Origin of the sequence: Bacillus massilinigeriensis (assembly GCF_900111815.1) — a bacterium.
GTDB lineage: Bacteria > Bacillota > Bacilli > Bacillales > Cytobacillaceae > Mesobacillus_C > Mesobacillus_C mediterraneensis.
The window spans coordinates 2,292,697-2,349,864 of record NZ_LT630004.1; the positions used below are offsets into that span (position 1 = coordinate 2,292,697).

The following is a 57,168-nucleotide window of genomic DNA, read 5'->3' on the forward strand; positions in this document are numbered from 1 at the left end:
AAAAAAATCAAAAAACCCTTCCCGCCACGCTTGCAGAAACAGTTGCCGAATATGGCGGGGGTCCTGTGATAAGCTGGAAAGACGAGAGATTTTCAAAATGGGGGCTTGACTCCCTGATGAAGGAACAGTGGAAAGAACAGAACATTGATTATCTCGAATGGGACGATCAAAGAGGCAGCGAGAACATCAAACTTGCAGAGAAGGCGAATGTCGGCATCACAATCAGTGAAATTACGCTTGCAGAGTCCGGCACCGTTACACTTTTTACGGATAAGGATAAAGGACGATCCGTCAGCTTCCTTCCAGCCACTTATATTTGTCTAGTTCCAAAAAGCAGTATCGTTCCTCGCATGACCCAAGCAGCAAAAAAGCTGCGGGAACTTCACCTTGAAGGGAACAAAGTGTCATCCTGCATTAACTTCATAACAGGACCGAGCAACTCCGCTGATATCGAACTAAACCTCGTAGTCGGTGTTCATGGACCAATTAAAGCAACTTATATTGTTATTGAAGATTTATAAAAAAGCAGCCGTTTAGTGACTGCTCCAGAACGCAGACAAATCTCCATTGAATTTGTCTGCGTTTTTTTATATTCAATCCGCTTTGTAATCGGTTAGAAAACAAGACTTTTTCAAGAATCAGTTCTATTTCCCCAAAAACCACCTATTGTTCACAAGAAAGCGAGTCATAATGACAATTTTATAAAGCAGGTGGACCCACAATATATCATACAGGAGCAGACACTTTTCAAGAGAATAAGCGGCCACAAGGGCCGCTTATTTACATTGCCTTTTCCTGATATGATGCCGCCTGTTTCAGCTTCCGATCATAGACGGATGTGGTGAGCATAGCCCCAGCGAGCAGGAATACGAGAACCCCAAAAAGCATGGACATACCGTATAAATCGGCAACAATGCCGCCCAAAAGCGGTCCGACCATCCTCCCTGCTGTCGCTGTACTGTTAACGATGCCTTGGTAGAAACCTTCTCTTCCCTTTGGAGCAAGATCGTTCGCTATGGTTGGAACTGCTGGCCAGATGAGCATTTCACCGATTGTCAGAACAACCATCGCTCCTAGAAACCCTGCAAAGTTTCCTGCAGATGCGGAGATAAAGAAAGATAGGATAAAAATCAAGATGCCAATTAACATTTGGATTTTCAATGATTTTTCAAATGGACGTACAAGCCTGTTCACAATCGGCTGCCCTAAAACAATCAGCGCCCCATTCACCGTCCACAGGACACTGTATTGTCCGACTGAAACATTAAGTTCTCGTGCATATGCAGGAATGGTTGCTTGCCATTGAACATAAGCAACCCAGCACAGCAAGTAGCCTGCACTGATTGTCACCATCGCAAAAAGCTTGGCAGAGCTCCTGACAGGCCCATTCTCCTGAATGATGCTTGTCTGCTTAGGAACTGCTGACTGGATTCCGCGATAACCATAAATCGCAATAAGCAAAAAGGCGATATACATCAGCGTATTTGCCAAAAATATAAGATCGAACGAAATGGAAGCAATTACACCACCAAGTGCTGCTCCAAGTGCGACACCAAGGTTTTGGGCGATATAAATGGCATTGAAAGCTTTCCTTCCCCCCTCTTTCCACACTGAGCCTGCCATTGCATACATAGAAGGAAAGACAATGCCTGAGCCAAACCCTGCGATCGTGAGGAATGTGACATATGGTATCCAGTCATGCCAAAGGGTCAATCCCCCCAACGACAGGATGGTAATCGCAATCCCTAACAGAATGCTCCTGTAGCCTCCTATTTTGTCAAAAAGCGTACCTCCGATAAGATTTCCAACAACGGATGCCGCAGAATTTAACATAAGTACGACTCCAGCTACCGCCAAAGATTTACCAAGATATTCGTGAATGTAAATGGTGTTTAAAGGCCACAAAAAGGAAGAGCCAGTTACATTGACTGCCATTCCAATAACCAATAGCCATAAAGCTTTAGGCATATGTAAAACGCTCCTTTATCAAGATGCCAGATGTTTGCATCTCCAAGATATTTCGATTTCCAAAATATCATTTTAGTAGTTTTAAACCTATTTAGCAACATTTATTTGAGACCTAGCCTGATTTCTTAATACTAAAAAGCCGCACCCCCATAAGGCTGTGCGGCTTCACAATATTAAGATGATTGTTCCGGCTCTGGATGGAATTTCGACTTGACTGGCTGTCCACCGGACTGTTCATACTTCTTCTTGGCTCTCTTAATAGGATCTTGCTCTGAAGCCAAACTCCACATCCTGATTTCCGTTCCTAGTTTTCTGTTCTGGATTATTTTGTTTAGACCTTTTCTTCATTATGGGCCACCCTTCAATCTCTTTTTTGTCCGCTACGTTACCTTAAGATCATGCTATTTTGCAATTGCTGCAGTTGAAGCCTCATTCGGTGCAGGCGCTCACGCTGTTGGGAGTTGCAGCTAAGAGCCAATTTTGCCAGGTCATTATACGCCTCTTCCAATTCCATCATGGATTGTGTATATTCTTCTGTATTGTAATGTTCCTGCATGCTTGCCTTCTCATACTGTTCCCTTGCAGTAAGGATGCTCGTTTCACACTGTTGGATATGCTCTTCCACAGATTGCCGCGTTGCCACAAGCAAGCACCTCCTGATTATGGTATGAAGCTTTTGCTTCTTCTTTATTTTGTTCACTTCCCCTTTTCCTATCACAGTGGAGAGACACTTATTGCTTCCATTTATTTTTGTCCATTGGATAGGGCGAACGCTTCATGATACAATTCTTCTGATGGATTGCGGAATAACGGCAATGCCTGGATTATGCAAAATGAGGAGTAGGAAGATGAATCGTATTAACCCATTTCCATATGCTTATGACCAAAAAAGGTATCATACATGGAATTACCATTTGCGCCAGACTTTCGGACAGAAAATTTTCAAGATAGCTTTGGATGGTGGTTTTGACTGTCCAAATAGGGATGGAACCGTCGCTTATGGCGGCTGTACTTTCTGCAGTGCTGCCGGCTCAGGTGATTTTGCGGGTGACAGGCGCCAAGAAATATCAGAGCAATTTCAAAGAGTAAAGGAAAAGATGCATACAAAATGGAAAGACGGAAATTACATGGCTTATTTTCAAGCTTATACGAACACGCATGCGCCGGTCTCTGAATTGCGAGTGATGTTTGAAGCAGCCCTCTCTCAAGATGGTGTTGTCGGACTGTCAATCGCTACGAGGCCTGATTGTCTTCCAGATGATGTAGTCAATTACTTGGCAGAATTAAGCGAGAGAACCTATCTCTGGGTGGAAATGGGTCTGCAAACCATCCATGAACAGACAGCGTTACTTGTTAACCGCGCACATGATTTTTCAATGTATGTAGAGGGTGTTGAAAAGCTTCGCCAACATGGAATCAGGGTTTGCACCCATATCATCAACGGTTTGCCGAAGGAATCAACAGCCATGATGCTTGAAACAGCCAAGGAAGTGGCAAAACTTGATGTACAGGGAATTAAAATACACTTGCTTCATTTACTTAAAGGAACACCTATGGTCAAGCAATACGAAAAGGGCTTATTGAAATTCCTTTCATTTGAAGAGTATGTCAAGCTAGTCTGTGACCAGCTTGAAATACTGCCTCCAGAAATGATTGTTCACCGAATTACAGGAGATGGACCAATTGATTTGATGATTGGACCAATGTGGAGTGTGAATAAATGGGAAGTATTGAACGCTATTGACGCAGAACTCAAAAAGCGGAATAGTTGGCAAGGTAAATTTTACCTGTCAGAGGAGGAAGCAAAATGAAGCTAGAACGTATTCTTCCGTTCGCGAGACACCTGCTTGAAAAAGCAATTTCCCATGGAAGCGTTGCAATTGATGCAACTGTTGGGAATGGCCATGATACGATTTTCCTTGCTGAACTCGTTGGTGATACCGGAAAAGTGTTTGGCTTTGATATCCAGGAAGCTGCTCTGACGACATGCAAAGAAAAGCTGCTCGCTAAAAACCTTCAGGGGAGAGTTGAGCTTTTTCATAAAGGCCACGAGCACGCAAATTCCTGTATCCCTTTTGCGTATCACGGAAAAGTGGCTGGTGCCGTTTTCAACCTAGGCTATTTGCCTGGCGGGGACAAATCGATTGTAACCATGCCGGAAACAACAATTCGCGCTGTCGAGCGTATTTTTGACATGATGGCCCCGGAAGGTATAATTGTCTTAGTCATTTACCATGGCCATCCGGAAGGAAAGACAGAGAAGGACAAACTGCTGCAGTTTTTAGAAACGGTTGAGCAAGAAAAGGCTCATATCCTGCGTTACGAATTCATGAACCAAAAAAACAGCCCGCCGTTCATCATTGCAATGGAAAAGCGATGACGAAACGGGAGGCTCTGCGTTTATTTTACAAAGGAACGGACAAGCGAGGCAGGTATACGCTTTTGCAGTGAACGATATACAAGACCGTTAAGATAAAAGAAATAGCTGATATGCCCACCGCTTTTGATCATGTTTTTCGCAAGCTTTTTCACTTTATCCTGACGGAGTACCTTTTCGTCAGAAAGGTATACTCCAAGCAAACCTCGATTGATCAGCTGATGGAACTTTCGATGAGGTAGATTAAATGTATGGCGATCAGCATTTTCCATGAAGTGAAGAAGCCTGTTGAAAAGGGCTTCTTCATTTTCGTAATAAAAACAAAAATTTAAATCGCCTTCTTTTAAGTCTTCATCCTGGTCAATAAAATAGTCGAGAAGAATATGCAAACCCTGTATATACGGAAAATACCCTTTTCTGATACTCTCTGCAAACTCCGGTCGAAAGTCTTCCCTCATGGCATAGGAAACAAGGCAAAATACCCCAAGAGTGGAGCCGGTACATGCAGAAAACTCGTACCATTGCATATCAGGGATTTTATCACGATTGGAATCGAACCAATTCTGAAGCCTTTCAACTCTCTCTCCTTTATCCACATGCTTATGTACTTGAAGGTCACAGTAATACCCGCAAAGTTCGCTGAGATGTTCTTTGATTTCGCAGTAGCTCGCAACATCTGCAAGCATACTTCTGCAGACGCTAACAAGCTCCCTTAAATAGCCGCCATCATTGCGATCCTCTCTACTTCGGTAATAATCGCGAAGTTCTCCATTCACATTTAGTGCATCCTGCATCGATTCATGAAGTGCTGAAAAATCTTCAGGATCAAGAGAGGTGCTTCTGTCACAAAGATTGTCAAGATAATCACTGATCGTCTGATAGGCAACGATGAACCGAATAGCTTCTGGTCGCTTCTCTTGAGCAATCAAGCTAAGGATGCTGCCACCTTCACAATGAAAGGTTTTATCCTCAATGCTGGCAAGCGCCTGTTTTCTCAGCTCTACATTTGGTATAGCTTCTGCTCTTTTCTTCCAGTAATTCAATTCCCGATGAACTTGCGGCAGCACTTTGCGATAGACACGGTACATCAGAGCTATTGGCATGGATGGTATCGACATGGACTGCTCCTTTCTAGTATACATAGCCAATTGCTTTTAATTGGCTAATGACAAAATCCTTGGCATATTCGAAGACTTCTTCCCTTTCTGGTTCATTGAACACTTCATGATAACACTTTGGCCATTCCTTATATCTTTTTTCAGAAAGCGGAGTGTGGTTAAACCATTCCTTCACCGCACGTTTGTCCACAATTTTATCTTCCCCACCTTGCATTAATAGCATCGGGATATCCTGAATTTTCCCGATTTCTTCAAAAGCCTTTTCCATAGCCTCAAGGAGTTCGCGGTACCATCTAACAGAGACTTTTGTGATATAAAGCGAGTCATGCATATCTGCCTCAAGGACGTCTTTGTTTCTCGTCGCCATCTCGACAGAAAGACCCGGTGCCATCCTGAATGATGGAACAACAGTATTCATAACGACAGAAAGTAAATTCAAAGGTTTGGATGGATAGTTAACAAGGCCAAGGCAAGGGGATGACAGAATGACCCCTGCAATGTCTGTCCTGTACTTCTGAAGAAGACGGATTGCAATAAGTCCCCCCATACTATGTCCGACAAGAAAGACAGGCAGATCAAATTGGTAGGCTGCATCAAGCCATTCTTTGACCTCTTCAAGATATTCTTCAAAATCTTCAATATGCCCTCTGTCTGCTCTTGTTGTCATACCTTGTCCAGGCAAGTCCCCCATAATGACGTGAAACCCTGCTTTTCGCCACATTTCAATTAGCCAACCGTAACGGCCATGATGTTCGAGGGCACCGTGAATCATGACAACTACTGCTCTCGCTTCTCCTTCTGCTTCCCATTTCCACATGAAGATCAGCACCTACCTTTTTCTTTCACAACTGATAAAAGAACTATAATATATAATTAACCGGAAAAGAAAGCGAGGACTGTTTTCCAGCTTTCCTTTTGGAAAAAAAATGATTGGAGTGCAATTCATTGATTTATCCTTATCATGATAAGCTGCCCAAAATAGCTTCTTCCGTTTTTATCGCTGACTACGCTACGATCACAGGAGATGTAGAGATTGGCGAAGAATCGAGTGTATGGTTCAATTGTACAATCCGAGGGGATGTCGCTCCAACGGTTATCGGAAAAAAAGTGAATATCCAAGATAATTCGGTTCTACACCAAAGTCCAAAGAATCCTTTAATCCTTGAGGATGAAGTGACAATCGGACACCAGGTGATCCTACATAGCTGCATAATCCGAAAGAAAGCCTTAATCGGAATGGGTTCCATTATCCTCGACCGAGCTGAAATTGGTGAAGGAGCATTCATCGGCGCAGGAAGCCTTGTTCCGCAGGGAAAGAAAATCCCTCCAAATACTCTTGCTTTCGGCAGGCCTGCAAAGGTCATACGTGAACTGACAGCTGACGATATTCATGATATGGAAAGAATCAGCCGCGAATATGCAGAAAAGGCTCAATACTACCGATCACTTCAAAAGAAAGATTGAAAACTTTACCGCATCACCGCAGTGGGGGCAGTCCCCCACTGCGGTGATGCGGTAAAACCCCCTAGATAAAATCCCTCTAACCCCTCATTACTATCTTTTATTTCCACACGCTTTATCTCCTATTGCCTAACCTATCCGTTCTATTTCCATTCGGCTATTTCGCTATTCCCTTTTTACCTGCATTCCCCTTAACTATAGAAGGAATATGCCGATATAAATCTTATATACCATACTCTGCTAGTAAACAAAACATTCGCTTTTTCAAGGGTGATTCTATGCTTTCATTATACATGACAATTGCTTTAACTTCTGCAGCTTCCTTGCTCATCATTCTGCTGTTTTACCGGAGGCCAAGGAGATTTTTTTCGATGGCGCTCATCATACTGTTTGGAGCTGTTGCTTTTTATGCAGCGGAAAGCTCCTTTGATAGCGGAGTTGCTAAAGCCGTGGATTCTGTCAAGGGATGGATCGCGACAAAACCGGAAATCAATAATCCATCTTCAACAAAAAAACAATACCCTGCTATCAAGCTGAAAGAGTCGGTCCTCCTCGATGTTCCCGCTATATCACAACTGCCAGAACTGGAAAGAGGTTGTGAAGTTACAAGTCTCACTATGCTCCTCCGCCATGCAGGGGTCGATGTAGATAAAACGGAACTTGCGAAGGAAATAAAAAAGAATGGAGAAAAGCGTCACGTCATTGACGGCGTAATCCATTACGGCCATCCAAACGAAGGGTTTGTCGGCAATATGCACACCCGTAAGGAATATGGCTTAGGCGTTTATCATAAACCTGTAGCAGAACTCGCTGAAAAGTACATGCCTAACAGGATTAAAGACTTGACAGGAGTCCATTTTGAAGAACTGAAAATCCCTCTTTCTGCCGGAAAGCCTGTTTGGGTAATAATCAATACTCGATATCAGCAACTCTCACCAAACGAGTTCGAAACATGGAAAACTCCACAAGGTGAGATAAAGATTACTTACAAAGAACATTCTGTCCTCTTAACGGGATACAATCAAAGCTATATCTACTTCAATGACCCGCTAACCGGTGAAAAAAATAAAAAAGCACCCATTTCCAACTTTACGGAAGCATGGGTGCAAATGGGAAAGCAAGCAATAACCTACCTTCCCTAAAATAAATTATAATGTTTGGAACGTTTTTTCCATCTCATACTCCTTTTGAAAGGAGTATTTTTTTTCGACATAAACATCATGCCATAACATGAACATTAGAACCGTCCAGATTTTTCGGCTATTATCTGCTTTGTTCTGGCAGTGGTCATCAAGCAACTGCAGGACATACGATTTGTTGATGAGATGATCCGTGTTGCTTTCTTTGATCAGGTTCTTTGCCCATCCATTCATTTCATCTTTCAGCCAATGGCGGATTGGAACAGGAAACCCAAGTTTTTTCCGATCAAGCACATGCGCTGGAACTACACCTTCCGCAGCTTTGCGCAAAATGTACTTTGTAGTCCCATTGGCAGTTTTCAGGCTCGTTGGAATTTTCGATGCTGTTTCAAATACTGCTTTGTCCAAGAAAGGAACCCGAAGTTCCAATGAATGTGCCATGGTCATTTTATCTGCTTTAAGAAGGATATCCCCTCTCATCCACGTATGAATATCGATATATTGCATTCGGTCAACAGGGTCGTATCCTCTGCTTTCCGCATACAAAGGCTTGGTTATATCCGTATAATGCAGTCCTTCTTGGTAGACGTTCATGAGCTCCCGCTTTTCTTTCTCTGTGAACATCTTCGCGTTTCCAATATAACGCTCCTCCATCGGGGTAACGCCGCGTTCGAGGAAGCTCTTCCCCTTCATTCCCTTAGGCATGATCTTTGCGATAATTTTCAGCAATGATTTGCCGATAGCTGGAATCTTATTAAAAATTTCTAGGTCTTGAGGTTCTCGATAGATGTTATAGCCTCCGAACAGTTCATCGGCTCCTTCACCTGAAAGAACAACCGTTACATGCTTCCTTGCTTCTCTCGCAACAAAATAGAGTGGAACACATGCTGGATCTGCAAGCGGATCGTCCATATGCCACATGATTTTCGGCAGCTCTTCCATATACTCTTGTGGTGAAATAATATAGCTGATATTTTCGACCCCAAGCTTGTCAGCTGTTTCTTTTGCAACATCTACTTCACTGAAACCATTGCGTTCAAATCCAACAGAAAACGTCTTGATTGCAGGATGGAATTCCTTTGCAATCGAAGCGATGATGGAAGAATCAATACCGCCTGAAAGGAAAGAACCGACCGGCACATCGCTCCGCATATGGATTTTAACCGAGTCAAACATTACATCGCGGATTTCCTTGATAAACGTATCCTCCGACTTGTACACCGGCTGGAAGTTTGCTTTCCAGTAGCGTTCAATTTTCATTGGGCCACCGATTTTTTTCGTAAAGAAATGACCAGGCTCCAGCTTATGGATACCTTTTGACATAGTATCAGGCTCTGGTACAAACTGATACGTTAAATAGTGCTGCAATGACTGATAATCAAGGACATCATTCTCCAACGCGAGGAGGATGCTCTTTTTCTCTGAACCGAAGAACGTTCTTTCCCCATCTTCGAAATAAAAGAATGGTTTAATCCCAAAAGGATCTCTAGCGCCAAATAGCTGCTGCTCCTGTTTATCCCAAATAACGAAAGAAAACATGCCGCGGAGCCTACTCACTGCCTTCTCCTTCAGGTGGCTGTACAACGCAATGATTACTTCTGTATCCGAATGCGTTGCAAATTCCAAGCCTTCCTGCAAAAGTTCGTCTCTAAGCTCTACATAGTTATATACTTCTCCATTAAAAATGATCCAGTATCGCTCATTTTCATAGGTGAGGGGCTGATGGCCACACTCGATGTCAATGATGCTAAGACGGCGGAAACCAAACTGAATATGTTCATCATCATAAAAACCATCGTCATCAGGTCCCCTGTGAGTGATCACATCATTCATATTTTTAAACAGCTGTTTCTGTTCAGCAGTGTATTTATGTGTATTTTCGTGTACACAACCGATAAAGCCACACATTATGTACGTCACCTTCTCCGTTCCAAAAGAATAATATTGCTGTGCATAAAAAGTGCTATTTCGCACTATATAATACTAACACTAAATGTATTCGCTTTGCATCAATGAAGGAAAAAAATAAAGAATTGGATAAATATCACTATTATTCCAGTCATAAAAAAAAGCTGGCGACCGCAAAAAGTGCAGACCCAGCTTTTTTATTTGTTAAATGTTAGCTTGTTTGCGTAGTTGTCCTGCTTTATCTGTACGCTCCCAAGGAAGATCGATATCCGCCCTGCCAAAATGGCCGTAAGCAGCTGTCTGCTTATAAATAGGCCTGCGCAGGTCGAGCATTTTGATGATTCCTGCAGGGCGCAAGTCGAAGTTTTTGCTGACAAGGTCTGTCAAAACATCTTCGCTCACTTTGCCTGTACCGAATGTATCAACCGCAATAGAAACTGGCTTTGCAACACCGATGGCGTATGCAAACTGCACTTCCACTTTATCAGCGAGACCAGCTGCAACAATGTTTTTGGCAACGTATCGTGCAGCATAGGCAGCAGAGCGGTCAACCTTTGTAGGATCCTTACCGGAGAACGCACCGCCACCGTGACGTGCATAGCCGCCATATGTATCGACGATAATCTTACGGCCAGTAAGACCGGCATCTCCTTGAGGACCACCAATAACGAAACGGCCAGTTGGGTTGATGAAGTACTTAGTATTTTCATCAATCAGTTCTTTCGGAACTACAGGGTTGATGACATACTCTTTCAAATTACGCTGAATCTGGTCAAGCGTTACTTCTGGATGGTGCTGGGTAGAGATAACGATTGTATCGATTCTAACAGGTTGGTTGTTTTCATCATACTCTACCGTTACCTGGGTTTTTCCATCTGGGCGCAGGTATGGAAGCAGCTCATCTTTGCGTACCTCCGTCAGCCTGCGTGCAAGCTTATGTGCCAAAGAGATTGGAAGAGGCATAAGTTCCTTTGTCTCATTGCACGCAAATCCGAACATAAGGCCTTGGTCGCCTGCTCCAATCGCTTCGATCTCTTCATCAGACATTTGGCCTTCACGGGATTCAAGCGCTTTGTCTACACCCATTGCAATATCCGCTGACTGTTCGTCAATCGAAGTAAGCACAGCGCAAGTCTCAGAATCGAATCCGTATTTCGCCCGTGTATAACCAATATTCTTGACTGTCTCACGAACAATTTTCGGGATATCGACGTAAGTGCTTGTTGTAATTTCTCCAGCAACCAATACCAAACCTGTTGTAACAGAAGTTTCAGCAGCGACACGAGCATTTGCATCCTTTGAAAGGATCGCATCAAGAATTGCATCGGAAATTTGATCGCAAATCTTGTCAGGATGGCCTTCAGTCACTGACTCGGAAGTGAACAAACGGCGTTTTGTTGACATCTTGTTTCCTCCTTAATATATGGAAATGTTAGGACCCCCCACCAGGTCCGACTTTGATACGGTACTCATTCCCTTAGTAGTATGAAATAAACCCAGAGATATTATTAGGAATATGGCTGTTGAAAAAGTGTCCGCCAATGTCAGCAAGGCCATTCACTTTTTCTTTTCCACTCCCAATCAAGGCACCTTATAAGGTTTTTATGTTCCGCCACCTTCGGAAAATCGGCATAAAAAAACCCTTCCATCATCTATTGAGGAAAGGGTTTTGGCTTCAAATCCGCGCCTTTCACTCTTATCGTTCAAGGGCTGTCCCCTTGCCTCAGGTTAGCACCTTTGCTAAAAAGCACAGCAATTTTGCTGTTTACTTTCTGCAGGTTGCTGGGTTTCATAGGGCCTGTCCCTCCACCAGCTCGGGATAAGAGAGTATCCGTTCAAGTCAAAATAATACGCAATGAAACACCAGATGTCAATGATTTTATGAATCCCTAATGGAACAAGTATCATCAGTGCATTTATCATGGAAAAAAAGGTGCCGGTTTTTAGCTATCAGTCTATAAATCGGTACTCCCCAAATTGGAACAAACGGCATATAAAGGAGGAGAGCAACAGGGAAAGTCACAGGGAATAAGAGAAGCACCTTCCTAACCCCATAAAACCCCTTTAAAACTTCTCCATTTTCCAAGACAACATGGATTTCTTCTCTTAAATCCTCTGCGGAAAATTGGATGCTGTTCCACTCTTCAAGCGGAGTCCAATTCGCCTTCGCGAGCCAATCTAACTTTTTCATCCTTTTCATTGAATTGGTACATAACGAACATGTTGAATCGTATAAAACAACAACCTTAGCCACTCCATCCCCCCCTTTTTTCTTCCTTATATTATATTTTAACATTCTTAAAAAGGGGCAAAAAAGATGTATAGTTTTTCATTCGATTAGTATAGACTAATGATTTCAATGTGCTATACTGTTCAATGAGATGGAAATGCTTACAACTATATAATAATTTTTTAATAAAGGAAGGTATTCTTGAATGACATCTACAAGTGTATCGAATGAGGTTTCCCAGCTTCTTTCAGGGAAAAACGTCCATATGCAACTGTCTGTTCCTAAACTGACAGAAAAAGTCCTTTCCAGAGGAGAAGGAATCCTTACATCAACAGGTGCTGTGCGGGCTACAACAGGTAAATACACTGGACGCTCGCCTAAAGACAAATTCATTGTCGAAGAGGCATCTATAAAAGATAAGATCGACTGGGGCCCAGTTAATCAGCCAATTTCTGAAGAAGTTTTTTCAAACTTGTACAATAAAGTATTAAACTATCTCAAAGAAAAAGAAGAAGTATTCGTGTTTAAAGGCTTTGCAGGGGCTGATACAAAATCTCGCTTGCCTATCCAAGTAATCAATGAATATGCCTGGCACAATCTTTTTGCCCATCAGCTGTTCATCAGGCCGACCGAAGAAGAACTAGAAAACCATAAGTCTGAGTTCACAGTCATTTCAGTTCCAAATTTCAAAGCAGATCCGGAAGTGGACGGCACAAGGTCTGAAACGTTCATCATTGTTTCTTTTGAACAAAAAGTTGTGTTAATTGGCGGTACTGAGTATGCAGGGGAAATGAAGAAATCCATTTTCTCCGTCATGAACTACCTGCTTCCTGAGTCTGGAATTATGCCGATGCACTGCTCAGCCAATGTAGGCGCTGAGGGAGACGTTGCCTTGTTTTTTGGTCTTTCCGGTACTGGGAAAACAACGCTTTCGGCCGATCCGACAAGACGCTTGATTGGCGATGATGAACATGGTTGGTCTGCCAATGGTGTATTCAATATTGAAGGCGGCTGCTATGCTAAGTGCATTAGCCTATCCCGCGAAAAAGAACCGCAAATTTTCGATGCTATCCGCTTCGGTTCGGTACTCGAGAATGTTGTTCTTGATGATAACACTCGCTTGGCAGACTACGACGATGGATCTCTTACAGAGAACACAAGGGCTGCATATCCAATCCAAGCAATGGAAAATATTGTAGAGCCAAGCATTGCAGGACATCCGAATGCAATCGTATTCCTGACAGCAGATGCCTTCGGCGTATTACCTCCGATTTCAAAGCTGACAAAGGAGCAAGCAATGTACCATTTCCTAAGCGGATACACTTCAAAGCTTGCAGGTACAGAGCGGGGCATCACTTCTCCTGAAGCAACCTTCTCCACATGCTTTGGGTCACCGTTCCTTCCGCTTCCTGCTACTCGCTATGCAGAAATGCTTGGCCAGAAAATTGATGAGCACGGTGCAAATGTCTATCTCGTTAATACAGGCTGGACTGGCGGAGAGTACGGTACCGGCAGCCGAATGAAGCTTTCTTATACTCGCGCGATGATCCATGCTGCGCTCGAGGGCGAATTGAACAATGTGGAAACCGTTAAGGACGAGAACTTCGGCCTTGCAATTCCACTTCACGTGCCGGGAGTGCCTGATGATGTTCTTCAACCTGTAAAGACATGGGCTAATGAAGAAGAATATCACGAGAAAGCGAAAGAGCTTGCAATGAAATTCCGCGAGAACTTTAAAAAGTTCGAAAATGTCTCCAATGACATCGTTGAAAAAGGCGGCCCTGTCAACTCTCGATAGACGACTAAAGAAAGGTCAGCTGCAATAATGGCAGCTGACCTTTTTAATTTGTGCTTTTTAGGGAAAGTAACTGGTACATCAAATTTGTTTCACCATTGGTCCATTCCACTTTTTTCACCACTGCTTGACCAATGAGATCGCCTTCTATCGTTTTCTTAACTTCCAATGGGATATCAAGCGGATAAAGACGGTATCCATCCTTTTTCAATGTGAACCAATTATCTTCCTCTCTCTTTTCTCTCCCTTTTGTTACAATCATTGTATTCAGCTCCAAAGGCATCCCCATGAACATCCGCTCCTTTTTATTTCTCGCTCTAATCTTAACATGCTCCCCTTTGATTTTTCATCCATTCCGTCAAAGCTTTAACAACCTTGCGATTGACCAAAGGCGGGAAGTAATGCGTGTAAGCATCGTAATACCATGCAGTTACCGGCTTTTTAAGTTCCTTTAATTTTGTTTCAAGCCTTTTGGCATGCTCCAATGAAACATTACTATCCTTAGCACCGTGAATGATAAGCACCGGAACAGCCATCTTCTCTAAATGAGCTAGCGGCGTGCGATACATATATCTTTCTGGAAACTTCCCCGGCGTTCCTCCAATCACCCTCTTCAACATTCGCCTTAAGTCTTTTCTTTCTCCGTATGTAAGGAACATATCGCTCACGCCGCCCCATGTAACTACCGATAAAGCATCAGGATAACGGAGCGCAGTAAGAAGAGCCATTACTCCCCCTCTTGAAAAACCGAATATATGCACACCATCTACCCATGGCAGTGATTGCAGCAGCTCGTATGCTGCGAAGGCATCCTGACGATCCTCCCCGGCAAAATCCTCTCGCCCTTCTCCTCCTTGATTTCCTCTGTAAAAAGGAGCGAAAACCGTGAAGCCCTCTGCTGCAAACTGTGCGATGCGAGCGGGTCGCACCTTTCCTACACTCTTTATTCCTCCCCGCAAGTATAAGAAGCCTTCCCTGCCTGATCCATCCAGCGGTGCAGCCATCAGCCCCTTGACATTCAAGCCTCCTGCCATATATGTAACACTTTCCATCCTGACCTTTGGGTTTGGGGAAGGAAACGCAGACATTGAAACTATTCGACGCTTTCTCTCCATCCTCGTTCCTCCTTTCATTCATCATATATGGGCATACACACATTTTTCAGCTATTCATACACTACCATAAAAGATGTTTTCGAAAAAATTCAAAGGAGGCACCCTAAATGAAGAAAGTGTTGAAAGCCTCACTCCCCTTCCTGCTGATGATTCTTCTCGTCATCCCGTTCGCTGCATGCAGCAAGGAAAAAATGCAAACAGTCAGGGTCGCAGAGGTCACACGTTCTATTTTTTATGCTCCCCAATATGTTGCGTTAGCCAAGGGATTTTTTAAAGAAGAAGGATTGAAGGTGGACCTGAAGACTACTTGGGGCGGTGACAAGACAATGACTGCCCTGCTGTCAAACGGGGCTGATATTGCTCTTGTCGGCTCTGAAACCTCCATTTATGTGTATGCTCGCGGTTCAAACGACCCTGTTATTAATTTTGCCCAACTCACTCAAACAGATGGGACTTTCCTTGTATCAAGGAAAAAAATCGATCATTTTACATGGGATCAACTGCAAGGAAAAACCTTCCTAGGGCAAAGGAAAGGCGGCATGCCACAGATGGTAGGGGAGTACGTGTTGAAGAAACACGGAATCGTACCAGAAAAGGATGTAAAGTTGATTCAGAATATTGACTTTGCGAATGTTGCAAATGCTTTTGCCTCCGGAACAGGAGATTTCGTGCAGCTTTTCGAACCTACTGCAAGCATTATGGAAAAGGAAGGAAAAGGATATATTGTTGCATCGTTCGGCTCTGAATCCGGTCATGTCCCTTACACTACTTTCATGACTAAAAACAGCTATATAAAAAGCAATAAAGCAACGATTGATAAATTTACAAGAGCTATTTACCGGGCACAGCAATGGGTAGATTCCCACAGCGCAGAGGAAACGGCAAAGGTCATCCAGCCATTCTTTAAAGATACGGATACGGAACTTCTTGCAACAGTAGTGGATCGCTATAAAAAGCAAGAATCATTTGCTACAGACCCTGTCCTTGGCAAGAAAGAATGGAACAATCTCAAAAACATCATGAAAGAAGCAGGAGAGCTTCCAAAGGACGTTCCGCACAAAATACTAGTAGATACTGAAATTGCAAAAAATGCGATGAAGTGAGGTGCAATGATGGAGTTTTTGACGCTAAGTAATATACATCATATTTATTTTACCAAAACATCTGCGACAACCGCGATAAAGGATATTAACTTGGAAATCGCAAAAGGTGAGTTTATTTCCATCCTCGGCCCAAGCGGGTCCGGAAAGACAACCTTGCTCTCCATTATTGCAGGATTAATACAGCCAACAGAGGGCCGTTTGCTCCTTGATGGCCATCCTCCTGGAAGCGGGCATCAAGGAATTGGTTACATGCTACAGGAGGATTATCTTTTTCCTTGGAAGACAATCGAAGAGAATATCCTTCTTGGTCCCAAGATCACAGGAACACTGGATGCCTCTACGAGGGAAAAAGCAATTCTGCTGCTCGAACAAATGGGATTAAGAAACGTTCTATCCTCCTACCCTAAGGAATTGTCAGGAGGAATGCGGCAAAGGGTAGCCTTGGTGCGCACACTTGTAACAGATCCTAAGCTGCTCTTGCTTGATGAGCCATTTTCCGCCATTGATTATCAGACAAAACTGAAACTTGAGGATCTTGTTTCCAGTACTCTGAAGCATTTTCAAAAAACTGCAATCCTTGTCACGCATGATATCGGAGAAGCAATTGCAATGAGCGACCGAATCGTCATGATCAGCCCTCTTCCAGGGACCATACACAAAATCTTTGAGGTGCCAGCTGAATTAAGAGATATAAGTCCATTCATGGCAAGGCAGCATCCATTCTTTAACGAGTTTTTCCAGACCATTTGGAAGGAGCTGGAGTCACTTGAATCCAAAACTTAAAGCAGAAATCCTCCACGACGAATACCGAAAAAAACTAACTAGGGAAAACAGGACTGTTCGTTCCTTCCAACTGCTAATCTTTATTGCATTTCTCTCCTTATGGGAAGCTTCTAGCAGGATAGAGCTCATTGATCCATTGCTTTTTAGCGCCCCGTCTAAAGTCTGGAATTTATTCCTCGACAAACTTGCTGATGGCAGTCTCGCAGCAAACCTAGGCATAACCTTAACGGAAACAGTTGTAGGTTTTCTGCTCGGTACTCTTTTAGGCACCCTTCTTGCAGCTGCCCTATGGTGGTCGCCGATGCTATCTAGAATTCTAGATCCTTACCTTGTTATCATGAATGCAATGCCAAAAGTGGCGCTCGGTCCCATCCTGATTGTTGCACTCGGGCCGACCTTAACTTCCATCGTTGCGATGGGGGCGATCATTTCCGTTATTATCACCACCATTGTTGTGTATACAGCCTTCCGGGAAGTGGAGCCCAATTATCTCAAAGTGCTTAGAACAGTAGGTGCTTCCCGCTACCATTGCTTCCGGGAGGCAGTTCTGCCTGCATCATTCCCAACAATCATTTCCACTCTGAAAGTAAATGTCGGATTGTCATGGGTGGGGGTTATTGTCGGTGAATTTCTTGCTTCTGCTAAAGGTCTAGGTTATATGATTATTTATGGATTCCAAGTGTTCGATTTCACCCTTGTTCTGTTATCTCTTCTGATCATCGCCGTGTTCGCAACCCTAATGTACCAAGGAGTGGAACTGCTTGAGAAGAAACTGATCAAAAATAATTAAAAGCCCTCTTCATTTTCAGGGGGTTTTTGTCCTTTTACATCCATATTTGACGCCAGTTGTAGGAGCACAAATTTCATTACATCATCCTTCATGATAAAGCTGTATTCTTCTCCAAACCTTTCTGTAAGAAGATTACATTCCCGCAACACTGGTCCTTCCGTTTCAAAATAATGACTGCGGGACCATAACGATTGAATTTCTGCATGATAAATTCTTTTAATAAAGGATGCACTAGAGCCTGTAACCTTGTATTCACCAACGAATGATAATTTCCTTAGAATGGCTCCCGTTTCTTCCATTACTTCTCGACAGGCTGCTTCTTCGAGCGTCTCGCCTGGTTCTCTTTTTCCCCCGGGAAACTCAAGCCCTCGTTCCTTATGTTTTGTTAAAAGCCATTTCCCTTCATAACTGCAAACAACAAGTACATGCTCCGGTTCTCTCTCAAAGCTGTTTTCTCTATAGGTAAAATTGATTTTTTTTCCTTCTTTATCAATGAATTGTTTCAACCTGCATCCCCCGATTCATCCATCTCCTCCATATTATAAAGGAAAAAAAGGACAGCTTGTACCTTGCTGCCCTGGATTCATGAAAGCTCCGGTAAAATCCCCATGCTCTCAATATGCTTTTTTGCTTCTGGATCTCCTAGTTGGTATATCGTCCTGTAAATGTCTATCAGAAGCCTGTCTTGGGCGTCATTTTGCTTATCGTAATGATACTGCACATAAGGAACATGCGCCCTCAAGAAATTTTGCCAGTCCACTGAGTAATTTTGTTCGAAAATCTCCCTAAGCGCAATGATTTCCTCATCATTTGCCTCTATTGTATAATTCCAAACAGAAGAACTCCTACTTTGGGTAATTTCCCCACTGCCTATATCGATATAATATCTTTTTTTCTCACCTGCCATCTGTCTCACCCCTTTATCTAAAGGTTTCCGCCAAAAGGCCTTGATTATTCGGCGAATTATGTCGGAAAAACATGCTCTAAAATTTTTTTCTCATCCCCTTTCCATGTTAAAATAAGATTAGAGTAATAGATGGATGCTCCTATTTAACAATAAATAGGAATAAATGAACCGGTTCAGGGTATTAAATACATATAAGCTAAAAAAGAGAACGAAGAAAAAAGATCAAGGAAAGAAAGGAGGATGGCATATGAAACTCATTGATGAACTGTATGAATTATATCGGAATAAATTGACAGGTGACGAGGAAGATATTGATATGCTTGCCTTTGCATTTTTAGAAGAGATGACCAGGGATGATTTAATTAAGCTCATTCAAGAGCTCGATACGCAGGAGCTTTATAATCTTATGGGCGTCTATCTAATTGAAAGCCTTAAAGGAAAATTTGCTCAAGATGAATTCGGCCAGCATCCTGCTCCACTTTACCCTTCAAGAAATATCCATTAAAAAATACATATTTCACCCAGGCCCCTGAACGCGGGTCTTTTTATTTCGACCATGTAAAAAGGAACAGCCCTCAGCAGACTGTTCCTTTTTAAGACAAATAAGCTCGGAACATCCATAGATGCTTACGAAGGCTTTTCATCACTCCGAGCAGCATGTCAGCAGTACCCTCATCTTGAGCCTGCTCTGCCAACTTGATTCCTTCTTGCAGTTCTTCTGCAGTTTTGGAGAAGTCTTCACTAAGGGTGCGGATCATTTCTGTTTCATTTTCACTCCCTGTTGCCTCAGATACAGATGACATCTCTAAACATTCTTTCATTGTTGCGACCGGCTTGCCGTTCAGCGCAAGAATTCTTTCTGCAAATTCGTCAATAATGACAGCTGCTTCATTGTAAAGCTCTTCAAACTTTTCATGCAGCGTAAAAAACTGTGGTCCTTTCACGAACCAATGATAGTTATGTAACTTTACGTAAAGAACTGTCCAGTTAGCTACCTGCTTGTTAACAGATTGTATTAATTCTGCAGACATAATTATCATCTCCTCCTTCTATTCATATACCCTATTTTCCCAACTTCTAAACATTTTCCATGCTTTCAGGATAGAGAACATGATAAAATCATTTTGAGACAAAGGGGGTTTTTTTATGTATACAGTACTTATTATTTCCATCATTATTGTCCTGCTCGTGCTTATCCTTGCAGTTTTGACAACTTCCAAAGCATATAAATTCAAGCATACTGTCGACCCGGTTAAACCGCATTCTGATGAATCGGAGAAAAATGAGAAAGACTAATGAGAAAGACTAATGTTAGAAAGGAGGATACCATTAAGGCATCCTCCTTTCTTCATAAGCTTTATGCAAATACTTTTTTCAATTCTTCTTTATCCTGCTCAAGCCAGAATCGCATCAATTTCTTTGCACCTTCTAAATCATGAAGCTTTGCCTGGCCGCACTGCGCTTCGTTAGCAGCTGGTATTTCTGTGACTTCCACTGATTCCTTCATTGTTGCATCAAGCAATTCAATTACTTCCTCCACTGAAGGCGTCCCGCTCACAACAAGATAGTATCCTGTCTGGCAGCCCATAGGTGATATATCAATAATGTCAAAATGATCGTATTTTTCCGCATGTCCCCTTAAGTTAAACGCAAGCAGGTGTTCAAGTGTATGAATCGTATCAGGCTTCATCGCCTGTTTGTTCGGCTGGCAGAAACGGATATCAAATTTGTTGACGATGCCGTCTGTTCCAACTTTGTGCACTCCGCAGTGCCTGACATATGGAGCATTAACCGCATTATGGTCTAACTCAAAACTTTCAACTGATGGCATGGTGATTCACTCCTTTTTCATTGCTTTTCCCCATTATACAATAAATTCCGAGTTAATTCATCAGTTTACACAGATATTTCATTTTTAGACGGATTGCTCGATATATGCTATGTTTATTTCAGGGAGGAGAGTCGTTTTGTTCAAGAAAGGAATACTGAAACTAATTCGCTTTTACCAGGTCGCAATATCACCGCTTAAGCCTCCATCATGCCGTTTTTATCCTACATGTTCTCAATATGGGCTAGAATCCGTCACACGTTTTGGTGTTTTCAAGGGCTCACTGATGACCATCATTAGAATATTGAAATGCCAGCCGCTTCATCCTGGTGGACACGATCCCGTCCCCGAGAAATGGCCGGTACGAAAACGAAAAGGAACGGAAAAGGAGAACGATCAGGATTGATAGCCATCAACCACTACATCTAGCTTACCTGTCCCCGGATCAATGACAAGACCGTGCACAGGAATATCCCTTGGCAGTAGTGGGTGCTTCTTGATCATTTCCACACTGTGAGCGACACTTTCCGAGACATTATCAAATCCGTGCAGCCACTCTTTTATATCTATGCCCGAATACGTGAGGGTTTCCAGCGTTTCTTCTTGTATCCCTCTGGCCTTCATTGAATCTATGACTGTCTCGGGTTTCATCCCGCTCATTCCGCAGTCATGATGCCCGATAACTAGTACTTCCTCTGCTTGAAGCTGATAAACTGCCACAAGCAAGCTTCTCATGATACTCCCAAAAGGATGCGTAACAAGCGCGCCTGCATTTTTTACAATTTTGACATCCCCGTTTCCGACATTCAGAGCCTTAGGAAGCAATTCCAGAAGCCTGGTATCCATGCAAGTTAAAATAACCATTTTTTTGTTCGGAAATTTCGTTGTCGAAAACTGTTCATACTTTTTTTCTAAAACGAACTTCTCATTATAATCCAGAATTTGCTGCAGTGTTTTCATCTCCCATTACCTCCGTATCCTACTGTATTCTAAATAAGAATACAGCAATTTTCTCTTCAAGTGAACTCTCTTGATTTTTGTGCATGAATTAGGTAACATACAAAGAGTAAATCGTAATCATTACGAATTAATAATAACTATGCGGAGGAAATCATGAAGAAATTTCGTTTATTTGCATCACTGCTCCTCGGAGCAAGCCTACTCTTAACAGGCTGTTCCGGCTCACAAAATGCACAAGAGAAAGACAAGGATAATGTGGTGGAGATTTATACAACCGTGTATCCATTGCAGTATTTTGCTGAAAGGATTGGCGGTAAGGATGTATCCGTAGAAACGATATATCCTCCAGGAGCCGATGAACACACGTTTGAACCTTCACAAAAGGATATGATGGAACTAGCTGATTCAGACTTGTTTATCTATGTAGGACTTGGACTTGAGGGGTTTGTAGAGAAAGCAAAGGAAACATTAAAAAACGAAGATGTAAAGCTTATTTCTGCCGGAAGCGAACTCCAGCTAGGAAATCGTGTTAAAGACCAGGAAGAACAGGAACATGAAGAACATGAAGAAGATGGACATCAGCATGGAGATGTAGATCCGCATGTTTGGCTTGATCCTCAATATGCCAAAGCCATGGCGATAGAAATTAATACACGGCTAGGTGAAGTCCTCCCTTCAAAAAAGAAACAATTCGATGAAAATTATCAGCAGCTTGCCGGCGAACTTGACTCGCTTGATAAAAAATTCAAGAACACACTTTCCGATACAAAGCACGATGAGTTTCTCGTTTCCCATGCAGCATACGGCTATTGGGAAGATCGATATGGCATTGAGCAAACAAGCATCTCTGGATTGTCCACAACTAACGAGCCTTCGCAAAAAAAACTGGGAACCCTTGTTACACATGCGAAAAAGGAAGGAATAAAATATGTGCTCATGGAGCAAAACTTCGAGTCCCGAATTGCCGAAACAGTACGGAAAGAATTAAATGCAAAGAAATTAATTCTCCACAATCTTTCGGTTTTAACAGAAGAAGATATTGAAAAGGGCGAAACGTATTTTACTCTTATGGAGAAAAACCTGAAAACGCTTGATAAAGCATTGAACGAATAAATATTCCCTCCGGATTTTATTCTCGATATACCAAATCATCCGTACATTACCTGACTTCCTTTCAAAATAATGAAAATACTATGAAGGATCCACATTATCCAAAGGGGGTCATGCAATGGCGAAGGACGTACTCTGCGAAGTCAATAACTGCCTATATTGGGCAGAGGGAAACCTCTGTGGTGCAGACCAAATTTATGTTGTCAGCAGCATTGGAGATACAGCAGCTGAAACAGATGACACTGGCTGCAAAACCTTTGTACCAGCACAATAAAAATGGAGAGGGAAGGGCGGCGGCCCTTCCCTCTCTTTACTATAATTGTTCCATTGGACCGAATACTTCATAATGAATCCTTTCCTGCGGAATACCGAGCTCTCTAAGGCTAATGTATATCGACTTCATAAAAAGCTTCGGACCGCAGAAGTAATAATCTGCATTTACCGCGGGAATCATTTCAGCGAGTGATTCCTTCGTAACAAATCCCTCTTCATAATAGCTTGGGGCTCCTTTATCTTCCTTTGTTGGAGAATCGTAAAAAACAAAGCTCTTCACATTGCCTTTCTTCACACATTCCTTTACTTCTTGTGAAAAAGTATGATTTCTGCCGTTTGATGTAGCATGGATGAAAGTCACTTCTCGCTGGGGCTGGGCATCCACTGTAGCCTGCAGCATACTGAAGAGTGGAGTAATACCAACACCTCCGCTAATAAGCACAAGCGGCCCCTCTTCATACGGATGAACAGTGAAGTCTCCAGCAGGAGCACTTACTTTCACAACAGTTCCTTCCTCTGCATGATCATGAAGAAAATGTGAAACAACCCCAGCTTTTCCGTTTTGTTCTCCTTCCCGCTTTACTGTGATGCGATAATAATCTCTCCCTGGCGCTGCGGAAAGACTATATTGCCTTATATGCTTGAAGGAATCATTGGTGCTTTCGACAAGAACACTTACATACTGCCCGGGAAGAAATTCCGGTAGGAAATCGCCGTCCACTGGCTGCAGATAAAAAGAGGCAACATGATCACCCTCAGCCACTTTCCTGACAACCTTGAAATCTCGAAACCCTTCCCATCCTGCTTGATGATACATTTCTGCTTCCACACTGATAAAAACGTCCGCTATCACCTTGTATGCTTCTTTCCAAGCATGGAGAATCTCTTCATCCGCTGCTTCCCCAAGGACTTCCTTGATTGCAAGCAGCAGGTACTTCCCAACAATCGGATACTGCTCAGGCTGAATCCCAATACTACGGTGTTTGTGAGCAATCAAACGGACCTCAGGTAAGATTGCTTCAAGCTTGTCAATGTAACTTGCTGCTGCATAAACAGCCGAGGCAAGCGCTCTTTGCTGCTGTCCTTTCTTCTGGTTCGCATGGTTAAAAATGTTCAAAAGCTCTGGGTGGTCTGAAAACATTCTTTTGTAAAATACGCTCGTAATTTTCTCTCCGTGCTCTTCGAGTACAGGTACTGTCGATTTAATGATAGCTATTGTTTTCTGATCTAGCATTGTCAACACCCTCTTCTGTATTTATCACTACTCACACAGTAATTATAAAATTAACTGAAATCATTTATTGTGATATAAATCACGCATCGTCATATTTTCTTCATTCTATTCCATGTAAAAAGGCAGCTGAATAAGCTGCCTCCTTTTTACATAAAGTATTCTTCTGTAAATTGGGTTACTTCGGCTAACCTTCGCTCATGGATTTCAAAACCTATCCCAGGTGATGATGGAATTAAGATCCGCCCATGCTTTACTTCGATTTCCGGCATGATGATATCCTGTTCCCAATAACGGGAAGAGCCAGATATATCGCCCGGAATCGTAAAGCCTGGTAGAGATGCAAGAGCGATGCTATGTGCCCGTGATACTCCAAACTCAATCATGCCTCCACACCAGACAGGTATATCATGCTCTCTACAGTAATCGTGGATTTTCATTGCAGGTCCTAATCCTCCGACTCTTCCAGCCTTAATGTTCATAACGCCGCAGCTGCCAAGTTCGATTGCTTTTCTTGCAGACTCAAAACTTGTAATACTCTCATCAAGACAAATCGGTGTCCTAATCAGTTTTTGTAGTTTTGCATGTTCAATGATGTCATCATGTGCAAGCGGCTGCTCCACCATTAAAAGATCGAATTCATCCAGTGCCAGCAATCTTTCAGCATCCTGGAGGGTATAGGCAGAATTAGCATCTGCCATCAAATCTAGATCAGGAAAGTGCCGTCGGATTATTTGAATGAGTTTGATATCGTTTTCTGGGCTTATTTTTACCTTGACTCTTGTGAAACCTTCACTCAAATAAAACTCAATCTGATTGAGAGAATCATTGATTGTCTTTCCGGCAATAACAACACCTGCTGGAATGGATTCCCCTACTCCGCCGATATATTGGAAAAGCGGCATCCCCTTTCTTTTCGCAGCTAAATCCCAGAATGCGCTTTCCATACCAGCCTTAGCCATCAGATTTCCACGATATTTGCGAAAAATATTTGCGGTATCGTGTGGTGTACTCGGCATGTTATCCCGTAATAACGGAATCAAAAAATCGACCATCATATGCCAGCACGTTTTAACGGTTTCTTCTGTATACCACGGAGAGGTGAACGCCACGCTTTCACCATACCCTTTTACACCATCTTTTCCTGTCACTTCGATGATGATTCCCTCACGCTCTGTGACAGTCTCCAAATGGGTAGAAAAAGGGGTTTTCAATGGCATTTTTATATGATGCAGCTTGATTGACCGTATATTCATTCCAAGCCATCCTCCCCTTTCAGCATTGCTTTTAACTTTCTTCGCAACAGCTTTTTCGCAGCATTTCTGGGGATGCTTTCAACAAAGATGATATGCTTTGGAATTTTATATTTCGCAAGATGGTTTTCACAGTAATCAAGGACCTCTTGTTCCGTTAAATCTGATGATTGTTTTTTAACGATAAATGCTGCAGGTGCTTCCCCCCACTTTGCATCTTGCACCCCAGCGATTCCAGCATCGGAAATTTTGGGATGAGCTTGGAGAATACCTTCTATCTCTGCTGGATAAATGTTTTCACCGCCTGAAATAATCAAATCAGAACGGCGATCCAACACAAATAGAAAACCACTATCATCAAGATAGCCGATATCCCCTGTATACAGCCATCCTTCCTTTAGCGCATTTGCTGTTTCCTGGTCGCGATTGGCATACCCCGGGGTCACATTCGGTCCTTTCACCACGATTTCCCCTTCTGCATAGGGATGAGCATCTGTTCCATCTTCAAGAAGGACACGGATTTGGTTAGGGAATAAAGCTTTCCCTGCAGAACCAAGCTTTTCTATGCTGTACTCAGGAGGGAGTGTTGCGAATTGAGAAGAGGTTTCCGTCATTCCATATGTCTGGTAGACAGGAACCCCTTTTGATCGGCAAGTCTCAAGCAGCGACAAAGGAGCTGGCCCTCCTCCTAGCAGCATGCAGCGGAAACTCTCTGGCATGCCCCTATCATCCATTTTTTCTACAATTTGTGAAAGCATCGTTGCCACAACCGACATGATGGTCACACGCTTTGTTTGGAAAGATTCAATTACTGCAGCAGCATTAAAATGCTCATGAAGTTCCACGGTAATACCGTAAATGATGCTTCGCATAAGAATTGAATACCCGCTGATATGAAAAATAGGTACAGCACACAGCCATTTGTCTTGTTCATAGATTCCAATGTTTAGAGCTGAGCCTGTGGCGCTCCACCAGTGATTTCCGTATGTCTGCAGCACTCCCTTTGGCTTGCCGGTCGTTCCTGATGTGTACATAATCGTTGTCACATCATCCAAGGAATATTCTTTCAGTAATGAATATGGTCCAGCTGCCTCTAAGAAAGCAATCTCTTCTGTACAGAGCAGTTTTCCTTCTGGTACTTCAGCTTTCCGGAATGCTTCTTTTGCTTTGTCATACAAGAACGTTTCAGCAATAAAAATCTTTGGTGAACTATCTTCAAGCTGCCAAGCAAGTTCATCTGCAGTAAGCCTGTTATTTAAAATAACTGTTTCACAACCTGCCATTTGCAGGGCATGCAAGATAAAAACAGATTCAGCCTTATTAGGAAGTAGCACTGCGATGCGCGTTCTATTCACTGCTCCAAGACTTCCTAGCTTTTTAGCAATCCCAAGAGAAACTTTATATAGTTCCGCAAATGTCCAGCTTTCATCCCCGAAGGTCAGCGCAGTCCTGCCGGGAGTCAGTTCAGCCCGCTTTTTCAACCAGTTTGGCATAATCTGTCCCACACTATCTCCTCCTTCTATAATAGGAAAACAGCCTGATGATCACATCAGGCTGCAGTATACGTCTTTTTATCAAGGGAAACGCGGGAACTGGCCAAAATCCGGTTTACGCTTCTCTTTGAAAGCGTCACGGCCTTCCTTTGCTTCATCCGTTGTATAGTACAATAGGGTCGCATCTCCGGCAAACTGCTGAAGGCCTGCAAGTCCATCTGTGTCCGCATTCATTGCTGCCTTTAAGAAACGCAGTGCAGTTGGGCTTTTTTCGAGAATTTCCTCACACCATTTCAGCGTTTCCTCCTCCACTTTTTCAAGCGGAACAACTGTATTAACCAAGCCCATATCAAGTGCTTCCTGTGCATTATATTGACGGCAAAGGAACCAAATTTCCCTCGCTTTCTTATGCCCCACGATTCTCGCTAAGTAACCTGAACCATATCCTGCATCAAAGCTTCCAACATTCGGGCCAGTCTGGCCAAAAATGGCGTTATCCGCTGCGATAGTCAAATCACACACAACATGAAGCACATGTCCGCCGCCAATCGCATAGCCTTTCACCATTGCGATGACTGGTTTCGGAATAACTCTAATCAAGCGCTGGAGGTCGAGGACGTTAAGTCGGGGAATTTCATCTTCTCCAACATATCCTCCATGACCGCGTACTTTTTGGTCTCCTCCGGAACAAAAAGCAAGGTCGCCGGCACCTGTTAATACAATAACTCCAACATTAGAATCGTCACGCGCGTACGCAAATGCATCGATTAACTCCATTACAGTTTTCGGGCGGAATGCGTTCCTAACTTCCGGCCTATTAATCGTAATTTTGGCAATGCCGTTATATGTTTCGTATAAAATATCTTCATAGGTACGTTCTGAAACCCATTCAGTCATCGCTCTTCCTCCTAATTATGTATTGCTTAAAAACCTACTTACTATTGTACCAAATTTTTCAGCTTGTTCCACATGAATTGCATGCCCAGCGGGTGAGATTGTCACATGCCGACAAGAAGGAATTTTTCTAGTCATTTCAGTCGAGATGGCACAGAACTTTAAATCAAGGCTTCCCGAAAGGATAAGCGTTTCAAATGAAAAATTCTTTATCTCATTCCACCATGAAGGCTGTGAGCCTGTTCCCATCCCCAATAGACTATTTGACAGACCTAAAGGAGAATGAGAAAGACGCTCATTCCGGATGTTGTTGCGAATGGCTTGCGGCAGTTTTTTTTGCGATTGGAACAGCGGAATGTTCTCCCAATAGTCCACAAAAGCTTCTAATCCTTCTGTAACAAGCATTTCGGCAAGCTTGCCATCCTGCTCTTTCCTCATCTTTTGGTCTTTCTCTAGTTTCAAGCCTGGAGACGTACTTTCAAGGACTAGCTTCCTTACTCTTTGAGGATACAGAACTCCAAAAGCAACAGCAATGCGGCCGCCCAGCGAGTACCCTAGAACATCTGCTTGTTCTACGCCTTTTGCATCAAGCATTTCAGCAATAGCCTGTGCAGCTTGAATGATGCTGTATTTTTCCACTTCTGGCGAGGCATCAGTCTTTCCATGTCCGATTAAATCAGGCATTATGATCCTCGAGTGAGCTTCCCAATACTTACAGAAAGGCTCCCATGTCTTTCCTGTTCCTGTAAAGCCATGAAGGGCAACAAGTGGAAAACCAGCACCGCATTCTTCCACATGGTATCGCACACCATCTATAATGAACTTCAAAGCGTCTCACCTTCAAGTAGGATGTCTATTTCCCGGGAAACATTTTTCCACAAATTCCGATGCTCTTGTAAATTAGCTTCCCTATCAGTGACAACCTCCATGATATTCAATCCTTTTTGAATCTTGTTCTTTTCAAATGCCTGCAAGAATTCATCTTTATCTGTGATTTTATCATAGCTTGCACCATACATTTCTGCAGCAGATTGAAATTTAAGATCTACAGGAGTACCAAAAAGCCTTTCAAAATGCTTCGGGTGATTAGCCTGTGGCAGAAAAGAAAAAATACCGCCACCATTGTTGTTAATAAGGATGATATTTATATGAAGATTTTCCATTTTCGCAGGCAAAAGACCATTTGTATCATGGAAAAAAGTAAGATCGCCAAGGATTAAATAGACAGAATCATTAATGACTGCCGCCCCCATCGCTGAAGAAATCACCCCATCAATTCCATTTGCTCCTCTGTTTGCCAACACTTTAATATTTTTCCCGTTACAAGTGAAAAAAGTATCCAGATCACGAATCGGCATACTGTTTCCTACGAATATTGTTGCATTTTCAGGTAACTGTCCCTTTAATAATTGGAAAAGTTTCGCTTCGCTTAAAAGGTTGCCTGCTTCTACTTCTGCTAAGAGTTCATTTGTACGTGCATTAAGCTGCTTCCATCTTTCAAGGTATTCCTCGTTTTCGGGCTTTTTTTTCATTGCATCGGATAATGCAAGGCAAAATTGTGTCTCTGATGCATAAACCATTCTGGAAGCTGACATCAGTGGATCTCGCCAGCCGTTTCCGCCGTCCACCACAATTTGCATCGCTTGCCTGTTTTCTTTAAGAAATAAAGAAAGTGCCTTAGAAACAGGCATCGCACCAAAGCGCAGGACGACGTCAGGCTTCAATACTGTCTTTGCAGCTTCATTCCTCAAAAAAGTGTCGTATCCATCGATAATATAAGATTTATCGTGTACACCGCTTCGCAGTTGAGAAAGCGGATCTGCGAGGATAGGAAACCCTAAGGTTCTCGCGAGAAGTACTACTGCTTCAGAAAAATCTTTATCCTCAATTGGACCACAAACAATGATTCCTTTTGTGTCGGGAGGCAATTCCTCTATAAGCGATTCATAAAAAGAATCAGGAAGACTCATGGAACCTTGTACAATTTGAATATATCCCTCTGGGCGCTCTTCTAGCTCAAACATCTCGTCATGGAGATTTGGAATAAGCGGTTCCCGAAGAGGAAAGTTCAGATGAACAGGACCTGCTGGAAATGCCTTTGCAGTTGCTGCCGCTCGTGCACAAACAGTCCGCGCATATCTTCTTGCATCACTGCTAGCTTCCGGTATGGCCATTTCCACAAACCATTTTACATTGTGTCCGTACAAGTGTATTTGATCGATTGCCTGCGGGGCTCCAACATCACGAAGTTCATGAGGACGGTCCGCAGTAATGACGATAAGCGGTACTCTGGAAATTCCCGCTTCAACAATGGCAGGATAGTAATTGGCAGCAGCTGTTCCTGAAGTACAAAGAAGGGCAACAGGCTTTCCTGATGCCTTGGCGATCCCAAGGGCAAAAAAAGCTGCTGAACGCTCATCAACATGGATATGCAACTGAAGTTCGGGATGCTCTGCCATTACCATCGCAATAGGAGTGGACCTCGAACCAGGACTGATGACGACATCTCTCACACCCGAAATTGCTAATTCGGCTACAAAGCTTGATAAATAAGCAGTTAAAGCTTCTATATGGCTCACTTTTCTCCACCTCCCAGTGCATGCAGCATTGGGCGGAACTTAATATTCGTTTCCCTGTATTCGCTGTCCGCATCAGAGTCGGAAACGATACCGCACCCTGCAAATAAGGAAGCTTCTTTTCCTCTCAAAAGACCCGAGCGGATTGCCACGGCAAATTCTCCATTTCCTCTATGGTCAAGCCAACCCATTGGTGCGGCATAATATCCTCTGTCCAGAATCTCCACTTCACGAATTTTCTCTACTGCTTGTCTTTGAGGCATCCCACCAAGCGCAGGGGTCGGATGGAGGCGGTCAATGATTTGGAAAATGGAAGTTCCTTCTTTGTTTGTTCCAATAACTGGCGTATATAAATGCTGAATATACTTCATCTTCATGAGTTGAGGAGATTCCGGAATATCCACTTTTTCGCATGTTGCTTCCATCGCTGCCCTAATCATATCGACAACATACTGGTGTTCAATTAAATTTTTCTGGTCTTCCAACAGGCTTTTTCCTAGTCTTTCATCTTCACCAGGATCATCGCTCCTTCCGATCGAACCTGCTAGACACGCAGAAAAAAGCGAATTCCCCTCTTTTTTGATAAGTCTTTCCGGAGTTGCCCCAATAAAGCAGTCGTCTCCCGCTTCAAGTGCAAAGATAAAGCTGCCTTCCTGTTCTTCCAACAGATTGTGCAACACGCTATCCGCCATGATTGGCTCGTGATAACGAAGTCGCAACTCCCGAGCAAGGACAACTTTTTGAAGGTCGTTGCCGCGCAATTCTTGCACAAGCTCCAAAATACTATTTTTCCATTCCTCCGGCCGCACTTCCTCGATCTCTTCAAGAGAAGGAACTGTTGGGAAGGTACCGGTAGTTTCCAGTGTTAATGCAGCCTTTTCCAGCAAAAATTGTTGATACAGCTTTTCCGCTTCATCCTGCCAGGAGCACAGGATATTTGAAGTAAGATAAGCTTGTCCTTCCGAAACAGTCAGCAAATATTTAGGAACTTGAAATTGGGAATCTGCAAATCTTGCCCATAATCCTGTTTTATCCTTTAGAGGATCGAAGGAAAATCCGCCGAACAGCACTGGACCCGTTCCTGCAACTTCTTCATCTGAAAGAATAATCGCCCTTTCGCGCAAACTCTTCCACGCTTCCTCTATTGAGGTAAATCGATCTTCATTCCCAAAATGCTGTAAAACGGCCGTAGTTCCAACGCCTGCAAAAATATTTCGGCTTTCAGGATCCTTCCAAAAAAAACGTTCACCTAAAAAAAGCTGGCTCCCTGCATGAAAAAAAGCGAAAGCATCGTTTCTGTCAATCCTTTGAACTTCGCTTACCAATACTGGTTGGTTCATTTCCTGAGCTTTTCTAATCCCAGAAACGATTCCTTCCTTCAAGCTGGTATCGTGAATCGTAACCAATTTTTATCCCTCCAATAACAGCCTTTCACTGTTATTACACGTTTTCAAACTTATTTTAAGATACACCCCAAGTATGACAATGTCAATAACAGCCATTACTCTTCGTACTAGTCTTATCCTTATTATATATTTGTTTTTAGATTCCATAAACAAAGGAGTATCAGCAGGTATTATTAACCAGTTGCAACAGTTAAATTTCATTGACAGCGCATACATTCGGCCCTACACTTTAATTGTAACGGAAAATCGGCTATAAACGAAAACATTTGACTATATTTCTTGAACTTGTTAAAATTATATGGTTTGTTTATTTAAAATAAAGGGAGAGATTGAGAAGATGCAAACACATCTCGAACCTAGTTCCCCACATATTGAAAGAAATCACGGTTGGAGAGTATGGTGGCAGTTGATACGTCCTCATACTTTGACAGCGGCGTTTGCGCCTGTCCTTTTGGGCACAGCACTCGCTGCAGGGATTACGGATATCAGTCAGGGCATGTTTTTCGCTATGTTGGCAGCAAGCCTTTTAATTCAGGCAGCAACCAATATGTTTAATGAATATTATGACTATAAAAAGGGACTTGATACGAAAGAATCGGTAGGAATCGGTGGAGCGATCGTGAGAGATGGCCTTCAGCCATCAACTGTACTGTCCCTTGCCTTTCTGCTTTATGGCATTGCACTTTTCATTGGAATTTATATTTGCGCTAACAGCAGCTGGTGGCTGGCAGCCATAGGATTAGTATCAATGGCTGCAGGGTATTTTTATACCGGTGGTCCTCTTCCAATTGCCTATACGCCATTCGGTGAAATTGTCGCGGGCTTCTTCATGGGACTATTAATTATCCTTATCTCTTTTTATATTCAAGTTGGAACAGTCACTGTCGAAAGCGTTCTTGTTGCGTTCCCAAGCTTTATGCTTGTGGGTGCAATCCTGTTGGCAAATAACATTCGGGACCTTGAAGGAGACAAAGATTTTGGGAGGAAAACCTTAGCGATCCTTATTGGACGCAACGGGGCAATCAACTTGCTTATGGGAATGTTTATTGTCTCCTATGCTTGGATTGCAATCCTCATCTTTATAGGGACTATCACTCCATGGGTATCCCTAATCGCGCTCAGCCTTCCAAAAGCGATTGGTGCAGTTAAAGGGTTTAGGACAAATTCGAGCCCATTGCAGATGATGCCAGCTATGAAAGCTACGGCACAAACAAATACCTTTTTTGGACTGTTGCTTTCTGTAGGCCTGTTTATACAATATTTCCTTTAATGGCTTCCGGTGTTCCGGAAGCTTTTCTTATGTTTTCATCCTACGGCAAAGGGTATTGGATAGAGAAGAATACCTATGTAAGCCAGAGATGAGGATGTGAAAAATCATGCTACAGCCACAACAAATTTCCAAATTAAAAAACATGCTTTTAGATGAAAAAGAGACGCTTCAAAACCAAATCAAAGGAAATAATGAAGAAGGGTACCTGAATGGAGGTGAAAGTGAAGCAACCGGTGAACTATCCTCTATCGATAACCACCCTGCTGACAGCGGTACAGAACTATTTGAACGAAGCAAAAACATTGCAATGGACGAGCATCATGAAAGGGATCTCGAAAAAATTGATGCAGCGCTAGGAGCAATTAAAGATGGATCCTACGGGAAATGCCAAGAGTGCGACACCGATATTCCTTTCGAAAGATTGGAGATCGTTCCATACACCCTATACTGTGTCGATCATACGCCAGAGGTAAGCATAAGCGATGACAGGCCTGCTGAAGAGGATATTTTAGAGAAAACACACAATATAGAATTTCAGCGCAGGGAAAGAGTAAAAACGACTGATAATCAGGATAGCTTCCAAGAAGTAGCCGCATATGGAACATCCGAAACACCTGCAGATGTTTTGGGAGACCATGAAGATTATAACAATCTCTATGATGGCAGTAAAAACAATGAAGGATTTTCTGAAGACTATGAATCCTTTACAGGTACAGATATGTTTGGTAAAAACCAAAAAATTTATCCTAATCGCCAAGAAGAAAGGTACGAAGAGATGCTTGACGACAAGGGTACCGAGTCCCAGCTTGGTAACATTCCTTATCGAAAGGAAGACAGTTATGTAAAGGAAAACAAGGCAAAGAATCAATGATGCAATTCATATGCTATCGCAGTAAAGGGGCACCCGAAGATGGGTGCCCCTTTACTGCGATAGCATTCATTACTTCGCGGTCTCATCCCATCCAGCCGTTTTCAGTATTTTTCCCGTAGAAAATTTCATCCATTTCAACTTGCACTCTCTTACTGATTTCCAACTCTTCTTCTTTGGATAAGCTATCTTTGCTGTATCCGAATAAATAATGATCCAGGTCGAAATTTTTCAGCTTGCATTTTGTATGGAAAATGTTTTCCTGATAGACATTCACATCAATCATCTGATACGAATCCTTTATCTCTTCCGGAATATAATTTTGAATACTGCTAATATCATGATCAATGAATAGCTTATTTCCACTCTTATCTCTGGTGAATCCCCTTACCTTATAGTCCATTGTTAAAATATCTGCATCAAAGGATTTAATAAGATAGTGCAACGCTTTTAGCGGAGATATTTCACCACAGGTAGAAACATCGATATCCGCCCTGAACGTGCTGATGCCTTCATCAGGATGGTATTCAGGATACGTGTGAACAGTGATATGGCTTTTATCCAACTGAAAGACAACATTATCCGGAAGCGGACCTGGTGACTCTGAGAAGGCTTCTGTTGGTACTTCTACTATAGGCTCTTCCGATATAAGAACAGTGACACTAGCACCTTGTGGAACATAATCCTGCTTTGCGATATTCAAAACATGGGCTCCGATGAGATCAGCTACATTTTTTAGAATGTTGGTAAGGCGCTCCGCATTATATTGCTCATCAATATATTCAATGTAGGATTCCCGTTCGGACTTCGTTTTCGTGTAACAAATATCATACATATTAAAGCTTAGCGACTTCGTAAGATTATTAAAACCGTGAAGTTCGATTACTTGTTGGTTGGAAAGCTTCATAGAGCTAAACCCCTTTCTTTTTCCATAATGCTGTTATTTATGATACCCCTATGGAAAAAGAAAAAACAAAGCTTCTCCTGAGGAAAACTCTGTTTCGATTATTATCGTCTCACACTTCTATATATCTAATGATGATTGAGTTTTAGGATCAATCTTCCAAATTTCTTTGGCATACTCAAGAATTGTCCTGTCACTGGAAAAATAACCAGACTTTGCGATATTAACAAGACTGCTTTTCAACCACGTTTCTCTCTCCTGGAAGCTTTTCCCCACTTTTTCCTGCGCTTTTACATAGGAAGCGAAGTCCCTGTATACGAAGTACTGATCATGATGAGATAGTAGCGAATCAAATATAGCTGTGAACTCGTTCTCTGTGTCAGGAAAAAATCCATTGATAAGCTGATCAGTCACTTGACGGATTCTTTTATCATGATGATAGTATTCGTGTGAATGATAGCCACCATATTTTTGGTATGATAGCACTTCCTCTGCAGTCAAACCAAACAGGAAGATATTTCCCCTGCCAACCAGTTCGGTGATTTCCACATTTGCTCCATCCAGCGTACCTATCGTTAATGCACCATTCATCATGAACTTCATATTCCCTGTCCCCGAAGCCTCTTTGCTCGAGGTCGAAATCTGTTCGCTTATATCAGACGCGGGGAAGATGTCTTCTGCAAGGGATACCCGGTAATTTTCCAGGAATACGACCTTCAGTCTTCCTTCTGCATCTTTATCGCGATTAATCTTCTCTGCTACTGTGTTAATCAGCTTGATGACTTTTTTAGCAAAATAATATCCCGGTGAAGCCTTTGCCCCGAAAATGAAGGTTCTCGGGTAAAAATGATAGCCTGGATCCTCCTTCATCCGATTGTACATATACATGATATGAAGCACATTCAAAAGCTGGCGTTTGTAGGCATGCAGTCTTTTTACTTGCACATCAAATATGGAGCTTGGATCTACAGAGAAACCGTTTCTTTCAAAAATAATGCCAGCAAGCCTTTCTTTATTAGCAGATTTGACTCGGTCTAACTCTTGGAGAAACCCTGCATCATCCTTGAATGATAATAGCTCCTCTAATTTTTCTGTCTCCCGAATCCAGCCGTCGCCGATTGCACCAGTGATCAAATTAGACAGACTTGGATTCGATTTAAGCAGCCAGCGTCTATGTGTAATACCATTTGTTTTGTTATTAAACCGTTCCGGAAAAGTTTCTGCGAAAAGCCTCATTTCCCGCTTTTTCAAAATCTCGGTATGAAGCTTTGCTACACCGTTCACACTATGGCTTCCTATAATAGCAAGCGGAGCCATTCTAACTTCACCATTTGCAATAATAGCCATGCTTTCGATCTTAGCCCAACTTCCTGGCTCCCTCTCCCAAAGATCACGGCAAAAGCGTTCATTTATTTCTTCGACTATCATATAAATTCTCGGAAGCAATGGTTGAAAAATGGAAGTTGGCCATCGCTCTAATGCTTCAGAGAGCGTCGTGTGGTTTGTATAAGACAAGGTATTCCTCGTGATATGCCATGCTTCATTCCAACTAAAACCCTCTTCATCGATGAGGATCCTCATCAGCTCGGGTACAGCGAGCGCTGGATGCGTATCATTGATGTGAATAGCAACATGGTCATGCAATGACAAAAGACTTGTATTCTGTTTTTTATAAGTAAGGATGATGGACTTTAGACTTGCAGCTACAAGTAAATACTGCTGCTTTAACCGAAGTATTTTCCCCTCATCATGAGTATCATCAGGATAAAGGAACTCTGAAATACTTTCTGTATCTTTTTTGTATTGCAGAATATGCTTGCTGTCCATCGTTCGGGAAGGCTCTGCAGTCCACAGCCGCAATGTATTTACAGTACGCGTACGATATCCTATTACTGGTATGTCATACGGTACGGCTGTCACTGTTTCTGCATCATAATGACGGAAAATAAGTTTTCCGTTCTCTACGCTGCTTTCCACTTTTCCCCAATAAGGAATTTCCACACTTTCATCCGCTTTCCTGACTTCCCAGACATGGCCGTGTCTCAGCCATTGTTCGGGAAGTTCAACCTGATAGCCTTCAATAATTTTTTGTTCGAAAAGACCATACTTGTACCGTATACCATAGCCATGACCAGGGAGATCAAGGGAAGCAAGAGAATCAAGAAAGCATGCCGCAAGCCGGCCGAGACCGCCATTTCCAAGTCCCGCATCTGCCTCCTGATCTTCCAGCTCATCCAAGTCGATGCCGAGATCAGCAAGTCCTTCACTGACGATTTCCTCAAGTCCAAGGTTCAGTAAATTTTGACGTAGAAGCTTTCCTAGTAAGAATTCGATAGATAGATAATAAACTTGCTTTTTTCGTGTTTTCCTGTAGCTTTCATTTGTACGAATCCACTCTGCGCTGACACATTCTCTGACCATTGTCCCAAGAGTGTGAAATTGCTCTCTCTTTGTGCTATATTGAAAATTTTTACCATATGCCATTTCCAGTCTATTTTGAAATGCACGCTTAAATTCTGCTGCATCAGCGAACAATGGAATCGCCTCCGTCAATAAGTTGTTGGTATAACGTGTGGTATTCTTTAGCGGAAACTTTCCAACTGTAATCTAGCTTCATAATGGAAGAGACCAGTTTCCCCCATTCTTCTTTCCTTCCATAAAAACCGATTGCACGCTCTATCGTATGCAGCATGTCATGAGCATTAAAACAAGTAAAGGTGAAGCCGCTGCCTGTTTTCTCCCACTCATTATAAGAATGGACTGTATCATTCAGACCGCCAGTTTCCCGGACAATCGGCACTGTTCCATACCTCATGGCAATTAGCTGGCTTAACCCGCAAGGTTCAAACCTTGATGGCATAAGGAACATGTCCCCCCCAGCGTAAAATCTATGAGCGAGTCCCTCATCAAATCCAATCCATGCTTTGAAGTTGTCAGGATAAAGGGATGCCATCCTATTTAAAAACTGCTCGAAATCATGATCCCCAGTTCCTAGGATTGCCAATTGAATATCTGTCTCCATCAATTCATGGAAAACCCCTTTTACAAGATCCAATCCCTTTTGTCCGGTTAGCCTTGTTACCATTACGATAAGTGGTCTATCGCTCAAAGGAAGACCAAGTTCCCGCTGCAATGATGCTTTATTCTGTTTTTTGCCTTCGAGATTCTCTGAATGATAAGTTGCGTCAAGCAATCCGTCATGTTCAGGATCATACAGAAGGTAATCAATGCCGTTCAATATTCCCTCAAGATCTCTATCTCTGAGCCTAAGCACACCATCAAGCCTTTCGCCATAGTATGCGGTTTGGATTTCTTCCTTGTAGGTTGGACTGACTGTCGTAATTTTGTCCGCAGAAATTAATCCAGCTTTCATAAAGTTGATATTCCCATAAAACTCTAGCTGATCGGCGTTAAAATATCGGTAGCTCAGTCCAAGAAGATCGCCAAGTGTTTCAGGAGGCAATATTCCTTGAAACTGTAAATTATGGATCGTAAAAACGGTTCTGATGTTTTGACACCGTGAGTCTTGATTGTATTGTGTGCGAAGGAGAAAAGGAATCATCCCTGCATGCCAATCATGACAATGTAGAATATCAGGAAAGAAATCAAGTTCAAAAAGCGCCTCCAAGACAGCCCGGTTAAAATAGGCAAACTTCTCCCCATCATCAAAGTCTCCGTACATCCTGTTGCGCTTAAAGTAATACTCATTATCGACAAAATAATAGATAATCCCGGCATGTTCCATCTCTTCAATCCCGCAGTATTGCCTTCTCCAGCCGACACGAACAATAAATTCCTTGCGCTTTTTCATTTTCATCTTATATTCGTGTGGCACTATTGTGTACTTCGGCAAGATGACTCTTACATCGCTCCCAAGCTTAGCAAGCTCAGCAGGGAGTGTCCCAGCAACATCTGCAAGACCGCCTGATTTAACGAAGGGGACACATTCTGAAACTGCAAACAAAACCTTCAAGAGTTCATCCACGCCCCTTGTACAGAACCTTTTCGAATAACAAATGGCATCGGTCCGCTATTTTTAATATGTGCACCTCTTTCCACTATTACATCCTTATCCAGTATTGCTCCTTCCAAGATGCAACTTTCCTCCACTTTCGTTTTCTGCATGATGATGCAATTTTTCACAATTGAATTTTTGCCAATTCTCACACTTCTGGCGATAATGCTGTTCTCAACCGTTCCTTCAATTAGGCAGCCATTCGCAATCATAGCATTTTTCACGGAGGCTCCTTCCGCATACCGAGTCGGTGGCTCATCTTTGACTTTCGTCAATATTGGCCTTTCCATTGCGAAAAGCTCACTCCAAATCTTCGGTAGAAACAAATCCATGCTCGCTTCATAATATTTCTCCACAGTATCAATCATGGACGCAAAACCATCATAATGATAGCTGCAAAGGGTAAACGGACTGTTTGGATCGGTTGCTACATCCCTAATGCTCAAATAGGAGGTTTCGTGCCTAGTAAGGATCAGTTCTTTTAGAAGGGAGGTTTTCAGAAGGAATATATCAAGCGAAACACCGTCCTTCCTAATTGCCGTAATGTCGCAGCCAGCTTCGATATGACATTCAAGAACAGGTTTAAAATCCATATTAAAAATGGTGCATGCATTCGCAACAATCGTATATTCTTGTTCACTCCTCATAAAAAAGTCGATATTAGCGGCAAAATGGTCGAGTGATCCAAGACCTGTCACCGGATAATCGAGACTTGGTGAGGGAAAGAAAAACAATCCGTCTCGCTTTCGATTTAGATCCCAATTCTTCCCAGAACCTAAATGATCCATTAAGGACCTGTATTGGAATTTCGGAAAAATAGCCACACTCCTTATATCGGAATTAACCATATTAGAAAGAATAAAATCAACCAGTCTATACCTTCCTCCAAACGGTACCGCCGCTGGTGATCGGTGAATCGTCAACTCTTGAAGACCTTTATGATTAGCGGTTGCATCAATTACTCCAAGCAAGCTGTTCTTCAACATAATCCTCCTCCTTCCAGTACCATGTCAGCACGATAAATACTCATTTATACTATCTTGTGAAATCAGCACAACTTCGTCAGATACCGCAGGGATAATCTTCGTTCCTTCAGGTACAGTAACACCTGGTGAGATAATTGCTTTTTCAATTATACAGCCCTCACCAATAATTGCATCCGGCATAATAACCGACTTAAAAACCTTTGCACCAGCTTTTATCGTTACACCCTGGAAAACAACCGAACGGTTAATGTTCCCTTCCACCACACACCCTTCGTTAATGAGGGATTCTTTAATAAATGCATTTTCTCCAATGACTTGCGGTGGCTGATTAGGATTTACGGAATAGATTCGCCAAGAGATATCAAATAAGTCAAGTCCGCAGGCATCATCCAGCAAATCCATATTTGCCTCCCATAGGCTTTTTACTGTTCCTACATCTTTCCAGTATCCATTGAACGGGTAAGCAAAGACCTTTTTGTTTTCCCTTAGCAAACGAGGAATGATGTCTTTCCCAAAATCATGGCTTGAATTTAAGTCCAGATTATCCATCTTAAGTGCTGTTTCCAATACTGTCCTGTTAAAGATATATATTCCCATGGAAGCAAGATTACTATTTGGCTCAAGTGGTTTTTCCATAAAGTCCATCACTCTTCTTTCATGATCGACGGACATAATGCCGAACCTTCCTGCTTCTTTCCATGGGACCTCAATGACAGAAATGGTTGCATCTGCTCCTTTGTCAATATGATCTTCCAGCATTTTTTCATAGTTCATTTTATAAATGTGATCACCTGAGAGGATGAGGACATAATCAGGTTGATGAAGTTTTAAGTAGTTCAAGTTTTGGTATATGGCGCTTGCCGTACCGGAATACCACTTGACTTCATTGGCAGCTGCATATGGCGGAAGAACAGTCACACCGCCTTCTTTCCTGTCAAGATCCCATGCGCTCCCGATTCCGATATAGGAATTTAAGACAAGAGGCTGATATTGCGTTAATACTCCTACAGTGTGAATGCCTGAATTAGTGCAGTTACTCAAAGGAAAATCGATGATTCGATACTTACCTCCAAAAGGGACTGCCGGTTTTGCAATCTCTTTTGTAAGGGAATGGAGCCTGCTTCCCTGTCCCCCCGCCAATAGCATCGCAACCACTTTTTTATTTTGCATTCACTGCACTCCTTTTCCTTGTTTTTACCGGACGTAAAATGCTGATACCAAAAGGCGGCAAGTTCATTGCAACTGATTGCTGCCTCCCATGAAAAAAAACGTTGCTTGCCTGGATAGGTTTACGATTAACCACCCCGGAACCGCCATATATTTCATCGTCACTATTAAGGATTTCCCTATAGGCCCCTTTTTGCGGCACTCCAACCCTGTAATCAGAGTAGGCTGTACTAGTAAAATTACAAATAATCACTAGAAAATCCCCTGCTTTTCTCCCTTTCCGTACAAAAGAAAAAACCGACTGTTCATGATTATTGACATCAATCCATTCAAATCCATATGAAAAGCGATCGTTTTCATACAAGGATTTTTCTCGTTTATATACTTTCATTAAATCTTTAACGTAGCTGTTCAATTTCAAATGGCTCTCGTACTGCAGTAAATGCCAATCGAGTTGCTCTTCATCCTTCCATTCCGCAAAAGGCGCTAGTTCTGTCCCCATAAAAGTAAGCTTCTTTCCTGGGTGGGCTATCATATAACCTAAAAGGAGGCGAAGCTGAGCAAACTTTTGCCAATAATCTCCTGGCATCTTATCAAGCAAGGATTTTTTCCCATGAACCACTTCATCATGAGAAAAGGGCAGGATAAAAGATTCAGAAAATGCGTATACTAAGGAAAAGCTCACGTTTTCATGAAGAAGCTTTCTGTCAGGAGGTGCTGCTTCCATATACTCGAGAATATCGTTCATCCATCCCATATTCCACTTGTATGTAAAACCAAGTCCGCCTTCTTCCACAGGTAATGTGACGTCAGGCCAGTCTGTTGAATCCTCAGCCATCATAATGACCCCCGGAACGATGGAAGAAACCGTCTTGTTAAGTTTTTGGAGAAAGCTCAATCCATAAGGATTTACCGAACTGGAGGAGTTGGGCCAATAAATAATATTAGCGACAGCATCTACTCTGAATCCGTCAATATGATATGTTTCCGCCCAAAAAATCGCATTGGATATAAGAAAGCTTTGTACCTCTGTCTTTCCAAGGTCAAAATTCGCTGTTCCCCAAACAATATTCTCCCTGTCCTTTATATTTTCATATTCATACGTAAAATCACCATCAAACCTATACAACCCATGTTCATCCTTGCAAAAGTGCCCCGGTACCCAATCAAGAATCACCCCTAATCCGTTTTGATGGCATTGGTCAACCAAATACATAAAATCCTCAGGATTTCCATATCTGCTCGTAACAGAATAGTATCCAGTAGCCTGATAGCCCCAGGAAACGTCGAGCGGATGCTCACATAGCGGCATTATTTCTATATGCGTGTAGCCATGCTCCCGTACATAGGGAATTAACTCCCCAGCAAGTTCTCTGTATGTAATAAAACTTCCATTCTGCTTTAACTTCCAAGAACCTAAGTGGATTTCATAAATAGCCATTGGCTGTGTACCATGATCCTTTTTCGTTCTGCCGCGCATCCATTTCCCGTCATCCCATTTATAGCTCGCGAAAGAATGAACGACAGATGCCGTGTTAGGCCTCTGTTCTGATCGGAATGCAAATGGATCAGCCTTTAAAATAACATTGCCATCTCTTGTCTCCATTTCGTATTTATAAAGCTCACCCGTCAGATCCTCCTGGATAGTGAGCATCCATACCCCTTGATCATTAAGTTTGCTAAGTTCCCATCCCTTTGCATTCCAGCAATTAAAGGTACCTGCTAAGCTTACTTTCTTTGCGGTGGGAGCCCAAACACAAAATCGAGTATATGTGGATTTTTCGCTTTTTATGACATGGGAGCCAAACAACTCATAGCAACGAAAAAAATTTCCCTCATGGAAAAGATGAATTTGAAAATCAGTTGGACTTGCAATCATTTTTTACTCACCTTCCCTGTCACTCTGTTAAACAATAGTATTCTCGTAATGGATATAAAACCCTTGTAAAGATTATTTAAATATTTCGACGAAATTCTTTCATTTTCTTCAATGAAGCATTTACAATTCCGATGTACAGTCATTAACAATATTGGCAAAACTCGATTTTCAATATATTTCTTTCTGCGTTTACTCAAATATTCGTAGTAGAAACGAAAAAACAAAAAAAGACCGTAAACATACAATGTATGTTTACGGTCTTTTAGATGACCCCTACGGGATTCGAACCCGTGTTACCGCCGTGAAAGGGCGGTGTCTTAACCGCTTGACCAAGGGGCCAATGGCGGAGAAGGAGGGATTTGAACCCTCGCGCCGCTTACGCGACCTACACCCTTAGCAGGGGCGCCTCTTCAGCCTCTTGAGTACTTCCCCATATGGCTCCGCAGGCAGGATTCGAACCTGCGACCGTTCGGTTAACAGCCGAATGCTCTACCACTGAGCTACTGCGGAAAATAAATGGTGGGCCTAAATGGACTCGAACCATCGACCTCACGCTTATCAGGCGTGCGCTCTAACCAGCTGAGCTATAGGCCCATATGGAGCGGGTGATGGGAATCGAACCCACGACAACAGCTTGGAAGGCTGTGGTTTTACCACTAAACTACACCCGCGTCAAATATAAAAATGGGGCGACTGATGGGAATCGAACCCACGAATGTCGGAACCACAATCCGATGCGTTAACCACTTCGCCACAATCGCCATTATGTAAATCTTTTATGCCTTGCGGCTTAGTAAAGGTGGCTCAGGACGGAATCGAACCGCCGACACAAGGATTTTCAGTCCTTTGCTCTACCGACTGAGCTACTGAGCCAAAATGGCGGTCCCGACCGGGATCGAACCGGCGATCTCCTGCGTGACAGGCAGGCATGTTAACCGCTACACCACGGGACCAGATTGCGGGGGCAGGATTTGAACCTGCGACCTTCGGGTTATGAGCCCGACGAGCTACCGGACTGCTCCACCCCGCGACGGTAATAAATTTTGTTTCTGGTGCTTTTAAAAGCATCGTATTCGCTTTTTGTTAAAAGCAAATGGAGGAGGAAGAGGGATTCGAACCCCCGCGCGGTTTGACCCGCCTGTCGGTTTTCAAGACCGATCCCTTCAGCCAGACTTGGGTATTCCTCCAAATGAAAATACAATGGTGGACCTTGTAGGACTCGAACCTACGACCGGACGGTTATGAGCCGTCTGCTCTAACCAGCTGAGCTAAAGGTCCATATATATGGTAGCGGCGGAGGGGATCGAACCCCCGACCTTACGGGTATGAACCGTACGCTCTAGCCAGCTGAGCTACACCGCCATATATAAAAGATAATTTAGTTGGTGGAGCCTAGCGGGATCGAACCGCTGACCTCCTGCGTGCAAAGCAGGCGCTCTCCCAGCTGAGCTAAGGCCCCGTGCAAAATGGTCGGGAAGACAGGATTCGAACCTGCGACCCCTTGGTCCCAAACCAAGTGCTCTACCAAGCTGAGCTACTTCCCGAAATATGGCGCGCCCGAAAGGAGTCGAACCCATAACCTTCTGATCCGTAGTCAGACGCTCTATCCAATTGAGCTACGGGCGCATATTTGAAAAAATGGTGCCGAGGACCGGAATCGAACCGGTACGGTAGTCACCTACCGCAGGATTTTAAGTCCTGTGCGTCTGCCAGTTCCGCCACCCCGGCGAAAGCAATGGAGCGGAAGACGGGATTCGAACCCGCGACCCCAACCTTGGCAAGGTTGTATTCTACCACTGAACTACTTCCGCAAAAAACAGTGCGGGTGAAGGGAGTCGAACCCCCACGCCTCGCGGCGCCAGATCCTAAGTCTGGTGCGTCTGCCAATTCCGCCACACCCGCATATGTTTATTGAAAAATGGTGAGCCATGAAGGACTCGAACCTTCGACCCTCTGATTAAAAGTCAGATGCTCTACCAACTGAGCTAATGGCTCGTACAAATGGTGCCGGCGAAAGGAATCGAACCCTCAACCTACTGATTACAAGTCAGTTGCTCTACCAATTGAGCTACACCGGCAAGTGAACAATGAACATGTCCAAAATGGTGGAGGATGACGGGATCGAACCGCCGACCCTCTGCTTGTAAGGCAGATGCTCTCCCAGCTGAGCTAATCCTCCGTATAAACAGCCTGGCAGCGTCCTACTCTCACAGGGGGAAACCCCCAACTACCATCGGCGCTGAGAAGCTTAACTTCCGTGTTCGGTATGGGAACGGGTGTGACCTTCTCGCTATCGCCGCCAGACATTTTTAAAGACATTTATTATTATACTGCCTTTTAGGAATTTTGCAAGAGAAATTTCATTCCCTCAAAACTGGATAATGTATGTTTCAGAAGGTAAAGAAGAATGAGTATGCCTAATTGTCCAGCTTCGGCTCTACGCCTCCGCTTTTCTTTTTGGTTAAGTCCTCGATCGATTAGTATCAGTCAGCTCCACACGTCACCGCGCTTCCACCTCTGACCTATCAACCTGATCATCTTTCAGGGATCTTACTAGCTTACGCTATGGGAAATCTCATCTTGAGGGGGGCTTCATGCTTAGATGCTTTCCCGCTCGACTTGCATGTATTAGGCACGCCGCCAGCGTTCGTCCTGAGCCAGGATCAAACTCTCCATAAAAGAGTGAGTGATTAGCTCATCAAATAAAACGTTGGCTGATGGTCAGTGACCATCATATTATTGTTTGTTGACGCTTGTTTGTTTAGTTTTCAAAGAGCAATTTTCGTTTCATCCGCCGAAGCGACTTTAATAATATAACATGTTACTTGATTACTGTAAAGACTTTTTTCAAAATTTTTTTTGTCTTCTTCAATAATGGAATGCACCCCAAAAACAGGAGCGATAATAAATATACCACGATTAGAACATGTTTGCAATATACTTTTTAAAAGATAAGCATACCCATACTTCCATCTCGTCCAAACCACTTTTTTGAAAACGAAATGGTTTGAACAGCATTAGAATAGGATAAAAATATTCTGCTCCTATTCCTTTCATTAAGGTATGTGCTAAAACAAACCGGAAAAGCATAATTTGATGGTAGAATATCATTTAAGTGCAAAACTGCATTTTTTATACCGTTTTTCAAATCAAAATGTCAGGTGGGTTTAATTTGGAAGTACATCTAATAAACGCAGAAGTATTACTGAGACTGGGACTTTCCGCCTTTCTTGGTCTGGTCATAGGGCTAGAGAGGGAACTAAAACGAAAGCCAGTCGGCTTAAAGACAAGCCTTGTTATTTCTATTGTCAGTTGTCTTTTAACTATTGTTTCAAGCGAATCTGCCTACATGTTCCCTGGGGATAAGGATGTTAACATTACAATGGACCCTCTTCGACTGGCAGCCCAAATCGTTTCCGGAATTGGTTTTCTCGGTGCTGGGGTAATATTGCGAAGAGGGAATGATACCATCTCTGGATTGACGACTGCCGCGATGATTTGGGGGGCAGCAGGTATTGGCATCGCAGTTGGCGCAGGCTTCTATATGGAAGCAATAGCTGGAGTTGCCTTGTTGATTTTCAGCGTCGAGTTTATGCCTTTTCTCATGAGCGTGGTAGGACCTCGACAGCTGAGGGAAAAAGAAATTATGTTAGAATTTAGAGTGAAAGGAAAAGATAGCATCGCCGAAATACTTACTCGAATTAAGACAGAAAAGATTTCTTTAAAAAATGTCCGCATTAAAGATCTTGCTGACGGTGACCAGCAAATACAGCTCCTTGTAACCGTAGATATTCGCAGGAAAACAACTGATGTTTATGAATCCATTTCACTAATAGAAGGAATTGAACGTATCGAAATAGAAAGCTTATAGCTACAAACTGCATTTCGTTTTTTCTCTTGCAGAAAATTAGGATAGAAGCTATAATCTTTCTTGTACCTGATGCCAATCAGGTTACGGGGGATTAGCTCAGCTGGGAGAGCGCTTGCATGGCATGCAAGAGGTCAGGGGTTCGAGCCCCCTATTCTCCATCCTCAAAAACCCTTGCAGAATTCTGCAAGGGTTTTTGTTTTTGATATGACTAAATTCCTGCAAAACAAAACAAAAAAAACAGACCCCGAAGGATCTGTTTGTAGTTGTAAAGTTAGTTATTACAGTTTTACAACGTTAGCAGCTTGTGGTCCACGAGCGCCTTGCTCAACGTCGAAAGATACTTCTTGACCTTCGTCAAGAGATTTGAAGCCTTCACCTTGAATAGCTGAGAAATGAACGAATACGTCTTCTCCGCCTTCACGCTCGATGAAGCCGAAGCCTTTTTCTGCGTTAAACCATTTTACTTTACCGTTTTCCATGTTTGTTGCCTCCCGGTGTGTGTATATACACACATTTGTTACTATTCTTGCTCTCAGTGATATATTCAGGTGAACTATCCGAACGAACAAAAATAATTCTTTTTTAGAATAACAGAAAATACCCGAATAGGCAAGCATACCGGATAACTTTTTTCTTTTTTTGCTAAAACGGGCCAATCTTCCCACATTATTCTTTACTCAAATTCAAGAAGATATTTTATATTTTGTTGGAAGCATTATATTTTGTAGTACAAGATAACATTGATGTCATTTCACTTTCTGAATCTCCCAGTGACTTCCTGTTTCACGAGGTGAACTACCAGGGTAAAATGACAAAAATACACTCATTACTTTTACATCCCATCGTCCATGGCTATATTATATTAAGTACCAATTTAATAGAAAGAGGGGATATCATGAAATTCATCACACTTCTGATAACCTTTACACTCGCTTTCTTTTCACTATCATCATTTGAAACGCAAACCGCCGCTCCTCCTGTTGAAAAACTCAAAAACAGCAGCGAAGAAATAATAGGTAAACTCCCGGATATGTTTCAATCCACTGTCAAGGAATTCCAAAGCCTAAGATATCAACTTAGCGTTTTGTTGTTTAACGAAAAACCCCAACCAGATTTTACACCAACTGAAGAGAGCAAACCTAATTTGAAAGCCCCCACCAATGGTGTTATTTCTATCTATAACGTGGAACTAGGTCAGTCAAAACAAAGTGTCGAAGAAGAACTTGGAAAACCTAAGAGAATAAGTAAAAACGAATATGGTTCCAATTGGTATACTTATCACAACCATTTTCAAAATTTCATGATGGTAAGCTATGATTCTTCAGGAAAAGTTAACGGACTTTATTCCAATCACGACATCATCTCTTCCCAATCAGGTATAAAGCATGGGAGTACTAGAACAGAGGTACATTCTGCGCTAGGAGAAGCGCTCGATACAATTAGAAAGGGAAATAAACTTTATAAGCTTGATTTTGACAGCGGTTTTGAAATATATCGAATCAACGGAGCTTATTACACCATTTTCTACGACAAACAAGAAGGAAACACGGTTACTGGAGTCCAAATTATCAGCGACTCACTCGAAAAGCAAAAAAACGGCTATTATGCCAAGACTAGCAAGGACTTACAAGCTAGTTTTGAAAAACAGCTCTTCGATTTAACGAATGCAGATCGTTCAGAAAAAAAGCTGCCTTTGTTAAAGTGGGACGAAAAAATTAGCATGACCGCATTAAATCACAGCAAGGATATGGCTAGGAACAATTTTTTCAGCCATACTAACCTTGAGGGAGAATCTCCTTTTGACAGAATGGCCGATGATGGAATTGCCTTTTCTACAGCAGGAGAAAACCTTGCATACGGACAGAACAGTGCTATTTTCGCCCATGAAGGTCTAATGAATTCACCAGGACATAGAAAGAACATTCTACTCACCGAGTATCGGTCACTAGGAATAGGGGTTTCATTTAACCAGCATGGGCAGCCGTATTATACGGAAAACTTCTATACCAAGCGTTATTGATAACATTCGGAAGATGGGATTTCTCCCTCTCCCCGCACGAAAAAACATTGAAATCAAATGAAATAACATATAACGGACTTAACCGAAAAAATAAAATCCATTCCTCTTTCCAAATACCGGAAAGAAGAATGGATTTTTTGTTATCAAGAGATTCTTGAATTTTCTGTTGTGCTGCTCTCGTCTTTATCTTTGGACAAAAACCATCCTGCTGCAGCAATTCCAACTAAAACAACATAGAAAGTGCCCTTCCATGCGGTAGAGTGCGAAAACTCTTCAGACAATACACCAAGCGATGGATGGGAAAGTGTATAGACAGCAAGTTTGACCCCTACCCAGCCGACGATGGCGAAGGCGGCAATTTCCAAACCCGGCCTTTGCTCAAGGAGCTTAACAAACATATTTGCCGCAAACCTCATAATGATGAGGCCGATAAAGCCTCCGGCAAAAATAACTAAAAATTTACCGCCATCCAATCCACCGATTGCTGGAAGAGGTGTATCTGGAAGCATAACAGCCATAGCCACTGCAGCTAAGATGGAATCAACGGCGAAAGCAATATCTGCAACCTCAACTTTAATGACCGTAGTCCAAAATCCTGCTGGTTTCTTGTTCGCATCTTTTGGTTTCTCTTCTGCTTTCCCTTTCACCAGTTTCCTGAAAATATGGTTGATCGACATAAACAGGAGGTAAACAGCACCAATAGCCTGAACCTGCCATACATCTACAAGGAACGAAATGATGAATAAAGAAGCGAAGCGGAAGATGAAGGCCCCTGCCAATCCATAAAACAAAGCTTTCTTTCGTTTTTCCTCTGGAAGATCCTTGACCATGATTGCGAGTACAAGCGCGTTGTCTGCCGCAAGCAACCCTTCCAATACCACCAGGACAAGCAGCACCCAGCCGTACTCTAATAACATTGAAACATCCATTAATAAATTCCTCCTCAGTTTTTTCCTGGTCCTTAAATGAAGCTGCAGCTTGAGCAGTGCGATCCTTTTTCATAGTCAATCTTTCTAGCTTAACCAATACAAAAGGCCTTTACCACTCGCGGCAAAGGCCAAAAACATACAAAAAGACCCTTACCGTTAAGTAAAGGTCTTGCTAACAACGTTATGTTGCCAATAAAGCCGGGGACATGTCCCGGAATGACGACTTTATTGTACAGCTACTCCCCTTTAAGGAAAATATTCATTTGTTGTTATTATAAAAACAAAGGTGTGAAATGTCAATAAGTGCGCTTTGTTTATTTTCAATGTATTCCGCAAAAAACATTTTGGTAAAGAAAAATAAAAACTAACGGAAATCTAAATCTATCTTCCGTCTATTGTTACTTCAGCAAAAGTGATATACCGGATGGATCTTTCACCATGATGGATTGTTCCTTTTTTATGAAAGGAACGTTATTTTCCATAAAGACTCTCTCCACTCTATGAAATTCTTCATTGTTTTTCAAAACAATTGAAAAGTGCTCCATTCCTGCACTCTCTTCACTGGCAGGAGGGACTCCGTTGCCATTCCAAGTGTTGAGCCCGATATGATGATGGTAATTACCCGTTGAGAGAAAAAGAGCGTCATTACCATAACGGTTGACCACTTGAAACCCCAGCAGCTCACAATAAAAGTGCTCCGATGCCTTTAAATCAGCAACGTGTAAATGAATGTGACCAAGCACCGTTCCTTCCGATAAAAACCTCTCCCCCGCTCCACTGTTTTCTTTCAGCAAAGCTGACATATCCAGGGGCAGCGAAGCCATTTCAACCATGCCATCTCGCCAATTCCAACTTGAAACAGGTTTATCACAATAAACTTCAATTCCATTCCCGTCCGGATCAGAAAGATAGATTGCTTCACTGACAAGGTGATCGGAAGCACCATGAAGCGGATATCCTGTAGCAGTTATATGCTTGAAAAAAGTTGATAAGGCCTTCCGACTCGGAAGCAATAACGCAAAATGGTAAAGTCCCGCACGATTATGCTCTTTTCCTTTAATCCCTCTGCGATATTCAAGGATAACAACTGGATTACTTCCATCTGCTGACAAGTAAACCTTACCTTCCTCCCTCGCAAAGATCTTCAGACCTAATACTTCGGTATAAAACTCCACACTGCGATGAATATCAGTCACTTTTAATGCTACAGCGTCTACATACATATTTGGTTTTTGATGAAAAATCATGAAATATTTACCTCACCTATATAGTTACTTTATTTTATAAAGTGTACAATTGTAATGAATAAAAACCAAGGAAACAACACTAAATGAAGTTTGACTTCCTGACTTAAAGAAAATTCCGCGTACTAAATATATGTCTATTTGTTTACAGTTACATAGCAGTAAAACAGCTTTGTCACAATAGTTCATAATAAGTTCACCTTTTATATATGTAATTCTATCACTTTTGCTAATATTATGGGAATAGGAGAAAACTTAACTTAGGAAAGAGAGCCGTTACCATGAAAAAAGAGATGCGTTTAAAACTTATCAAGGAAATAATCTCAGAAAACGAGATTAAAACCCAAGAAGAACTAGCATCCATACTTTACAAGAAAGGCCTTGATGTCACCCAGGCTACCATTTCGAGGGATTTGCGGTCGTTAAGACTCATTAAAATTCCCGGGAAAAATGGGGGATTTAAATATAGTTTCAAGATGGACCAGGACTACTACACAATGGACAAGTTCCACCAAAAAGTAAAAGACTCTATGGTTAGCATTGAAGCAGTCCACTATTTTGTCATCCTCAAAACACTGCCAGGTCATGCCCATGCATTTGGAGTTATTCTAGATGGCATAGAAATTGAAGGGAAAGCAGGTACAATTTGCGGTAATGACACATGCCTTATCATTTTTAGATCCCCCGAGGCTGCGAGAGAATTTATGAAGCTCGCAAATCCCCTTGGCTAAAAGAGTTTTAGGAAGGAGTGTTCAGTTTGTTGCAATCAGAAACAATTGGCAATTTGAATCAATTCGATCTCTTTTCCACCCTCAATGAAAAAACGTTGGATAAATTTAAACCATACATATTCAGCAGAACGTATAAGAAAAACCAATACCTCTTTATGGAAGGAGACCCTCGCGATAAAATCTTCTTTTTACAGGAGGGCTATGTCATGTTTGAAATCGGCAATGAGGAAGGTAGTATGCTTTACCTCGATTTCGTCAAGCATGACCAAATGTTCCCTCTTGCTGGATTCTTCAACGATAAATACTATCAGCATACAGCTATTGCTGTAACAGACATAAAGGTGTATTTTATTCAGGTAAAAGTCTTAGAAGAAATGGTGAAATCTAACCCCAAACTGCTTATGAACATCATCACCAAACTTTCCGTTGTCCTTTCTTCACACCAAAAAAGAGTACAAAAAATTGTTATCCCAAATGCACAGGATAGAGTCCTTCACTCCCTTCAATTCCTTATGGAAGATCTGGGGGAAAAGGATGGAAATGAAATAATCATCCCATGCCCCCTGACAGCATCTAAAATTTCCAAAATATCCGGTACCACCCGGGAGACTGTCAGTCTGCTTATGAATCAATTAAAAAAGGAAAATATCATTTCCGTCTGCGAGAAAAAAATTAGAATTCACAATCCGCAATATTTTGAAGACGCTTTCCATTAACCTAGCTTTACTCGCGCGCCAAACATTGGCGCTTTTTTTATGGGCAGGAAAGTTGTAATGCCCTTTGGATGTTCATATAATAGACATAAAATAACCAACATTTTTCCAAAGGGGGATGTCATGACGAAAGTAAACTACAATGTCCTTGGTGCTGCCTTATTTGTATTCGGGCTATCCCTGCTCATTCAGTTGCCGGGGAGTCGGGGAACATTTGGATCTTATCTATTTAATGGAACTGCGATTGATACAATCCTTTCAGAAAGAAATATCCCATACATCCCAATCCTCGCCGCAGCCATTCAAGCAGCAGGAATCCTCATGTTCTCTATATGGATGAAAGAAGAGAGGCAAGAGTATTATAGAATATATAGGAAATTTGAGATTCTCTTCATCGGAATTCTCCTTTTAGGCGCTTCCCCGCTTGTCAATCACACCATTGCTGCTGCAGCCAAGACCTATTCTTTTTCCGGAAAGAGCGGAGTATATGCCGTTGAATATGTGAAAGATAAAAGCTCATGCCAATATGATGAGGATAACTACACGATCCTTTGCAATGTTGTCTTAAAGAACTATCAGCACATGCCTCAGAAGCTGGAGGTTGGAGTGCCACGTGAAATCGAAGGTACTCCTAATATGGCAATAAGGACTCCGGTTCATTTGCCGGCTCGACAGGAAAGAGTAGTATCGCTAGCCCTTTCTACCAATGATTTAGACAAAGAACAATCTGAAAGACTTTTAAAAGGTAAAGCCCCAGACATCGCATTCATACGTTTGGCGGAATAGTAGATTAACCTTGATAACAATGTTATCAAGGTTTTTTCTTTGTTATTCGGAATTTTCTCAATAGTGGAACTTTGTATACGTTTTTTTGTATATATACAGTCATTATTCGTTAATCATCGTTTCTATTCCCCTATACTCTATGAAAACCACAATATTTATTCATAGGTTCTTATACCACGAGCAAAAAAGTGTAAGGATTTTAACACTCGAATTGTAAGGAGGCTAACAAAATTAAGCGTTTTCATCTCGTAGAATAAAGGTGTAGCAAGGATTCTACATAAGGAGGAAAGACAATTATGAACAGTACAATCGAAATGGCAAACAAAGCCTCAGACAAGTCTTTGAAACATCCGATCAACGTCACCTCTGAAATTGGAACACTAAGAACGGTAATGCTGAAACGTCCCGGAAAAGAGGTTGAAAACCTTACACCGGAATATCTGCAAAGACTATTGTTCGATGACATTCCTTATCTGCCTATCATCCAGAGAGAACATGATTACTTCGCTGAAACTCTGAAAAACAGAGGCATTGAAGTTCTTTACTTAGAAAAGCTTGTTAGTGAAACACTCAGCAACAGCGATATCAAAAATCAATTTCTTGATGAAATGCTTGCAGAAAGCCAAATGAGCGCTAATGGCGCTACTGCAACTTTAAAAGAATACTTGCTTTCATTCTCTACACAAGAAATGGTTGACAAAATCATGGGCGGCGTCCTGAAAAAGGAAATCGACACCAGGAAAAAAACTCACCTGTATGAATTAATGGATGACCACTATCCATTCTATCTTGATCCAATGCCAAACCTTTACTTCACTCGCGATCCTGCTGCAAGCATTGGCAACGGACTTTCTATCAATAAAATGAGAGAGCCTGCAAGACAACGTGAATCTATGTTCATGCAATACATCATTAAACACCATCCTAGATTTGCAAGCCATGATGTTCCAGTTTGGCTCGATCGTGACTACGGATTCAGCATTGAGGGTGGAGACGAACTCGTACTTAGCGATGAGGTAGTTGCAATCGGTGTATCTGCTCGTACATCTGCTAAAGCAATTGAAAAATTAGCAGTGAACCTGTTTAAAAAGCAAAACTCCATTAAGAAAGTTGTTGCTGTTGAGATTCCAAAATGCCGTGCATTCATGCACCTTGACACAGTATTCACAATGGTAGATTACGATAAATTCACCATTCATCCAGAAATCCAAGACTCTAAAGGTGAGATGAATGTTTACATCCTTGAAAAAGGCGAAACGGAAGAAACTGTAAGCATTACTCATCGTAATAACCTTCAAGAAGCATTGAAAGAAGTTCTTGGCCTAAGCGAACTTGTCCTAATCCCTTGCGGTGGCGGAGATGAAATCGCAGCATCCCGTGAACAGTGGAATGATGGTTCCAATACATTGGCTATCGCTCCAGGCGTTGTAGTCACATACGACCGTAACTATATCTCTAATGAATTGCTTCGCCAACATGGCATTGAAGTTATCGAAGTTCTCAGCTCAGAGTTGTCTCGCGGTCGTGGGGGCCCACGTTGCATGAGCATGCCAATCGTACGCGAAAACTTGAAATAAGATTTAATAATAGGAGAGATGCACAATGGATTTCACAACACTAAAAGGTAGAAGCTTCCTCGCTGAAAAAGAATTCAGCCGTGAAGAATTCCTAACATTCATAGAGCTTGCTGAAAAATTAAAAGATGAAAAGAAAAAAGGCATCACTCACCGCCATCTTGAAGGCAAAAACATTGCACTTCTTTTCGAGAAACCGTCTACGAGAACTCGCTGTGCTTTCACAGTAGCTTGTATCGATCTTGGTGCACACCCTGAGTACCTTGGAAAAGATGACATCCAACTTGGAAAAAAAGAATCTATCGAAGATACTGCAAAAGTTCTTGGCAGAATGTTCGATGGAATCGAATTCCGCGGCTTCGAGCATAAGAAGGTTCAAATGCTTGCAGAACATTCTGGCGTGCCAGTATGGAACGGTCTAACTGACATGTGGCATCCAACCCAAACTCTTGCTGACTTCCTTACAGTTAAAGAGAACTTCGGCAAGCTTGAAGGAATCAAATTTGTCTATGTTGGCGATGGCCGTAACAACGTAGCAAACAGCCTTCTAGTAGGGGGCGCACTCGTTGGTATGGACGTAAGAATTGCAAGTCCCGAGTCTCTGTTCCCAGAGCAAGATGTAGTGGAACTTGCTAAAGAGTATGCAGCACAATCTGGCGGCAAAGTGACAATCACAAGCAATGTGGATGAAGCAGTTGCTGGTGCAGACGTCATTTACACCGATGTCTGGGTATCGATGGGTGAAGAAGACAAGTTCGCAGAAAGGATTTCTCTTCTATCACCATACCAAGTGAACATGGAAATGGTGAAGAAAACAGGCAATAACGACATGATTTTCCTGCACTGCCTGCCAGCTTTTCACGATCTTGAAACTGCATACGGCCGCGACATCAACGAAAAACATGGCCTTCCTGAAATGGAAGTTACTGATGAAGTTTTCCGTAGCAATCACTCTAAAGTGTTCGACCAGGCAGAAAACAGGATGCACACGATCAAAGCTGTCATGGCTGCTACACTTGGCAACCTGTAATAAAGAAAATGACAAGCGGAGAAGGGATAAATTCTCTTCTCCCTTGCTTTCTTTCTAAACAACTTAAAGGAGTGCAAAGTGAATGTCTGAAGAAAAAAAATTAGGGTTGTTCTCACTCATTGCTATCGTTGTTGGCTCAATGATTGGCGGCGGAGCTTTCAACCTAGCGACAGATATGGCAGGCGGAGCTTCAGCTGGAGCGATCGTTCTTGGCTGGGTCATCACTGGTGTCGGTATCATTGCTCTTGGATTATCTTTCCAAAACTTGACAGATAAACGTCCGGATTTGGAAGGCGGCATTTTCAGCTACGCAACCGCAGGTTTCGGAAGATTCATGGGTTTTAACAGCGCATGGGGTTACTGGTTCTCAGCCTGGCTTGGCAACGTAGCCTATGCCACACTTCTGTTTTCTTCCATTGGTTACTTTTTCCCAACTTTCAAAGGCGGACAAAATGTCGCATCGATTATCGGGGCAAGTATTCTACTATGGCTCGTACATGCGTTGATTCTACGTGGTGTTCAATCAGCAGCCTTGGTTAACCTTATTACTACTATTGCAAAACTTGTACCAGTTTTCCTATTTATTATCGTTGGCATTTTCGCATTTAATTTTGATACTTTTACTTATGATTTCTGGGGTACTGGCGGAGGCTTTGAATTTAGCGATGTCATGAGCCAAGTAAAGAGCACCATGCTCGTCACCCTCTGGGTATTCATCGGTGTTGAAGGGGCAGTTGTCCTTTCCAGCCGCGCAAAAGATAAAAAGGATGTAGGTAAAGCTACCATTATCGGTCTTTTAGGAACATTGGTCATCTACATTATCATTTCTTTAATGAGCATCGGGATGATGAGCAGGCCGGAAGTTGCACAGCTCGATAACCCATCAATGGCTTACGTTTTCGAAAGCGTTGTCGGAAAATGGGGCGCTACCTTCATTAACCTTGGTCTCATCATTTCCGTTCTTGGGGCATGGCTTGGTTGGACACTTCTTGCATCAGAGATACCTTTCCTTGCTGGAAAAAGCGGACTGTTCCCGAAATGGTTTGCAAAAGAAAACAAGAACGGTGCACCAATCAATTCTTTATGGATTAGCAACGGATTAATTCAAGTATTTCTATTGTCTTTCCTTGTCACAGATCAAGCTTATAATTTCGCGTTTTCATTGGCGTCATCTGCCATTTTAATTCCATATGCCTTCTCAGCGTTCTACCAATTCAAACACTCGCTGCAAAGCTCATTTGCCGACAGAACAAAAAACCTTACAGTCGGTATCATTGCCAGCGTGTACGGCATCTGGATGATCTATGCTGCTGGAGTAGACTACCTCCTTCTGACAATGCTTCTATATGCACCAGGCATTTTGGTTTACAGTAGCATCCAAAAGGAAGCAAAAGCTAAAACGGTATTTACCCGCCCTGAATTGATCATCGCCGTCGCCTTTGTTGCTCTTGCAATACTTGCGA

Annotated in this window: 54 protein-coding genes, 22 tRNA genes, 1 rRNA gene, 1 pseudogene, 1 riboswitch and 1 other annotated feature (1 of these 80 only partly in view); of the genes and pseudogenes, 25 read left to right on the forward strand and 53 right to left on the reverse strand. The window is 42.5% G+C overall.

Annotated features, from left to right (window positions below; translation table 11 throughout):
• A partial coding sequence (locus BQ5796_RS11915) for a LutC/YkgG family protein (RefSeq protein WP_071460447.1) occupies positions 1–521 on the forward strand: 521 nt, incomplete at its 5' end.
• Positions 522–780: 259 nt separating this feature from the next.
• Here BQ5796_RS11915 and BQ5796_RS11920 read toward each other — a convergent pair.
• The 3 genes and pseudogenes from BQ5796_RS11920 to BQ5796_RS11930 form a co-directional block, all read right to left on the reverse strand.
• Positions 781–1,968, reverse strand: coding sequence for an MDR family MFS transporter (locus BQ5796_RS11920; protein WP_071460448.1), 1,188 nt, complete (start codon positions 1,966–1,968; stop codon positions 781–783).
• A 173-nt stretch (positions 1,969–2,141) separates the two neighbouring features.
• A pseudogene (locus BQ5796_RS11925) lies at positions 2,142–2,316 on the reverse strand (glycogen biosynthesis protein GlgD).
• Positions 2,317–2,353: 37 nt separating this feature from the next.
• Positions 2,354–2,611: a YtzC family protein gene (locus BQ5796_RS11930; RefSeq protein ID WP_071460449.1), complete on the reverse strand. Its 258-nt coding sequence runs from the start codon at positions 2,609–2,611 to the stop codon at positions 2,354–2,356.
• 205 nt (positions 2,612–2,816) lie between these two features.
• Between BQ5796_RS11930 and mnmL the strand changes: the two genes are divergently transcribed.
• On the forward strand, positions 2,817–3,779 hold the full coding sequence (gene mnmL, locus BQ5796_RS11935) for a tRNA modification radical SAM protein MnmL/YtqA (protein WP_071461281.1): 963 nt from the start codon (positions 2,817–2,819) through the stop codon (positions 3,777–3,779).
• Positions 3,776–4,348 carry a tRNA 5-(aminomethyl)-2-thiouridylate-methyltransferase MnmM gene (gene mnmM, locus BQ5796_RS11940; RefSeq protein WP_071460450.1) on the forward strand — a complete coding sequence of 191 codons (573 nt, stop codon included), beginning with the start codon at positions 3,776–3,778 and terminating at the stop codon, positions 4,346–4,348. Before mnmL ends, mnmM begins: the two co-directional genes overlap by 4 nt.
• Positions 4,349–4,368: 20 nt before the next feature.
• On the opposite strand, the gene BQ5796_RS11945 is transcribed toward mnmM, so the two are convergent.
• Both BQ5796_RS11945 and BQ5796_RS11950 read right to left on the reverse strand, forming a co-directional pair.
• Positions 4,369–5,463, reverse strand: coding sequence for a tetraprenyl-beta-curcumene synthase family protein (locus BQ5796_RS11945; RefSeq protein WP_071460451.1), 1,095 nt, complete (start codon positions 5,461–5,463; stop codon positions 4,369–4,371).
• 13 nt (positions 5,464–5,476) lie between these two features.
• Positions 5,477–6,280 (reverse strand): alpha/beta hydrolase, encoded by an 804-nt coding sequence (locus BQ5796_RS11950; protein ID WP_071460452.1) that lies wholly within the window; start codon positions 6,278–6,280, stop codon positions 5,477–5,479.
• Between the two features lie 128 nt (positions 6,281–6,408).
• Between BQ5796_RS11950 and BQ5796_RS11955 the strand changes: the two genes are divergently transcribed.
• Both BQ5796_RS11955 and BQ5796_RS11960 read left to right on the forward strand, forming a co-directional pair.
• Positions 6,409–6,927 (forward strand): gamma carbonic anhydrase, encoded by a 519-nt coding sequence (locus tag BQ5796_RS11955; RefSeq protein ID WP_071460453.1) that lies wholly within the window; start codon positions 6,409–6,411, stop codon positions 6,925–6,927.
• Positions 6,928–7,202: 275 nt separating this feature from the next.
• Positions 7,203–8,066 (forward strand): C39 family peptidase, encoded by an 864-nt coding sequence (locus BQ5796_RS11960; protein WP_200792882.1) that lies wholly within the window; start codon positions 7,203–7,205, stop codon positions 8,064–8,066.
• A gap of 6 nt (positions 8,067–8,072) precedes the next feature.
• Here the strand turns inward: BQ5796_RS11960 and asnB are convergent, their stop codons facing one another.
• The 3 genes from asnB to BQ5796_RS11975 all read right to left on the reverse strand — a co-directional run bounded on the left by asnB (position 8,073) and on the right by BQ5796_RS11975 (position 12,225).
• The gene (gene asnB / locus BQ5796_RS11965) at positions 8,073–9,971 is read right to left on the reverse strand and encodes an asparagine synthase (glutamine-hydrolyzing) (protein ID WP_071460454.1); all 1,899 of its coding nucleotides are present in this window, start codon (positions 9,969–9,971) and stop codon (positions 8,073–8,075) included.
• A 204-nt stretch (positions 9,972–10,175) separates the two neighbouring features.
• Positions 10,176–11,375, reverse strand: a complete 1,200-nt coding sequence (gene metK / locus BQ5796_RS11970) for a methionine adenosyltransferase (RefSeq protein ID WP_071460455.1) — start codon at positions 11,373–11,375, stop codon at positions 10,176–10,178.
• 289 nt (positions 11,376–11,664) lie between these two features.
• Positions 11,665–11,797: riboswitch (SAM riboswitch) on the reverse strand.
• Positions 11,798–11,850: 53 nt separating this feature from the next.
• On the reverse strand, positions 11,851–12,225 hold the full coding sequence (locus tag BQ5796_RS11975) for a thiol-disulfide oxidoreductase DCC family protein (RefSeq protein ID WP_234969336.1): 375 nt from the start codon (positions 12,223–12,225) through the stop codon (positions 11,851–11,853).
• A 181-nt stretch (positions 12,226–12,406) separates the two neighbouring features.
• Between BQ5796_RS11975 and pckA the strand changes: the two genes are divergently transcribed.
• On the forward strand, positions 12,407–13,999 hold the full coding sequence (gene pckA, locus BQ5796_RS11980; protein ID WP_071460457.1) for a phosphoenolpyruvate carboxykinase (ATP): 1,593 nt from the start codon (positions 12,407–12,409) through the stop codon (positions 13,997–13,999).
• Positions 14,000–14,042: 43 nt separating this feature from the next.
• On the opposite strand, the gene BQ5796_RS11985 is transcribed toward pckA, so the two are convergent.
• Positions 14,043–14,285: a DUF2584 domain-containing protein gene (locus BQ5796_RS11985; protein WP_071460458.1), complete on the reverse strand. Its 243-nt coding sequence runs from the start codon at positions 14,283–14,285 to the stop codon at positions 14,043–14,045.
• A gap of 34 nt (positions 14,286–14,319) precedes the next feature.
• A complete protein-coding gene (locus BQ5796_RS11990; protein ID WP_071460459.1) occupies positions 14,320–15,111 on the reverse strand; it encodes an alpha/beta hydrolase family protein in 792 nt (263 codons plus the stop codon).
• Positions 15,112–15,218: 107 nt separating this feature from the next.
• Here BQ5796_RS11990 and BQ5796_RS11995 point away from each other — a divergent pair, with 107 nt between their 5' ends.
• Genes BQ5796_RS11995 through BQ5796_RS12005 form a run of 3 tightly spaced genes read left to right on the forward strand, consistent with a single transcriptional unit; the run spans position 15,219 to position 17,787 of the window.
• Positions 15,219–16,214 carry an ABC transporter substrate-binding protein gene (locus tag BQ5796_RS11995; RefSeq protein ID WP_071460460.1) on the forward strand — a complete coding sequence of 332 codons (996 nt, stop codon included), beginning with the start codon at positions 15,219–15,221 and terminating at the stop codon, positions 16,212–16,214.
• A gap of 9 nt (positions 16,215–16,223) precedes the next feature.
• The gene (locus tag BQ5796_RS12000) at positions 16,224–16,997 is read left to right on the forward strand and encodes an ABC transporter ATP-binding protein (protein ID WP_071460461.1); all 774 of its coding nucleotides are present in this window, start codon (positions 16,224–16,226) and stop codon (positions 16,995–16,997) included.
• Positions 16,981–17,787: an ABC transporter permease gene (locus tag BQ5796_RS12005; protein WP_071460462.1), complete on the forward strand. Its 807-nt coding sequence runs from the start codon at positions 16,981–16,983 to the stop codon at positions 17,785–17,787. Before BQ5796_RS12000 ends, BQ5796_RS12005 begins: the two co-directional genes overlap by 17 nt.
• Here the strand turns inward: BQ5796_RS12005 and ytkD are convergent.
• Together ytkD and BQ5796_RS12015 are read right to left on the reverse strand one after the other, a co-directional pair.
• Entirely contained in the window at positions 17,784–18,293 is a 510-nt protein-coding gene (gene ytkD / locus BQ5796_RS12010; RefSeq protein WP_071460463.1) for an RNA deprotection pyrophosphohydrolase, read from the reverse strand. The genes BQ5796_RS12005 and ytkD overlap by 4 nt on opposite strands.
• 77 nt (positions 18,294–18,370) lie before the next feature.
• Positions 18,371–18,694: a hydrolase gene (locus BQ5796_RS12015; RefSeq protein ID WP_071460464.1), complete on the reverse strand. Its 324-nt coding sequence runs from the start codon at positions 18,692–18,694 to the stop codon at positions 18,371–18,373.
• Between the two features lie 247 nt (positions 18,695–18,941).
• On the opposite strand from BQ5796_RS12015, the gene BQ5796_RS12020 reads away from it, so the two are divergent.
• Positions 18,942–19,199, forward strand: a complete 258-nt coding sequence (locus BQ5796_RS12020) for a DUF6154 family protein (protein WP_071461283.1) — start codon at positions 18,942–18,944, stop codon at positions 19,197–19,199.
• An 88-nt stretch (positions 19,200–19,287) separates the two neighbouring features.
• Here BQ5796_RS12020 and BQ5796_RS12025 read toward each other — a convergent pair whose 3' ends face one another.
• Positions 19,288–19,725 carry a Dps family protein gene (locus BQ5796_RS12025; protein ID WP_071460465.1) on the reverse strand — a complete coding sequence of 146 codons (438 nt, stop codon included), beginning with the start codon at positions 19,723–19,725 and terminating at the stop codon, positions 19,288–19,290.
• Positions 19,726–19,840: 115 nt separating this feature from the next.
• Between BQ5796_RS12025 and ytzI the strand changes: the two genes are divergently transcribed.
• The gene (ytzI, locus tag BQ5796_RS17410; RefSeq protein ID WP_074033960.1) at positions 19,841–19,990 is read left to right on the forward strand and encodes a YtzI protein; all 150 of its coding nucleotides are present in this window, start codon (positions 19,841–19,843) and stop codon (positions 19,988–19,990) included.
• 61 nt (positions 19,991–20,051) lie between these two features.
• Here ytzI and BQ5796_RS12030 read toward each other — a convergent pair whose 3' ends face one another.
• Positions 20,052–20,525 (reverse strand): S-ribosylhomocysteine lyase, encoded by a 474-nt coding sequence (locus BQ5796_RS12030; protein WP_071460466.1) that lies wholly within the window; start codon positions 20,523–20,525, stop codon positions 20,052–20,054.
• 136 nt (positions 20,526–20,661) lie between these two features.
• Between BQ5796_RS12030 and yidD the strand changes: the two genes are divergently transcribed.
• Positions 20,662–20,928 (forward strand): membrane protein insertion efficiency factor YidD, encoded by a 267-nt coding sequence (gene yidD, locus BQ5796_RS12035; protein WP_234969337.1) that lies wholly within the window; start codon positions 20,662–20,664, stop codon positions 20,926–20,928.
• Here yidD and BQ5796_RS12040 read toward each other — a convergent pair.
• On the reverse strand, positions 20,919–21,482 hold the full coding sequence (locus BQ5796_RS12040; protein WP_071460468.1) for a beta-class carbonic anhydrase: 564 nt from the start codon (positions 21,480–21,482) through the stop codon (positions 20,919–20,921). The genes yidD and BQ5796_RS12040 overlap by 10 nt on opposite strands.
• Positions 21,483–21,635: 153 nt before the next feature.
• Here BQ5796_RS12040 and BQ5796_RS12045 point away from each other — a divergent pair, with 153 nt between their 5' ends.
• Positions 21,636–22,595: a metal ABC transporter solute-binding protein, Zn/Mn family gene (locus tag BQ5796_RS12045; RefSeq protein WP_200792883.1), complete on the forward strand. Its 960-nt coding sequence runs from the start codon at positions 21,636–21,638 to the stop codon at positions 22,593–22,595.
• Positions 22,596–22,710: 115 nt separating this feature from the next.
• A complete protein-coding gene (locus tag BQ5796_RS12050; protein ID WP_071460470.1) occupies positions 22,711–22,866 on the forward strand; it encodes a DUF1540 domain-containing protein in 156 nt (51 codons plus the stop codon).
• Between the two features lie 39 nt (positions 22,867–22,905).
• On the opposite strand, the gene hmpA is transcribed toward BQ5796_RS12050, so the two are convergent.
• From hmpA to BQ5796_RS12085, 7 genes are all read right to left on the reverse strand, one after another.
• Positions 22,906–24,099, reverse strand: a complete 1,194-nt coding sequence (hmpA, locus tag BQ5796_RS12055) for an NO-inducible flavohemoprotein (protein WP_071460471.1) — start codon at positions 24,097–24,099, stop codon at positions 22,906–22,908.
• Between the two features lie 146 nt (positions 24,100–24,245).
• Positions 24,246–25,352: an o-succinylbenzoate synthase gene (gene menC / locus BQ5796_RS12060; protein WP_071460472.1), complete on the reverse strand. Its 1,107-nt coding sequence runs from the start codon at positions 25,350–25,352 to the stop codon at positions 24,246–24,248.
• Positions 25,349–26,842, reverse strand: a complete 1,494-nt coding sequence (locus BQ5796_RS12065; protein ID WP_071461284.1) for an o-succinylbenzoate--CoA ligase — start codon at positions 26,840–26,842, stop codon at positions 25,349–25,351. The genes menC and BQ5796_RS12065 overlap by 4 nt, the downstream gene beginning before the upstream one ends.
• 81 nt (positions 26,843–26,923) lie before the next feature.
• Positions 26,924–27,739, reverse strand: coding sequence for a 1,4-dihydroxy-2-naphthoyl-CoA synthase (gene menB, locus BQ5796_RS12070; protein ID WP_071460473.1), 816 nt, complete (start codon positions 27,737–27,739; stop codon positions 26,924–26,926).
• A gap of 15 nt (positions 27,740–27,754) precedes the next feature.
• A complete protein-coding gene (gene menH, locus BQ5796_RS12075; RefSeq protein WP_071460474.1) occupies positions 27,755–28,564 on the reverse strand; it encodes a 2-succinyl-6-hydroxy-2,4-cyclohexadiene-1-carboxylate synthase in 810 nt (269 codons plus the stop codon).
• On the reverse strand, positions 28,561–30,315 hold the full coding sequence (gene menD, locus BQ5796_RS12080; RefSeq protein WP_071460475.1) for a 2-succinyl-5-enolpyruvyl-6-hydroxy-3-cyclohexene-1-carboxylic-acid synthase: 1,755 nt from the start codon (positions 30,313–30,315) through the stop codon (positions 28,561–28,563). The genes menH and menD overlap by 4 nt, the downstream gene beginning before the upstream one ends.
• On the reverse strand, positions 30,312–31,718 hold the full coding sequence (locus tag BQ5796_RS12085; protein ID WP_071460476.1) for an isochorismate synthase: 1,407 nt from the start codon (positions 31,716–31,718) through the stop codon (positions 30,312–30,314). Before BQ5796_RS12085 ends, menD begins: the two co-directional genes overlap by 4 nt.
• A gap of 337 nt (positions 31,719–32,055) precedes the next feature.
• Here BQ5796_RS12085 and BQ5796_RS12090 point away from each other — a divergent pair, with 337 nt between their 5' ends.
• Together BQ5796_RS12090 and BQ5796_RS12095 are read left to right on the forward strand one after the other, a co-directional pair.
• The gene (locus BQ5796_RS12090) at positions 32,056–32,988 is read left to right on the forward strand and encodes a 1,4-dihydroxy-2-naphthoate polyprenyltransferase (protein ID WP_071460477.1); all 933 of its coding nucleotides are present in this window, start codon (positions 32,056–32,058) and stop codon (positions 32,986–32,988) included.
• 106 nt (positions 32,989–33,094) lie between these two features.
• Positions 33,095–33,859 (forward strand): TraR/DksA C4-type zinc finger protein, encoded by a 765-nt coding sequence (locus tag BQ5796_RS12095; protein WP_071460478.1) that lies wholly within the window; start codon positions 33,095–33,097, stop codon positions 33,857–33,859.
• Between the two features lie 82 nt (positions 33,860–33,941).
• Here the strand turns inward: BQ5796_RS12095 and speD are convergent, their stop codons facing one another.
• The 28 genes from speD to rrf all read right to left on the reverse strand — a co-directional run bounded on the left by speD (position 33,942) and on the right by rrf (position 45,111).
• A complete protein-coding gene (speD, locus tag BQ5796_RS12100) occupies positions 33,942–34,763 on the reverse strand; it encodes an adenosylmethionine decarboxylase (RefSeq protein WP_071460479.1) in 822 nt (273 codons plus the stop codon).
• Between the two features lie 117 nt (positions 34,764–34,880).
• Complete coding sequence (locus BQ5796_RS12105; protein ID WP_071460480.1) at positions 34,881–37,295, reverse strand: glycogen/starch/alpha-glucan phosphorylase; 2,415 nt, start codon at positions 37,293–37,295, stop codon at positions 34,881–34,883.
• Positions 37,285–38,733 (reverse strand): glycogen synthase GlgA, encoded by a 1,449-nt coding sequence (glgA, locus tag BQ5796_RS12110; RefSeq protein WP_071460481.1) that lies wholly within the window; start codon positions 38,731–38,733, stop codon positions 37,285–37,287. Before glgA ends, BQ5796_RS12105 begins: the two co-directional genes overlap by 11 nt.
• Positions 38,730–39,758: a GlgC family sugar phosphate nucleotidyltransferase gene (locus tag BQ5796_RS12115; RefSeq protein ID WP_083413175.1), complete on the reverse strand. Its 1,029-nt coding sequence runs from the start codon at positions 39,756–39,758 to the stop codon at positions 38,730–38,732. The genes glgA and BQ5796_RS12115 overlap by 4 nt, the downstream gene beginning before the upstream one ends.
• Positions 39,759–39,785: 27 nt before the next feature.
• Positions 39,786–40,931 carry a glucose-1-phosphate adenylyltransferase gene (locus BQ5796_RS12120; RefSeq protein WP_071460483.1) on the reverse strand — a complete coding sequence of 382 codons (1,146 nt, stop codon included), beginning with the start codon at positions 40,929–40,931 and terminating at the stop codon, positions 39,786–39,788.
• Positions 40,921–42,807, reverse strand: coding sequence for a 1,4-alpha-glucan branching enzyme (gene glgB, locus BQ5796_RS12125; protein WP_071460484.1), 1,887 nt, complete (start codon positions 42,805–42,807; stop codon positions 40,921–40,923). The genes BQ5796_RS12120 and glgB overlap by 11 nt, the downstream gene beginning before the upstream one ends.
• 267 nt (positions 42,808–43,074) lie before the next feature.
• Positions 43,075–43,146, reverse strand: a tRNA-Glu gene (locus tag BQ5796_RS12130).
• A gap of 2 nt (positions 43,147–43,148) precedes the next feature.
• Positions 43,149–43,239, reverse strand: a tRNA-Ser gene (locus tag BQ5796_RS12135).
• A 3-nt stretch (positions 43,240–43,242) separates the two neighbouring features.
• Positions 43,243–43,317, reverse strand: a tRNA-Asn gene (locus tag BQ5796_RS12140).
• 7 nt (positions 43,318–43,324) lie between these two features.
• A tRNA-Ile gene (locus tag BQ5796_RS12145) sits at positions 43,325–43,401 on the reverse strand.
• 3 nt (positions 43,402–43,404) lie between these two features.
• A tRNA-Gly gene (locus tag BQ5796_RS12150) sits at positions 43,405–43,478 on the reverse strand.
• Positions 43,479–43,492: 14 nt separating this feature from the next.
• Positions 43,493–43,568 (reverse strand) — tRNA-His (locus BQ5796_RS12155).
• Positions 43,569–43,607: 39 nt separating this feature from the next.
• Positions 43,608–43,680, reverse strand: a tRNA-Phe gene (locus tag BQ5796_RS12160).
• 4 nt (positions 43,681–43,684) lie between these two features.
• Positions 43,685–43,760 (reverse strand) — tRNA-Asp (locus tag BQ5796_RS12165).
• Between the two features lie 3 nt (positions 43,761–43,763).
• Positions 43,764–43,837: transfer RNA gene (locus BQ5796_RS12170), tRNA-Met, on the reverse strand.
• A gap of 64 nt (positions 43,838–43,901) precedes the next feature.
• A tRNA-Ser gene (locus BQ5796_RS12175) sits at positions 43,902–43,994 on the reverse strand.
• A gap of 14 nt (positions 43,995–44,008) precedes the next feature.
• A tRNA-Ile gene (locus tag BQ5796_RS12180) sits at positions 44,009–44,085 on the reverse strand.
• A 7-nt stretch (positions 44,086–44,092) separates the two neighbouring features.
• A tRNA-Met gene (locus BQ5796_RS12185) sits at positions 44,093–44,169 on the reverse strand.
• A 21-nt stretch (positions 44,170–44,190) separates the two neighbouring features.
• Positions 44,191–44,266 (reverse strand) — tRNA-Ala (locus tag BQ5796_RS12190).
• 8 nt (positions 44,267–44,274) lie between these two features.
• Positions 44,275–44,351 (reverse strand) — tRNA-Pro (locus tag BQ5796_RS12195).
• 5 nt (positions 44,352–44,356) lie between these two features.
• Positions 44,357–44,433, reverse strand: a tRNA-Arg gene (locus BQ5796_RS12200).
• Between the two features lie 13 nt (positions 44,434–44,446).
• A tRNA-Leu gene (locus tag BQ5796_RS12205) sits at positions 44,447–44,535 on the reverse strand.
• Positions 44,536–44,543: 8 nt separating this feature from the next.
• Positions 44,544–44,618: transfer RNA gene (locus BQ5796_RS12210), tRNA-Gly, on the reverse strand.
• A gap of 9 nt (positions 44,619–44,627) precedes the next feature.
• Positions 44,628–44,709 (reverse strand) — tRNA-Leu (locus BQ5796_RS12215).
• Positions 44,710–44,726: 17 nt separating this feature from the next.
• Positions 44,727–44,802, reverse strand: a tRNA-Lys gene (locus tag BQ5796_RS12220).
• Between the two features lie 7 nt (positions 44,803–44,809).
• Positions 44,810–44,885: transfer RNA gene (locus BQ5796_RS12225), tRNA-Thr, on the reverse strand.
• Between the two features lie 25 nt (positions 44,886–44,910).
• Positions 44,911–44,986, reverse strand: a tRNA-Val gene (locus tag BQ5796_RS12230).
• A 9-nt stretch (positions 44,987–44,995) separates the two neighbouring features.
• Positions 44,996–45,111, reverse strand: a 5S ribosomal RNA gene (gene rrf, locus BQ5796_RS12235).
• Between the two features lie 165 nt (positions 45,112–45,276).
• Positions 45,277–45,482, reverse strand: a sequence feature (23S ribosomal RNA rRNA prediction is too short).
• A gap of 512 nt (positions 45,483–45,994) precedes the next feature.
• Here rrf and BQ5796_RS12245 point away from each other — a divergent pair.
• Complete coding sequence (locus BQ5796_RS12245) at positions 45,995–46,678, forward strand: MgtC/SapB family protein (protein WP_071461285.1); 684 nt, start codon at positions 45,995–45,997, stop codon at positions 46,676–46,678.
• Positions 46,679–46,763: 85 nt separating this feature from the next.
• Positions 46,764–46,836, forward strand: a tRNA-Ala gene (locus BQ5796_RS12250).
• A gap of 120 nt (positions 46,837–46,956) precedes the next feature.
• Here the strand turns inward: BQ5796_RS12250 and BQ5796_RS12255 are convergent.
• On the reverse strand, positions 46,957–47,157 hold the full coding sequence (locus BQ5796_RS12255) for a cold-shock protein (RefSeq protein ID WP_071460486.1): 201 nt from the start codon (positions 47,155–47,157) through the stop codon (positions 46,957–46,959).
• 416 nt (positions 47,158–47,573) lie between these two features.
• Here BQ5796_RS12255 and BQ5796_RS12260 point away from each other — a divergent pair, with 416 nt between their 5' ends.
• Positions 47,574–48,698, forward strand: coding sequence for a CAP domain-containing protein (locus tag BQ5796_RS12260; protein ID WP_071460487.1), 1,125 nt, complete (start codon positions 47,574–47,576; stop codon positions 48,696–48,698).
• 143 nt (positions 48,699–48,841) lie between these two features.
• Here BQ5796_RS12260 and BQ5796_RS12265 read toward each other — a convergent pair whose 3' ends face one another.
• Positions 48,842–49,627, reverse strand: coding sequence for a TerC family protein (locus tag BQ5796_RS12265; protein WP_071460488.1), 786 nt, complete (start codon positions 49,625–49,627; stop codon positions 48,842–48,844).
• Between the two features lie 398 nt (positions 49,628–50,025).
• The gene (locus BQ5796_RS12270) at positions 50,026–50,874 is read right to left on the reverse strand and encodes a VOC family protein (RefSeq protein WP_071460489.1); all 849 of its coding nucleotides are present in this window, start codon (positions 50,872–50,874) and stop codon (positions 50,026–50,028) included.
• A 278-nt stretch (positions 50,875–51,152) separates the two neighbouring features.
• On the opposite strand from BQ5796_RS12270, the gene argR reads away from it, so the two are divergent.
• The 6 genes from argR to arcD form a co-directional block, all read left to right on the forward strand.
• On the forward strand, positions 51,153–51,602 hold the full coding sequence (argR, locus tag BQ5796_RS12275; RefSeq protein WP_071460490.1) for an arginine repressor: 450 nt from the start codon (positions 51,153–51,155) through the stop codon (positions 51,600–51,602).
• Between the two features lie 26 nt (positions 51,603–51,628).
• Entirely contained in the window at positions 51,629–52,318 is a 690-nt protein-coding gene (locus tag BQ5796_RS12280; protein ID WP_083413109.1) for a Crp/Fnr family transcriptional regulator, read from the forward strand.
• A 120-nt stretch (positions 52,319–52,438) separates the two neighbouring features.
• Positions 52,439–53,101, forward strand: a complete 663-nt coding sequence (locus BQ5796_RS12285) for a hypothetical protein (protein WP_071460491.1) — start codon at positions 52,439–52,441, stop codon at positions 53,099–53,101.
• A gap of 341 nt (positions 53,102–53,442) precedes the next feature.
• Positions 53,443–54,678, forward strand: a complete 1,236-nt coding sequence (gene arcA / locus BQ5796_RS12290) for an arginine deiminase (protein ID WP_071461287.1) — start codon at positions 53,443–53,445, stop codon at positions 54,676–54,678.
• A gap of 25 nt (positions 54,679–54,703) precedes the next feature.
• The gene (gene argF / locus BQ5796_RS12295) at positions 54,704–55,705 is read left to right on the forward strand and encodes an ornithine carbamoyltransferase (RefSeq protein WP_071460492.1); all 1,002 of its coding nucleotides are present in this window, start codon (positions 54,704–54,706) and stop codon (positions 55,703–55,705) included.
• Between the two features lie 82 nt (positions 55,706–55,787).
• Positions 55,788–57,168: the 5' portion of an arginine-ornithine antiporter gene (arcD, locus tag BQ5796_RS12300; protein ID WP_071460493.1), read on the forward strand. 35 nt of this gene lie beyond the right edge of the window; 1,381 of the gene's 1,416 nt are visible here — the first part of the coding sequence; its start codon is at positions 55,788–55,790; the stop codon falls past the right edge of the window.

Bases quoted from the DNA above. Each gene is read 5' to 3' on its own strand.
- metK (WP_071460455.1), bottom strand. From the start codon at position 11,375: ATGTCAACAAAACGCCGTTTGTTCACTTCCGAGTCAGTGACTGAAGGC.
- menC (WP_071460472.1), bottom strand. From the start codon at position 25,352: ATGAATATACGGTCAATCAAGCTGCATCATATAAAAATGCCATTGAAA.
- BQ5796_RS11945 (WP_071460451.1), bottom strand. From the start codon at position 5,463: ATGTCGATACCATCCATGCCAATAGCTCTGATGTACCGTGTCTATCGC.
- menB (WP_071460473.1), bottom strand. From the start codon at position 27,739: ATGACTGAATGGGTTTCAGAACGTACCTATGAAGATATTTTATACGAA.
- BQ5796_RS12045 (WP_200792883.1), top strand. From the start codon at position 21,636: ATGAAGAAATTTCGTTTATTTGCATCACTGCTCCTCGGAGCAAGCCTA.
- BQ5796_RS12270 (WP_071460489.1), bottom strand. From the start codon at position 50,874: ATGATTTTTCATCAAAAACCAAATATGTATGTAGACGCTGTAGCATTA.
- BQ5796_RS12000 (WP_071460461.1), top strand. From the start codon at position 16,224: ATGGAGTTTTTGACGCTAAGTAATATACATCATATTTATTTTACCAAA.
- BQ5796_RS11990 (WP_071460459.1), bottom strand. From the start codon at position 15,111: ATGGAGAGAAAGCGTCGAATAGTTTCAATGTCTGCGTTTCCTTCCCCA.
- argR (WP_071460490.1), top strand. From the start codon at position 51,153: ATGAAAAAAGAGATGCGTTTAAAACTTATCAAGGAAATAATCTCAGAA.
- BQ5796_RS12030 (WP_071460466.1), bottom strand. From the start codon at position 20,525: ATGCCATCAGTTGAAAGTTTTGAGTTAGACCATAATGCGGTTAATGCT.
- BQ5796_RS12040 (WP_071460468.1), bottom strand. From the start codon at position 21,482: ATGAAAACACTGCAGCAAATTCTGGATTATAATGAGAAGTTCGTTTTA.
- BQ5796_RS12265 (WP_071460488.1), bottom strand. From the start codon at position 49,627: ATGGATGTTTCAATGTTATTAGAGTACGGCTGGGTGCTGCTTGTCCTG.
- BQ5796_RS12015 (WP_071460464.1), bottom strand. From the start codon at position 18,694: ATGGCAGGTGAGAAAAAAAGATATTATATCGATATAGGCAGTGGGGAA.
- BQ5796_RS12285 (WP_071460491.1), top strand. From the start codon at position 52,439: ATGACGAAAGTAAACTACAATGTCCTTGGTGCTGCCTTATTTGTATTC.
- BQ5796_RS11950 (WP_071460452.1), bottom strand. From the start codon at position 6,280: ATGTGGAAATGGGAAGCAGAAGGAGAAGCGAGAGCAGTAGTTGTCATG.
- BQ5796_RS12050 (WP_071460470.1), top strand. From the start codon at position 22,711: ATGGCGAAGGACGTACTCTGCGAAGTCAATAACTGCCTATATTGGGCA.
- BQ5796_RS11985 (WP_071460458.1), bottom strand. From the start codon at position 14,285: ATGGGGATGCCTTTGGAGCTGAATACAATGATTGTAACAAAAGGGAGA.
- argF (WP_071460492.1), top strand. From the start codon at position 54,704: ATGGATTTCACAACACTAAAAGGTAGAAGCTTCCTCGCTGAAAAAGAA.
- BQ5796_RS12095 (WP_071460478.1), top strand. From the start codon at position 33,095: ATGCTACAGCCACAACAAATTTCCAAATTAAAAAACATGCTTTTAGAT.
- BQ5796_RS12025 (WP_071460465.1), bottom strand. From the start codon at position 19,725: ATGTCTGCAGAATTAATACAATCTGTTAACAAGCAGGTAGCTAACTGG.
- BQ5796_RS12260 (WP_071460487.1), top strand. From the start codon at position 47,574: ATGAAATTCATCACACTTCTGATAACCTTTACACTCGCTTTCTTTTCA.
- BQ5796_RS12255 (WP_071460486.1), bottom strand. From the start codon at position 47,157: ATGGAAAACGGTAAAGTAAAATGGTTTAACGCAGAAAAAGGCTTCGGC.
- BQ5796_RS12065 (WP_071461284.1), bottom strand. From the start codon at position 26,842: ATGCCAAACTGGTTGAAAAAGCGGGCTGAACTGACTCCCGGCAGGACT.
- mnmM (WP_071460450.1), top strand. From the start codon at position 3,776: ATGAAGCTAGAACGTATTCTTCCGTTCGCGAGACACCTGCTTGAAAAA.
- asnB (WP_071460454.1), bottom strand. From the start codon at position 9,971: ATGTGTGGCTTTATCGGTTGTGTACACGAAAATACACATAAATACACT.
- BQ5796_RS11960 (WP_200792882.1), top strand. From the start codon at position 7,203: ATGCTTTCATTATACATGACAATTGCTTTAACTTCTGCAGCTTCCTTG.
- BQ5796_RS11995 (WP_071460460.1), top strand. From the start codon at position 15,219: ATGAAGAAAGTGTTGAAAGCCTCACTCCCCTTCCTGCTGATGATTCTT.
- BQ5796_RS12090 (WP_071460477.1), top strand. From the start codon at position 32,056: ATGCAAACACATCTCGAACCTAGTTCCCCACATATTGAAAGAAATCAC.
- ytzI (WP_074033960.1), top strand. From the start codon at position 19,841: ATGTATACAGTACTTATTATTTCCATCATTATTGTCCTGCTCGTGCTT.
- hmpA (WP_071460471.1), bottom strand. From the start codon at position 24,099: ATGCTAGATCAGAAAACAATAGCTATCATTAAATCGACAGTACCTGTA.
- BQ5796_RS12020 (WP_071461283.1), top strand. From the start codon at position 18,942: ATGAAACTCATTGATGAACTGTATGAATTATATCGGAATAAATTGACA.
- pckA (WP_071460457.1), top strand. From the start codon at position 12,407: ATGACATCTACAAGTGTATCGAATGAGGTTTCCCAGCTTCTTTCAGGG.
- glgB (WP_071460484.1), bottom strand. From the start codon at position 42,807: ATGATTGCAAGTCCAACTGATTTTCAAATTCATCTTTTCCATGAGGGA.
- mnmL (WP_071461281.1), top strand. From the start codon at position 2,817: ATGAATCGTATTAACCCATTTCCATATGCTTATGACCAAAAAAGGTAT.
- speD (WP_071460479.1), bottom strand. From the start codon at position 34,763: ATGAAGCTTTCCAACCAACAAGTAATCGAACTTCACGGTTTTAATAAT.
- BQ5796_RS11920 (WP_071460448.1), bottom strand. From the start codon at position 1,968: ATGCCTAAAGCTTTATGGCTATTGGTTATTGGAATGGCAGTCAATGTA.
- BQ5796_RS12120 (WP_071460483.1), bottom strand. From the start codon at position 40,931: ATGCAAAATAAAAAAGTGGTTGCGATGCTATTGGCGGGGGGACAGGGA.